The organism is Chitinophaga terrae (ex Kim and Jung 2007) (assembly GCF_900107795.1).
Taxonomy (GTDB): domain Bacteria; phylum Bacteroidota; class Bacteroidia; order Chitinophagales; family Chitinophagaceae; genus Chitinophaga; species Chitinophaga terrae.
Genome location: NZ_FNRL01000013.1, coordinates 57,672 through 115,342, shown reverse-complemented (window position 1 = coordinate 115,342; position 57,671 = coordinate 57,672). Strand labels below are relative to the sequence as shown.

The following is a 57,671-nucleotide window of genomic DNA, read 5'->3' as shown; positions in this document are numbered from 1 at the left end:
AAGTACAGATGCTGCAGGAAGCCGACGCTATCTATATCGAAGGACTGCGCGAAGCCGAATTATACGATAAAGTATGGCAGGCCGGAACCATTCTCCTTCCTGTACAAAGTGTTGGGGTAATGGGAGATGAACGAACCTACGAGTTTACCGTTGCGCTGAGGGCTGTTACCTCTGTTGACGGTATGACGGCAGACTGGGCGCACCTGCCTTACGAATTCCTGGCAAAAATGTCTAACGACATTATCAATAAAGTGAAAGGCATCAACCGCGTGGTATACGACATTAGCTCCAAACCGCCGGCCACCATCGAGTGGGAGTAGTTTCACGCAAAGGCGCAAAAGTGAGGCAAAGAGGCAAAGGTTTTTTTTAAGGAGAATAAGAAAATAAGAAGCTAAGATTGGATCGAAGCGAATTTTTAAGAAAATAAGAAGATCATAGCAAAAATAACAAGGCAGAAGAGGCGAAGATTGTGTTTTATCATAATCTTCGCCTCTTCTGCTTTCTTAATATTCGCTTCAATCAATCTTAGCTTCTTATTTTCCTTAAAAAAAATCCTTTGCCTCTTTGCCCCCCTTTTGCCCCTTTGCGTGAAAACAAGCGGAATGATTTTTGTAAATTAGCGCCAATTATGAATTATATAGCTGCTACCAAACAACTGATGGCTGCCCTGGCCTGCCTGGTGATCGTAAGCTCATGCTCCACTACCAGGAAAAGCGCCAGTAAAGTCGACGGCCCTCCGCCTTCTTTAAGTAAGCCTGCTCCGGCTAAAAAACCGGAAGAAACCAAAACAGTAGCAAAAGCTCCTTTCAACGTTCCTGCTTTTGCCAAAGAAGTAAAGAAATCTTCCTATAATATCGCCTTCTTTGCTCCTTTGTACCTGGATTCAGTTTTTGCGACTTCCACCGAAATTCCTGGCCGGACCATGCCAAGATATGTATTGCCAGGACTTGAATTCTATGAAGGCGCACAAATCGCATTCGACAGTTTAAAACAACTGGGTTACAATCTTAAAGTAACCGTTTACGATAGTAAAGGCAAACAAAGTGTAAGTAACCTGGTGCGTAGTAAAGCGCTCGACAATACCGACCTGATCATCGGGGCTGTTACCAACCCTGAAATGAAGGAACTGAGCGATTACGCGAAAAACAGGGAAGTGAACTTCGTTTCAGCCACTTTCCCCAACGACGCAGGCGTAACAGATAACCCGTTCCTGTTCCTTTCCAACAGTACCTTAAAAACTCACCTGGAAGCATTGCAGGATTATGTGCAAAATGCCTTTGCCAATAAGAATATCGTACTGCTACGCAGGAACACAGCGTTTGAATCCAAGCTGGCCGCTGATTTCAAATCCTCTTACGATAAGATGCAAAGCAGCAAGAAAAGCAGGATCAGGGAGCTGGTATGGAGCGACGCTACCACGCCGGAAGAAATTTCGGCAATACTCCTAACAGATCGTACCAATGTTCTTGTAGTTACCGCGCTGGATGAAGCAGGCGCCAAAAGCCTGCTCCGCAAACTGGGTACCGTTGCAGCCACGTATCCAATCCAGGTATTTGGTATGCCAACCTGGGATGTATTCAAGCTGAAAGATCCTGAATTCAAGGGCTTGCAGGTTTACTACTCTACTCCTTACTTCAACGAAAAAACAGATGCTTACAGCCGGTATGTAAACGATGTGTTCAGGAGAACATATAAAGCGCGACCATCAGATATGGCATACAAAGGCTTTGAAAATACTTTTTACTTCGTGAAATTGCTTTACAATAACGGGGTTTATTTCAACGCCAAAGTAGCGGATGCGCAAAAAGTGATATCCAACTACGATTTTCAGCCAGTGTATGTGAAAGACGGGGATGAAATACCTTCCTACTTCGAGAATAAGAATATTTATATCATCCAGAAAGGAGATAGCAGTGATGTGAAGATGAACAGATAAGAAGATAGTAAATATAAAGGTGAGGCCATCGCTACCAGATAGTGATGGCCTTTTTTTTGTAAATTCATTTATATGAAACTACTGGAGTTTACAGATAAAGGCATCTACTGTGAAGCAGGCGATTTCTATATCGACCCCTGGAAACCTGTTAAGAGAGCCATCATTACACATGCGCACTCCGACCATGCTAAGTGGGGCAACGAATCCTATCTCTGTGAACATGCTACAGTTCCCTTGCTGAAACTTCGTTTAGGGAATGATATAAAAGTGCAGGGCGTTGCATTCAATGAACCAATTTTCATAAATGGTGTAGAAGTATCCCTGCATCCCGCAGGGCATATGATAGGCGCAGCACAGATCAAAGTCACATATCGTGGAGAAATATGGGTAGTAAGCGGCGATTATAAACTGGAAAATGACGGGTTATCAATTCCTTTTGAACCTGTGCAGTGTCATACCTTCATAACAGAATCAACCTTTGGATTGCCCATCTACCAATGGGAACCGCAGGAGCAGATATTCAGTAAAATATTTCAGTGGATCAGCAACAACAAACAAGACGAAAAAGCAAGCGTTCTACTGGCTTACAGCCTGGGAAAGGCACAACGCTTGTTATACCAGTTGCAGGACAAGGTTGACAGGTTCCTGGTACACGGCGCTATTGCCATACCGCATGCTACATTACTGGAAGAGGGATATCCGCTGCCGCCGGTAGAACGGATCACTCCCGACACCCCCAAAGCTGATTTTAAAAATGCGGTGGTCATTGCGCCTCCTTCAGCAGAAGATCATGTTTGGCTGAGAAAGATGCAACCTTATTCGCTGGGCGTTTGCAGCGGATGGATGCAGGTAAGGGGAAATATGCGCAGGCGCAATGCAGATGCAGGATTTGCATTGTCGGACCATGCCGACTGGCAAGGGCTTTTGCAGGCGGTTAAGGCAACCAAAGCAGAACAGGTATATGTTACACATGGCTTCAGTAACGCATTTGCCAGGTATCTGACAGAGTCGGGCATCCAGGCCTTTGCTGTTAATACCGAATATGGTGATGAAGAAATGATTGCTAATCCCGAATCTTAAATTGTGCAACAGTTTTCAGAATTAGTAAAGCTATTAAGCAACAGTACCAAAACCAACGAAAAGTTGGCAGCCTTAAGCCAGTACTTTGCAACAGCCCCGGATAAAGATAAAACCTGGGTACTGGCCCTGTTTTCAGGACGCAGGCCCAAGAGAACTGTTAACAGTACGCAATTAAGGAATTGGTGTATAGAAGTAGCAAACCTGCCCGAATGGTTATTTGATGAATGTTATCATACTGTTGGCGATCTTGCAGAAACCATTGCATTATTACTTCCTCCCGGCACCAAACCCATCTCCGCTCCTCTTCACTATTGGCTGGAACAGTTGATGCGACTGGAAAAAGCCGATGAATCCGTCAAGCATGATTTCATCCTGCAAACCTGGGACGCACTGGACAGGAACGAAAGATTTGTTTTCAATAAACTGATAACAGGAGGTTTTCGTATAGGCGTTTCCCAGAAGATGATGGTGAATGCCCTGGCGCAAACCTACCAGATACCGGCGCCTACGCTTTCGCATATGTTAAGCGGCAATTGGAACCCTTACCAGGTAACGATAGAAGACCTGCTGCATTTGCATACTTCGGGTGCGGATGCCTCGCGCCCCTACCCTTTTTACCTTGCCTATGCCCTGGAAGATACGCCGCAGGCGCTGGGCAGCGAGAAAGACTGGCAGGCAGAATGGAAATGGGATGGTATCCGCGGGCAGATCATCAAACGGGAAAACCAGCTGTTTGTATGGTCGCGGGGCGAAGAACTGATCACGGAAAAATTTCCCGAGTTCCAGTCACTCACGGCTGCGCTGCCAAATGGAACGGTAATAGACGGCGAGATACTCACCTTTATGGACGGAAGTCCATTGCCTTTTCAAACATTACAAACAAGGATAGGAAGAAAGAACATCACAAAAAAACAACTACAGGAAGCGCCTGTGGTGTTTCTCAGCTATGACCTGCTGGAATATGAAGAAAGTGATATCAGGGAAGAAGCGCTGGCAGAAAGACGCGCGAAGCTGGAAGAATTGGTTGCCAGGATAAATGACCCGGTACTGAAGCTTTCGCCTGTTATCGGGTTTGAGTCATGGGAAGAATTGATTGAACAGCGGCTGACAGCACGTTCCAAGGGCAGCGAAGGACTGATGTTGAAAAAACTGAGTGCGCCTTACCAGGTTGGCCGCAAACGGGGCGATTGGTGGAAATGGAAGATTGACCCGTTCACCATTGATGCAGTAATGATCTATGCCCAGAAAGGGCACGGCAGAAGATCTAACCTGTATACTGATTATACCTTCGCCGTAAAGAACGGCGACCAGCTAATCCCTTTTACAAAGGCCTATTCGGGGCTGACAGACAAAGAGATCACGGAAGTGGACAGGTGGGTTAAACAAAATTCCATCGAAAAATTCGGCCCCGTAAGAACGGTGACGCCTACACTGGTTTTTGAGATAGCCTTTGAAGGTATTGCAGCCTCCAACAGGCATAAGTCCGGCGTCGCCCTCCGGTTCCCGCGCATCAACCGGTGGCGTAAAGACAAACCCGTTGATGAGATCAACACCCTGGAAGACTTAAAAGAACTACTAAGAAAGTATGAATCAAAAGAATAATAAACTGCATTTTCGATTATTTACAGATATTTGTTCTAAAAAATAGCATGTCCTCAAAACATACCACTGAAACACCCGCCCCGCTGCACCTCGATGAAAAAGACATGGGCATTTTAAAGCTGCTGCAAATAGACGGCAAAATGACGATACGCGACATAGCAGCGCAATTAAATCTCAGTACCACTCCCGTGTATGAGCGGATCCGGAAAATGGAGCAGGCAGGCGTGATCAAACAATACGCAGCAATAGTAGACCCCAGGATGATCAATAAAAGCCTCACCGTATTATGTTACATCACGCTCAAGGAACATAGCAAGAAATATGGTAAGAAATTCATCCAGGAAATCCTTAGTTTCACGGAAGTGACCGAATGTTTGAATATCTCGGGCGAATTTGATTTCATGATAAAAGTGCAGGTCCGGGATATGGACGAGTACCGTGAATTTTATGTGAACAAACTGGGCGAGTTAGACAACCTAAGCCATACCCAGAGTATATTTGTGATATCAGTGATCAAAACCACACACCAGGTTGTGTTTTAAGTAAAACAGATAATCTATTTATTACCTATGCGCATGAAATACACAATCCTGTTGTGTACTGCTATATTGCTACCTGCCGCTGTTATAGCTCAATCAACTTTATTTTCCCATTCCATTGGCGGAGGAATATTCACTGCCCGAAAATACCTGGGAGCCGCAGTAATATATACGCCCAGGTTTAATTTCCTCCAATTCAGCCAGCATTCCGCAATTTCGCTGGAAACAAGCATTGCAGCAGGGATGAACATCGGCGACAATTACAACAGTAACACCGGCGGTAATTCGACCAGTATCTTTATGTTCAATGCCCCGGTTCTGTTAAGCTGGAACTATGGTAATGCAGCAACCTGCAAGGCTCGTGACAAAGCTGGATTTTTCGCCGGTTTGGGCTGGGGCTTTCATAACTCAGCGCATCCCACGGAACATATAGACCCTGATGAAGAAGAGGCCCGACCCGGGCCAACTACATATATCCGGGCTTGCATTAAGTACCGGGGTTAGATGGCAGCTTTACCACAGGTCGGTTGGCCTGAAAATTAGCTGGCTGTTCAATAACAACCGGTATAATCCGGATATCGCAGGGATAGGGGGAGTCAGTGTTAACTATAACATTGGAAGCAGGTATTAAAGACCAACTTTTAAAAAACAAGATCCTACTTCTTCACCGGCTCCATCCCGTCAAACCCTATATGATAATCCAGCACCGCGGCTGCCGATTCACCCGGCTCAAACACCACTACCGTTGTACAGGCAGCAGACCTGCTCCTTGGACTCTTCGTTTCAAACGCTATCCCGCTCTGCTTATCCTCATACACAGCAATTTTGCGCTTTTTATCTGCGGAGGCATAGATCTTTGATAAAACCAGGCCCGGGTAAGCTTTTTTAATCGCAGCAATAGAGCTTCCCGCTCCCACATGCTTCTCCGTCTTAAACATCGGGGAAGTGATCCTGATCTGCTTAACATATTGGGTATCCGCCTCCCGCATTGCTGTAAACACAGCCAGGATATGGGCAGAATCTACTGACTTATCTCCTTTTCTTCCATACCAGATATTCCAGGCCTTCATCATTGCTGCATCTCCCGCATCCGGCTTTCCTAAAACAGATAAACTATCCCTCGGCCAACCTAATTTTACCTGCCCGATAGATTTACCAGGAACAATTAACCAGGCTGTCTGCTGGGCCTGTGAAAAAAAGACTGACAAACAAAAACCCAGGGTTAATATCAACTGTTTCATGTTATGATTTTTAGATAGACAAATGTCAAAAATATTGCCATCAATATTTTAACTTTAACGTATGCTTCTGAAATTTCCCGGTAACATAGACGGACACCAGGCATTGAAAGTGGGAAACCAACACTTTGCTTTACTGAAACAAAGAACAAAGGCTCATAAACGCACCCTCTTCCTGGAAGAAAACGTCCTCATTTTTGTAATAGAAGGTCATAAACTCCTGCACTTCGAAAATACCACGGTTAAGATCTCTGAAGGTTCAGTACTGGTATTGAAGAGAGGATTTTATGTAATGTCGGATTTTGTGGAAGATGGACTTAACTTCCAAAGCCTGCTCATTTACTTTTCTAACGAACACCTGAAAAAATTCCTCCTTAAATTCAATTACGCAAAAGCTGTTCCCCACAACAACGAAGAATTTTTAAATATCCCGCTTACCCCGGCTTTGGAGAACTTCCGTGAACATTATCTTCACTACTTTTCCCAACATTTCGATGCACTGGGCACTGTACTGAACCTGAAACTCTATGAACTTTACCTGCTCCTGCTATCATCTCCCCAACAGCAACAGGTACTGTCGTTCTTCCAGCAGATCGCGTTTCAGCAGCCAACAGATCTCGGCTATATCATCAAACAACACCTGTTTCAACCCTTGTCATTACCCGAATTAGCAAAGCTCTCAGGAAGGAGCCTGGCTTCCTTCAAACGCGACTTCACCCAGCAATTCCATAAGGCGCCAGGCAGATGGATCAGCGAACAACGACTGGAACACGCCCGGATACTACTTCAGCAAACCAATAAACAGGTTGCCGAAATAGCCTATGAATGCGGTTATAACAATGTTCCCCACTTCATTAAATCTTATAAACAGCTTTTCGGCCTCACTCCGAACCAAGACAGATCCAATAAAGTAATGATCTGAGCCGATACCGTTATTTGCTGGCTTCCATGGCTGGTAAATTTGCTTTCAAATTTCAAGACCATGGAATCACAAACTGAAAAGAACAAAGCAGTAGTAAGAAAGTTCAATGAAGACTTCCTCATCGCAGGAAACAAAGAAACATTCGAATCGTTGGTAGACCCGGCATTCATCAACTACAACATGCCAACAGACCAGGACACCCGCACGATGACCCGCGATTTTATCCTGCAACTTATGCATCCCGCCCTGCCCGACAGGAAATTAACCATCCATGATATGATCGCGGAAGGCGATAAGGTGTTCACCTTTAAAACCATTGAAGGCACGCTGGCAGCTCCATTCATGAATGCAGACAAACCCGGTTCCCGTTTCTCCATGAAGATCATCGACATCATCCAGCTTAAAGACGAAAAGTATATCGCTCACTGGTCGGTTCGTGAAGTTGCCACGTACTGATTATGTAAAGAATATTACTTACTTTAAGTACATGAATCGAAAACATTTTTTGTCGACGCTCCTGACTACCGGCGTAGGCGTAACAACCCTTTCCTCATTTACAGGTTCCGGTTTATCCATATTTCCGGCGGATAAACCGGAACATAGCAACCCGCCTTACCTGCAACCCGGCGATGTTATCGGGATCACCTGTCCTGCCGGTTATATTAAAAGGGAAGATATCCAGCCCGCCATACGCATCCTCGAAAGCTGGAATTTTCGTGTACGGATAGGTAAAACCGTGGGCGCCCGCGACTTTACCTTTGGCGGTACCGATGAAGAAAGAAGGGCCGACCTGCAGCAAATGCTGGACGACAAAAAGATCAAAGCCATCATGTGCGCAAGGGGCGGTTATGGAACCGCCAGGATTATAGACCAGCTTGACTTCACCCATTTCAAAAGTCATCCCAAATGGGTGATAGGCTTTAGCGATATCACCGTATTGCATTGCCATATCAGCCGGCATTTCGGGATCAGTTCACTGCACTCGAAAATGTGCAACAGTTTCCCTGACGACTTCTCCAAAGCGGAACCAATAGTGCAGGATACTATCATGTCTATCTACCAGGCGCTTACGGGAAAAAAGATGAAGTACAGCGCCCCTGCCGACAGCCGCAACAGGCTTGGCCAGGCGCGTGGGATACTGACAGGCGGAAACCTTTCTATTATACAAGGAATGTCGGGAACGGATTCTGAAATTGAAACCAACGGGAAAATATTGTTCCTGGAAGAAACAGGAGAATATCTCTATAACCTCGACCGTTTGCTCGGCACCCTGCAAAGATCCCATAAGCTGGACAACCTGGCAGGACTGATCATCGGCGGTTTTAACAAGATCAAACCCGACGACCCGGGCGAGGAATTTGGCAGAACAGTATACGATATGGTGATGGAAAAAGTAAAAAAATTCCGCTATCCTGTCTGCTTTAATTTCCCTGTCGGCCATCAGAAAAACAACTACGCCCTGAAATGCGGCGCAATGCATACGCTTAATGTAACCCGCGATGGCGTTACCTTACAGGAATGATCATTTCACCAGGAAGGTGATAATGAATAATATTGACAGCACATACATGATGGGGCTTATCGTTTTATACTGGCCTGTCAATACCTTCAGCAGCACATAAGACAACATCCCGAAAACAATGCCTTCCGCAATGCTGTAGCTGTATGGCATCATTACAATGGCCAGGAATGCCGGGATGGCTTCCGTAACATCATGGAAATCTATTTTCGTAACCGCTCCCATCATCAACATACCAACAATGATCAATGCCGGGGCAGTAGCCGCTGCAGGGATCATGGCAAATATCGGGGCAAAGAATAACGACAACAGGAACATCACCGCAACTGTGAGCGCCGTTAACCCGGTTTTACCTCCCGCTGTAATTCCGCTGGCGCTTTCTACATAAGCCGTAACCACGCTTGTTCCCAGCAATCCCGCTGCCGTAGTACCTACTGCATCTGCCATCAATGCCTGCTTGGCCCTTGGTATCCGGCCGTTCGCATCCAACAACCCTGCTTTATTGCAAAGCCCTATCAATGTTCCCACTGTATCAAACAGGTTCACCATCAGCAATGTGAACAGGATCAGCAGCATATCTAAAGAGAAGATCTTATCAAATTCCAGTTTAAAGGCGATAGGCGCTATCGAGGGCGGGAGGCTCATAAGATGCCCGTTTTCCGGCAGATGGGTTAAACCAAATGGTATGCCCACTACCGTAGCCGCCAGGATGCCAATCAGCAAAGCGGCATTCACCTGCCTGTAAAGCAGTACACCGCTTACAACCAGGCCTGTTAATGCGATCAACGGGCCCGCGCTGGTGATGTTGCCCATTTTCAGGATCACTCCATCCAGTTTCCCGTCTCCCACATGATGCATGCCCGTTTCTATGATCCCGGCATTGGCCATGCCTATCAGCGCGATCAACAACCCTATCCCCACCGATATGGCATGTTTCAGGTTATGCGGGATACTTAGGATAATCGCTTCCCGTATCCGGAACAACGAGAGAAAAATAAATATGACGCCTTCCAGGAAAACAGCCGTCAGCGCAAACTGCCAGCTATAGCCCATCGATGAAACGATGGTATAGGCAAAGAATGCGTTCAATCCCATACCCGGAGCAACGCCAATAGGCAGGTTAGCATAGAAAGCCATTACCAGCGTTCCTATAGCCGCCGCCAGCGCGGTAGCTGTAATGAGCGCTGAAAAGTCCATACCGGTTCGCGACAGGATGCCCGGGTTTACAGCCAGGATATAAGCCATTGTTGAAAAGGTAGTCAGACCAGCCAACACCTCTTTCTTTGCAGTAGTATTATTCTCGGATAACCGGAAGTAGGAGAAACGCATGCTGCAAAAATAAGCGTTTCAATATTTACCATTTTGTCCTAATTTCATGGCATGCAACAACGTTCGGGTGGATGGAAGGTGATAAATAAGTGGTTGGAAGATAAGGAACTCAAACCCTTTAAATTCCAGGAAGATGCCTGGAAAGCCTATTTGCAGGGCAAGTCGGGCATTGTAAACGCACCTACCGGATTCGGTAAAACTTTCTCTCTTTTTCTCGGGGCAGTAATTTCATGGATAGATAGCCATCCGAAAGATTACTCCGGTAAAACTAAAAACGGCCTGCAACTGCTGTGGGTCACTCCCCTGCGCGCCCTGGCAAAGGATTTAGGCAGGGCTATGGAAACTGCTTTGCAGGAACTGAATGTTTCCTGGGAAGTGGGCATCCGCAGCGGCGATACAGCAACCTCCGTTCGTGCTGCGCAGAAAAGGCAGATGCCGGAAGTGCTGATCATTACCCCCGAAAGCCTGCATGTGCTGATGGGACAAAAAGAATACGCGAACATCTTTAAAAAGCTGCACACAGTAGTGGTAGATGAATGGCATGAACTGATAGGCAGCAAACGCGGCGTCCAGGTAGAACTGGCGCTGAGCCGTCTCAGGGGATTGAAAGCCGGGGCGCTGAAAGTATGGGGCATCTCCGCTACCATCGGGAATCTCGACGAGGCGCTGGAAGTATTGCTGGGCCCTTATCATAAAGATGGCATTATCATTCGCTCCAATCTCAAAAAGAATATTGCACTGAAAAGCGTGATCCCTGACGAAATAGAGAATTATCCCTGGGCGGGACACCTGGGCATCAGGATGCTGCCCCAGGCTTTGCCTATTATTGAAGAAAGCCAGACCACTCTTGTTTTTACCAATACCAGGTCGCAATCCGAGATCTGGTACCAGGCGCTGCTGAAAGCGGACCCTATGCTGGCAGGAGCCCTGGCGTTGCACCATGGATCTATAGACCAGGAGTTAAGGATATGGGTAGAAGAAGCATTGCATAATGGCATCCTGAAAGCGGTGGTTTGTACCGCCAGCCTGGACCTGGGAGTGGATTTCAGGCCCGTGGATATTGTCATACAGGTAGGAAGTCCGAAAGGCGTTGCCCGGTTCCTGCAACGGGCAGGGCGTAGCGGTCACCAGCCGGGAGCTGTCAGCAGGATCTTCTTTCTTCCTACTCATGCCTTGGAACTGGTAGAAGCAGCCGCCCTGAAAGCCGCGATCAATGAAGGTTTGGTAGAAAGCCGCATGCCTGTTCTGCTGGCGTTTGATGTGCTGTTGCAATACCTGATGACGCTGGCCGTTTCAGACGGATTCTATGCCAGTGAAATATATGAAGAAGTAAAGAAAACCTTCTGCTACCAGGACCTGACAGAAGATGAGTGGACCTGGCTGCTGGCCTTTCTTACAACCGGCGGAGACGCCCTCGGGGGATATGATGAATTCAAAAAAGTAGAGCGGGAAGGCGATTTTTATATTTGTCGCAACCGCACCATGGCTATGCGTCATCGTTTGCATATCGGTACCATAGTAAGCGATGCCATGTTGAATGTGAAGTTCCTCAGCGGCGGATATGTAGGCGTGATAGAAGAAGGTTTTATATCGAGATTGCAACCGGGAGATACTTTTACCTTGGCAGGACGGAACCTTGAGTTTGTAATGATCAAGGACATGACGGTGCTGGTGCGGAAATCGAACGCCAAACGCACGATAGTGCCCAGTTACCAGGGAGGCAGGATCCCGTTATCGTCTAACCTCGGCCGTATGCTGAGGGAGAAGTTCAACGAAGCGCTGTCACGGAAAACCAGCGACCCTGAGTTGATCGCATTGCAACCCCTGTTCAGGCTGCAGGAAGAATTATCGCACATTCCAAAAGACAATGAACTGCTGATAGAACAGATAAAAACAAAAGATGGTTATCATCTTTTTGTTTACCCGTTTGAAGGACGGCTGGTACATGAAGTAATGGCTGCCTTGCTGGCATACCGGATCAGCAGGATACAACCTATTACGTTCTCCATTGCCATGAACGATTATGGATTTGAGCTGCTGTCGGATCAGCCGATCCCGGTAACTGCCGAAAATGCCAAAATGCTGTTGAGCACAGACAACCTGCTGACGGAGTTGCAAACCAGCGTGAACGCCACGGAAATGGCCCGCAGGAAGTTCAGGGACATCGCCGTGATTTCAGGGCTGATCTTCCAGGGATATCCTGGCAAACATAAAGCCAACAGGCATTTACAATCGTCCGCTTCCCTGCTTTTCAATGTGTTCAAGGATTATGATCCGGATAACCTGTTGCTCAGGCAGGCTTTTAATGAGGCCTTCTTTTACCAGATGGAAGAAGCGCGTTTGCGGGAAACGCTGGAGCGTATTGCAGTGAGCAGGATCGTTATCACCACGCCGGAAAAACTTACGCCTTTCTGCTTCCCTATCAAGGTGGATAGTTTAAGGGATACCATGACCAGCGAAAAGCTGGAAGACCGGATCAAAAAATTGATAGCGGTTAACGGTTAATAAATTAATAATTTGCAGCGCAATAAAACAAAGGACCAGTGGTAGGGGAAATATTCGAGTTTCAGGGGCAACGTTGGCATCTGCTGCCGGAGAAAGCTGTTTTCTGGGAAGAAGAGCAGGCGTTGATAGTTTCAGATATTCACCTGGGAAAAGCTACGCATTTCAGGAAGGCAGGAATTGCCGTTCCATCCGGTATCGGGCAGGAAGATCTTTTCAGGCTGCAGAAACTAATTATCAGGTACCTGCCTGTGAGAGTGATCATTGTAGGAGATATGTTTCACAGCGCAGAAAACAGCGAAGTGCAGTATTTCAAACTCTGGCGCCAGCAATTTGCCAATGTTACTTTTGAACTGGTAGAAGGCAATCATGATATTATGGCTACTGCGGTATATGAGCAGTTGCAGATCACCGTGCATGAGAGCCTGACGATCCGCGACATCCATTTCATCCATGAGCCCTGCGATGAGGCGAATGGATTCAGGTATACTTTTTCGGGGCATTTGCATCCTGCTTATGTGATGCAGGGAACAGGCAAGCAGCGTTTGCGGCTACCCTGTTTTTATTTTGGCAAGCATTGCGGCATTTTACCCGCTTTCGGGCACTTTACAGGCCATGCCTCTATAGATACCTCAGAAACAGATATCGTGTTTGTAATAGCCGGAAAAACCATTATCCGGGCACAGTGAGTTAAATGCATGAAAATAGCCTATCATCATATTTACACCCATCCATTACCAGCCGATCATCGTTTCCCGATGATCAAGTATGAGCTGATACCCGCCCAGCTGTTAAGAGAAGGCGCTATTGAGCCTGAATGGCTGTTTGCACCGGAACCGGCTACCGAGGAAACCATCTGCCTGACCCATACCCCCGGATACTGGGCACAGTTAAGGGACCAGACCCTGGCGCCCAGGGATCAGCGGAAGATAGGATTTCCGCAGTCGCCAGCCTTAACCCTCAGGGAAATAGTAATTGCACAGGGAAGCATAGATATTGCTTTACATGCGCTGAGCCATGGAATAGGGCTGAATGTAGCAGGAGGCACGCATCACGCGTTTGCAGACCATGGAGAAGGCTTTTGCCTGTTGAACGACTTTGCTATTGCCGCCAATTATCTTTTGCACAGGAAAATGATCCGGCAGGCATTGATCATCGACCTGGATGTTCACCAGGGCAATGGCAGCGCCGCCATTTTTGCAGGTAACCCTAACGTGTATACGTTTAGTATGCATGGCGCACATAACTACCCTTTCCACAAAGAGACTTCCGACTGGGACATTCCACTGCCGGATGGTACGGATACTTCCACTTATTTATCGTTGTTAAAAGATGCGTTGCCTACCCTGATCGACCGGGTAAAACCAGACATGGTCTTCTATCTTTCGGGGGTCGATATCCTCGAAACCGACAAATTCGGCAAGCTAAAGGTAACGCCGCAGGGGTGCCGGGAACGCGACGAACTGGTATTCAGCACCCTGCAACGGCTGCAGATACCTTGTGCAGTAGCCATGGGCGGAGGTTATTCACCCCAGGTTAAAGATGTGGTGAATGCACATTGCGAAACATTTAAAGCTGCCGTTGAAATTTACGGGTACTAGATAATCCTGCCGTCTTTCATTACCAGTTGCCTGTCGCTCATGGGAGCCAGTTCTTCGTTATGAGTGACGATGATAAAGGTTTGCTGCAATTTGTCTCTCAACTCCAGGAAAAGGCGATGTAATTCATAAGCGTTCCGGGAATCGAGGTTGCCGGTTGGTTCGTCTGCCATCACGACATCCGGGTTGTTGATCAGCGCCCGGGCTACTGCCACACGCTGTTGTTCGCCCCCCGACAATTGGTTAGGTTTGTTATCCAGCCTGTCTTTCAGTCCAAGCGTTTCCAGCAGGAAGAGGGCTTTCTCTCTTACCTGGCTTTTCCTGGTTCCGGCAATAAAACCGGGGATACAAACATTTTCGAAGGCTGAAAATTCAGGCAGCAGGTGATGGAACTGGAAGATGAAGCCTATATGGCGGTTGCGGAAGTCGGCCAGGGCATCCCCTTTTAACCCGGTCAAATTGACATCGTTCAGCCAGATCTCTCCTGTAGTGGGGGCGTCTAAAGTGCCCAGGATATGTAACAAGGTGCTTTTACCAGCACCGGAAGACCCTACGATGGTCACGATTTCTCCTTTGCCAACGGTAATATCTACCCCTTTAAGGATGGGTAAATTGGAATAATTTTTGGTAACATTGCGAGCGGTTAGCATAACCCAAAGAAACGTAATTAACCAATAAAATAGTAAAAGTTGTTTATTTCAAATTAAATAATACTTTTGCGGAAAATTAAAAAGTAAAAATTTTAATAAGATGTACTGGACATTAGAATTAGCTTCATACCTGGAGGACGCTCCATGGCCAGCTACAAAAGACGAACTTATCGACTACGCCATTCGTTCCGGTGCACCGATCGAAGTAATCGAGAACCTTCAGGAGCTGGAGGATGAGGGAGAAATTTATGAGGGGATAGAAGACATTTGGTCTGATTATCCGTCGCAAGACGACTTCTTCTTCAACGAAGATGAATATTAGGCAATTGGGTTACTGACCATCTCCCCACACTATGACAAATAATATTTAAGCCGTTCCCGGAGAGGAAACGGCTTTTTTATTTTACAGCAACAGGAGCACAGTTGCCTGTTCTCCTGTTCCGCTTATTTTTCCATTTGATTAGCTACAGACTGGGAAATTCCGGTGAAAGAGAAACCTCCGTCATGGAACAGGTTCTGCATGGTCACCATTTTGGTCAGATCTGAGAACAATGCTACTGCGTAGTTTGCACAATCGTCGGCTGTTGCATTACCCAGTGGGCTCATTTGATCTGCATAGGCCATAAATCCGTCGAACCCTTTTACGCCGCCGCCTGCGGTAGTTTTAACCGGCGACTGGGAAATGGTGTTGATACGAACTTTCTTGTGAACGCCATAGTGGTATCCGAAGCTGCGGGCAATAGATTCCAGCAGGGCTTTGGCATCAGCCATTTCGCCATAGTCAGGAAATACGCGTTGAGCAGCGATATAAGATAAAGCAATTACAGAAGCCCATTCGTTCAGTGCATCCAGTTTATAAGCTGTTTGCAGTACGCGGTGTAATGAAATTGCAGAAATATCAAAGGTTTTGTGATTGAAGTCGTAATCCAGGTCCGTATAGCTTCTGCCTTTACGAATATTCATACCCATTGCTACAGAGTGGAGCACGAAATCGATCTTGCCGCCAAAATGCTCCATAGATTTGTTGAACAGGTTGGTCAGATCATCCATGTTGGTGACATCCGCAGGAATAACGGGCGCTTTGCAAGCTTCCGCCAATTTGTTGATCTCACCCATACGGAGGGCAATAGGGGCATTGGTAAGCACGATTTCAGCGCCTTCTTCCACACAACGGAGTGCTGTTCTCCATGCAATAGATTTTTCATCTAACGCACCGAAAATGATACCTTTCTTCCCTTTTAATAAGTTATGAGCCATTTGGTCAAAAATTAATTTCGGCAAAAATAGTAGTTTCTGGCTAAGAAGCAATGATTTGGTTTCACGCAAAGGAGCAAAGAAAGCAAAGAGGCAGAGATTTGGGTTTCACGCAGAGGAGCAAAGGGGCAAAGAGGCAAAGGATATATGGACCGGAGCGTATTTTAAGAAAGCAAAGGAGAGAGATGACATTATGACGACTATTATGGCACGCAAAGGAGCAGAGTTTGGCAAGATATGGACCGGAGCGCATTTTAAGAAAACAAAAGAGACGGATGGTATTATGGTAACTATTTTAATTAATTAATACATCATTCCATCTCTATTAATTTTATTGCTTTGCCTTCTTAAAATACGCTCCGGTCCATATATCCTTTGCCTCTTTGCCCCTTTGCTCCTCTGCGTGAAACCCAAATCTCTGCCTCTTTGCTTTCTTTGCCCCTCTGCGTGAAATCATACCCCCGTGAGCATTTCGCGCGCATTTTCCAGGGCGGCAGCGGTAGGGCGTTCGCCGCTCAGCATTTGGGCGATCTTATTAACACGTTCTTCCACTGACAGCAATCGAACGCTGGTAGTCACTTTATCCGCTTTTGCATCTTTAAACACGAAGTAGTGTGCATCTGCTTTTCCGGCTATCTGCGGCTGGTGAGTGATGCAGATGATCTGGTGCGATTTGGCCAGGTCTTTCAGGATGATGCCTACCTGGCGGGCTGCTTCACCGGAGATGCCGGTATCGATTTCATCGAAGATGAGGGTTGGCAAGGCTACCGACTGAGCCACCAGCGACTTGATACATAACATAATACGGCTAAGTTCACCTCCGGAGGCCACTTTGCCTACCGGTGCAAACTGGTTGCTTTTGTTGGCATCGAAAAGGAAGTCGATAGTATCTTGTCCATGAGGATTCAATTCTCCGGCTGTTATTTCTACTTTCAGCCTTGCATTTGGCATACCAACCTGGGCCAGGAGTTCATTAACGCGTTGAGCAAATGGCGCTGCCTGTTCTTTACGGTAAGCAGATATCTGGCCTGCCAGCTGTTGGAGGTTTTCCTTTAACCTGGCCTGTTCCTGTTCCAATGCTAATAGTTGGTCATCCAGGTTTAGGACATCAGCTACTTTGTTCTCCAATACTTCTTTGATAGCCAGTAATTCGTTGGTGGTTTGTACGCTATGCTTTTTAAAGAGGCGGTACCCGGTGGTAAGGCGCTCATTCACTACTTCGATCCTTGCGCCATCGTAATACACCTGGTCGTTAATGCTTTCTACCTCGTTGGCTATATCCTGCAGTTCTACGTAGGTAGAGAGCAGCCGCTCTGCCAGGGCCGGAATTTCTTTATGGAAGTTAGACAAACCGCTGAGGGATGCCTGTAATTGTTTCAGTTGTTGAAGAATAGGTTGCTCATCTTCCTTTAATTGGAAGAAGATGCGGTTAAGGGTGTTTTTGATCTCTTCGGCATGACTTAACGTTTGCAATTCCGCATCCAGCTCCTCTATTTCGTTTGGATAGAAGTTGGCTTCAGTGAGTTCGTCGAGGAGGAAACGGTTATAGTCAAGCTCTTTATTAGCTACATCCCTGTTCTCAACCAGTTGTTTATAGCGTTTCTGAACCTGCTGGTACTGTGAAAAGATCTGTTGATATTGTTGCAGTTCCACTGGTTTATTTACCAGGGCGTCGATTACTTCCCGCTGGAAGTCGGCATTTGCCAGGGCAAGGGTATCGAACTGCTGGTGCAGGTCAACCAGGGAAGAGCTAAGTTCTCCCAGTTGGGAGATATTTACAGGGGTATCATTGACAAAGGCGCGGGATTTGCCGGTGGCGCTGATCTCGCGGCGGATGATCAGCAGGTCTTCCAGGTCAAGTTCATACTTCTCGAAGAACGGCAGCACCTGCGCTTTTTTAACTTTAAAAAAGCCTTCAATGATACATTTGCCGGTTTTATCGAATAAAACGCCGGGATCGGCCCTTTCGCCCAGGATGAGGGAAAGCGCTCCCAGTAAAATAGATTTACCAGCCCCGGTTTCACCGGTGATCACGTTCAGATTTTGAGAAAAATCAACTTCCAGATAATCGATAATGGCGTAGTTCCTGATAGTTAATCGCTGTAACATAAGTACTGTTAAATGCCCGGTTCCCCGGATATTGACGTCAGGTTCCGCTCAGTCTTTGCAAGCCTGCTTTGGCCCGTTGATCAAGCGAATTCTTATAATCATGCCCTTTCATGTTCAGGCATTGCTGATAGCATTCCTGGGCTTTAATCTTATCCTTTCTTTTTTCGTATATGTATCCCATTTGGAGGGCTGCTCTTGCTGCATAGTATTCAGGACGGTTCATCCCTACTTTTACTGTGGCCTCGTACATGGTGATCGCCTGGTCGTCCTGCCCGTTCTCATCATAGATCCTTCCCAAACGGTAAGCGTATTCCAGTTTATCTTCCAGTGCAGGAAAATCGGCCGGTCTCTTTGTTAAAAGTAAGCTTAATGCCTTTGGAAAAAAACCTCCGTCGCTTAACAATCTTACTCTCAATAAAAAAGGATTGGGCCATTTATTGGTTTTAGCTTCTTTTAAGGCTTGTTTGTCGGCATCTGTTTCCACTCCACCTTTTGTGAGGATCATTTGCCTGTATTTATTAGCCATAGCCTGGTTGCCTTCCAGGTAATAATACCAGCTAAGCCGCTGCAAACATTCTTTCACATAGAATTTACCTTTGAAATTATTCACAAACCTTTCCAGGTAAACATGGGCGTCAGGATCCAGCCTGGTGAGCTTCAGCAGCCCCATTACGTAATTATAGTAGTCAATCTCCGCATATTCGGGCGTATCTGCCCTTTCTTCCAGCACTTTAAGTCCTACGGCTGCTTTTTGGTTGTTTAAAGCCAGGTTAGCAACCATGAGGGCAAAGAGGTAATTATTTTTTGTATCCAGTTGTTTGCGTTGCAGGAAAGCCCAGGTATCTTCAGGTTTATTAACAATGAACAAGGTAAGATAACAGTAATAGTAGTACGATTCTTCCCTGAACATTTTGGCTTCAGGAGCATTGCTTTCAATGAACTTATTCACATTGGCCATTCCCTGTTTGATGCTTCCTTTCATTCCCAGGATGTTAGTGATCCATTTATACCCTTCGGGGATGGTGCCGAATACTGTTTGCATAGCGCCCAGTAAAAGGTTGTTGGGAACGAAGTTAGGAAAGCGTTGCTGGTTGTCTTTCAACATCATGTAGGCTTTCCTGATCTCCCATGTGGCGTCCCATTTTTCATCGAACTTGATCTTGATCATCGCCCATTGAAATTTAATGGCAGCCTGGGTATATAAATAATAAGGCGAATCGGGGGAACCTTCTTCCATCTTATCCAGGCGGAAGGAGCGCATGCTTCTTTTACGTGAATATTCAGAAGGGTCTTCATTAAAAAACAGCGTAAAGAAATCAGCGTAATTTTCAAGGAAATAGGGAGCCAGGTTATCCGGGTTCTCCTTTTTTTCAGCTTCCAGCAAGGCCTTACCTGTATTTAATTTCAGTTGCATGATAGCGTCATAAGCCTGTTCGCAACGGGTATTAAAATCATAGACTTTCTGTCTGGCGCTCACACTCAATACATTCAGTAGCAGCAACAAAGAAAAAATAATACGCATAAGGGCAAGTATTCCTACAATTTATGATCTAATCACACATTCTCTTTTCACAGATCCCAAAGAATTCACAATTTATGGCTAATCGCCTTACCAATTTCCTGCCACAAAATAAAAGAACTTTTACGCATGCTACCTGCGCAGTGGCAGGCGATACAAAGCTAATAAATTTAGTAAAACAAAACTAAAAATATTGGTAAATTTTTTAAAGCGTAAAAGTTGCTTCTCTATTTAACTCCGGCAAGGAAAGAAAGTTGCGAAAAGGTAAGATTGTTATAAAAAGAAACGGTTAATAGTGGTGAACTATTAACCGTTTGATAATAATATAACTTTGTTCGCTTAGATGGTAACACTGGCTTCCAGGTCGTTGTCTACCAGGATACGGCCACAGTGTTCGCAAACGATGATCTTTTTGTGTTGACGGATCTCTGCCTGCCTTTGAGGAGGGATAGCATTGAAACAACCGCCGCAGGAATCGCGTTCTACTGTTACCACAGCCAGACCGTTACGGTAGTTCTTACGGATCTTTTCGTAAGCCTGCAGTAAACGTGGGTCTACCTTGGTTTTAGCTTCTTCGCTTTCTTTACGGAAAGCTTTTTCTTCTTTATCTGTTTCTGCTATGATCTTTTCCAGTTCGCCTTTCTTGTGCTTCAGGTTAGCTTCTTTGTCAGCAATTGCTTTCTTCGCCATCTCCAATACCCGGCTCTTTTCTTTTATCTCTTCATTGGCATCTTTAATATGCTTTTCTGCCAATTTGATCTCAAGAGCCTGCATTTCCATTTCCTTGGTTATTGCTTCAAACTCACGGTTATTCTTCACATTGTCCTGCTGTTTCTCATACTTCTTGATCAGCGCTTCCGCATCTTTGATGGCGTTTTTCTTGCTGGCAACGAAGTCTTGAATCCCTTTCACCTCGTTTTCGATGTGAGCCTGACGGGTATTTAAACCTTCGATCTCGTCTTCCAGGTCTTTTACCTCCATCGGCAACTCCCCTTTCAACACCTGGATCTCATCCAATTTGGAATCAATCTTCTGCAATCTGAGTACAGAGGCTAATTTTTCTTCAACGGAATATTCTTTTACGGTTGCCATGTATTATAAATAATTTACCGGGTTTGTTGTTATCGTAGATTTTAGAGGCGCAAAATTACGGAATTTTTCAGTCAATATATGATAAAATAATTCTACCGTAAACTGCTCGCTCTCAAAATGTCCGATATCTGCTATAATTAATTGATTCTCAGCATCAAAAAATTCATGATATTTAAAATCTGCGGATATAAACGCATCCGCTCCGGCCCCGATCGCAGATTTTAAGAGGAAACTTCCCGCACCCCCACATAACGCCACTTTTTTAACCGGTTTGCCCCTTAAAGGAGTATACCGGACACAACCGGCCCGGAATTGCGCCTTCACATGTTGTAAAAATGCCATTTCTTCCATTTCACCCGGCAATTCCCCTATCAATCCCGAACCCACCTGGCTATAAGCATTGTCCAAAGCCACTATATCATACGCCACTTCTTCGTAAGGATGGGCGCTGAGCAGGGCCTGCAGAATTTTGCCTTCCAAATATACCGGAAAAATCACTTCCAACTTTATTTCCGCCTCAAAATGTCGTTTTCCCGGGGTTCCCACATATGGGTCTGTACCCTCCTCCCCTTTGAACGTTCCCTCGCCGGCCGCATTGAAGCTGCACTCGCTATAGTTCCCAATATGCCCCGCCCCTGCTTCAAATAAGGCCGCTCTTACCATTTCAGCGTCCGCCTCGGGCACAAATGTGAATAACTTCTTCAATAATCCCTTTTTCGGCTGCAATACCCGGCAATTGACAAGTCCCAGTCGCCTGCCCATTTCCATACATACCCCGTTCCTTACATTGTCAAGGTTCGTATGGGCCGCATACACCGCTATATCGTTCTTGATAGCTTTAATTGCTACCCTTTCCACATAATTCTTTCCATTGATCTTTTTCAGTCCGCCAAATACGATCGGATGATGCGCCACCACAAGATTGCAACCTTTGGCGATGGCCTCGTCGATCACCGCTTCAGTGGCATCCAATGTCAGCAACACATTGGTCACCTCCGTTTGCGGGTCTCCGAAGATCAATCCTGCATTATCATAGCTCTCCTGGTACACCGGCGGCGCATATGCTTCAATAACCTGTATGATCTCTTTTATCTTCATATATCGGAAAATTAGAGCATCGGCCTAAATTTGTAAAAAAAATCTTTTATGGCCGGCAACAAATCTACAGCAGAAAGTTACGCAGACTACAAGGCAAGAATGCAAAAGATCGCGGATGTGAAATACGCTATCGCGGTACTGGGATGGGACCAGGAAACCTACCTGCCGGAAAAGGGCGCCGCATTCCGTGGTCAGCAGATCACTACATTGAGCGGGATAGCTCACGAGCTGTTTACATCGGCCGACCTGGGGACTACCCTGCAAGCGCTTCATCAAAACAATGAGCTTAGCCCCGTGGAACGAAAAAATGTTGAGCTCTCGCTGGAAGACTTCGAAAAAAATAATAAATACCCCGCTGCTTTTGTAGCCGCTCTGTCAGATGCCACGAACGAATGCTATCATGCCTGGATCAAAGCCCGGAAAGCCAACGACTACCAGTTGTTTGCTCCCGCGCTTTCCAAAATGGTAGAACTGAAACGCGAAGAAGCCTCGCTGCTGGGCTTTACTGGTCATCCTTATAACGCTCTCCTGAACGAGTACGAAAAAGGTATGACCACCGGGCAGCTGGACACCATTTTCCAGGAAGTAAAATCGTCTCTTTCTCCTCTCCTGGCTGCAATCGAAAAGCAACCGCCTGTTGACAAATCCTTCCTCCATTCGCATTACGACAAAAATGTTCAATGGAGTTACGGCATAGAACTCCTCAAACAAATGGGCTATGATATGCAGGCCGGCCGCCAGGATCTTTCCGAACACCCTTTCACTACTAGCTTTAACCCGCTCGACGTCAGGGTTACTACAAGAGTAGATGAAAATGATTTCGGCAATATGACCTGGAGTTGCATCCACGAAGGCGGCCACGCACTTTACGAACAGGGCTTGCCAACCGACCAGTATGGCCTGCCATGCGGAGAAGCCACCAGCCTGGGGATCCATGAGTCGCAATCCCGCCTCTGGGAAAACAATGTAGGCAGAAGCCTTAACTTCTGGCAATTCCGTTATCCTGAATTGCAGAACACTTTCCCCGGGAACCTCAGAACCGTATCATTGCACGATTTCTATAAAGCCATCAATAAAGTACAACCAAGCCTGATCCGCACCGAAGCAGATGAACTTACCTATCACTTTCATATAATGATCCGGTATGAGATCGAAAAAGGATTGATGGATGGCAGTATTGATGTAAAAGAGCTGAAAGATATCTGGAACAAGTATTACCAGGAATACCTGCATGTAAAAGTACCCGACGATGTACACGGGATCTTGCAGGATATTCACTGGTCGCATGGCAGCTTTGGTTATTTCCCCACTTATTCGTTAGGCAGCTTCTATGCAGCCCAGTTTTTTGCGGCAGCTCAGAAACAGGTGCCGGGGCTGGACGAAAGCATTGCCACCGGCGACTACCAGCCATTACTGAATTGGCTGCGCACAAATATCCACCCATACGGCAGGTTCTATACGTCTAATGAACTCTGTGAACGGGTGACCGGGAAGCCGCTGGAATTCAGCGCGTTTATGGAGTATGCGAATAAAAAATATAGCGGTATTTACGGGTTATAAACACTGAACATTCAATTGAAGCAGTATAAGAAGTTGGATCACCCAATCTCTTATACTGCTTCTTGTTTACGGGCAACACTCGCTACGCAGCTTCGGAACAAAATTGATAAACACCTCGCAACCCTGCCTGGCCGGATGTGAATTATAACAAGGGTACAATGTTTTTATTTCGAATAAAGGAGAGAACAATGCCTCGTATTCTGCCGCACTGCCTCCAAACGGAGGGCCAGCCTTCTCAAAGGTCCTGTCGAACAGCACGCCCGCCAGATGTCCGCCTGGCCGGATCAGCGAATACATATGCTGCACATAATCTTTACGCCTTGCCGACGGAAGCGCGCAGAAAAACGTTTGTTCCAGCACCAGGTCGTATGTCCCGGTATGATCAAAAAAGTCAGCATTGATCACCTTTATCCGGGTATGCCTGAACTGCTGCTCCAGGCGCGTTGTCAGCGAAGGTGCAAAGTCCAGCACTGTGACATCGCTAAACGCCTGTCCTGCAAGGTAAGCCGCTTCATAACTATTGCCGCCACCGGGGATCAATATACGAATATCCCGGTCGGGGATCTGGTCTATATACGCTTTTAAAGGAGGGGATACCATTCCCATATCCCAACCGGTTTCCTGGTGCAAATACCTGTTATCCCAATATTGACTATCTAAATTCATTTCCCTTCGCTTTTGTTAAAGTTACGGATATATTAATCCGCCCGATTTACAAACATTATCATTATTTTTATACTTTGAATGTACCTATGACCAACGGCCTTCGGGCTACCTATGTCAAATGAAAAGCCTTCTTCGTTATTCACTATACTGCCTGATATTGATTATCACTGCGTTATCGGCGCAGGCGCAATCAGTATCTATTTCAGCAGACAAATTATCCGGATGTCCTCCTTTCCTGGTTAATTTCAGGGCCAATGTCGATCCCGGCTACCAGAAGCTGGAATGGGATTTCAGCCTGGGCGCCAATGTCACCAACGAACTGGCTCCTTCCAAATCTTTCCAGAACCCCGGTGTCTATCATGTGAAGTTTACCGCTACCTATCCCGGCGCTACCATCACCCGGCAATTAGACATCCAGGTTTATAATAAGCCTACGGTAAAGATCAGCACCAATACGCTTAGCGGTTGTGCGCCATTTCTGGCCTCGTTTACCGACCAATCTACCCCCGGCGACGGCAGCATCGAAAGCATCACCTGGGATTTTGCAGATGGCAGCGGGGCTACAGGACCTAATGCTTCCCATACTTTTACACAGGCAGGCACCTATAACGTGATCAGTATTGTTACCAACACGATGAAGTGCAGCAGCTCCGGCGATCCTGTTCCCATCAAAGTAGAAGATCCCCCAACTCCTTCCTTTTCGGCAGACAAAACACAAAGCTGTACAGCGCCGTTAACCGTAAACTTTTTCAATTCTACTGTCAACAACAGTCCCGATCCTGTTACTTATACCTGGGACTATGGCGACGGAACTTCAGGGCAGGATTTCCAACATACTTATACCAAAGAAGGAAGATATACTGTTACCCTTACCTCTCATACTGCATCCTGTTCGGAGTCGCTGGTCAAGAAAGATTATATTGTCATTGAGAAAATCACTCCAGGCTTTACTTTTTCCAACCAGTGCGTAGGGCAGCCAGTTACATTTACCAATACCACTATCCCCACACCGGAATCGGTTGTCTGGACCTTTCCTGACGGCACCACGCAGGTTACGAATAACGCCAGCAAACAATTTACTGCAGCAGGTGATTATGTTGTGACCATGAGGGCGAAACTGGGAGATTGTGAAGAAGAGATTACGCAAACAGTGCATATAAATCCAGGCCCTGTTATTGACCCGATAGGAAGCCCTGTAAATGCCTGCGCGGCGCCGCTTACTACGCAGTTCAATGCTCAATCAGCAGGCGCTGTTTCATGGCGCTGGAATTTTGGAGATGGGAGTACTTCCACCTTGGAAAATCCTTCCCATACTTACACACGAACAGGACGCTATGATATCAGCCTTACGGCCACCAATGCACAGGGTTGCTCGCAAACCGTTAATAAACCTGGCTATATTAACATTATACAACCACAGGCAACAATTCAAACCGATGTCATGGAAGGTTGTGTACCCTTGCCTGTTAATTTTAACGCCAGCTTGAACAGCAACGATCCTATTGCCGGCTATGAATGGAGTTTTGGAGATGGAACAACAGGTACGGGAAATCCTGTTACCCATACCTATACGAAAGAAGGAGATTTTGTGGCTACTGTAAAGATCACAACGGTAACCGGTTGTATAGCCACGGCTACTGTAGCGTTGCAGGCAGGCAATCCACCGGTTGTCGACTTCACAGCCAACCCGTTGAAATCCTGCGCCAAAGATCCGATACAGTTTACCAATCACTCCACGCCTGTTGATGAAACAACCTGGTTATGGGAATTCCCGCAAGATGGAAGTACCAGTACAGATATGAATCCTAATCATACCTTCAACGTGATAGGAAGTCATGATGTGATCCTTACCGCTATTCATAAAGGCTGCCGCAGGCAGATGCCAAAACTGAATTATATACAGATCATCCCGCCCATCGCAGACTTCACTACAACGCCTGATTGCGTTAATCCATACCACAGGAAATTTACAGACAATTCTACCTTCGGTCCTATTCCCACTCCGGTAAAAACCTGGTTATGGGAGTTTGGAGAAAATGGCGCCACATCAACAGATCAGCATCCGGATTTTACCTATACCACGCCAGGCGATAAAGTGGTTACACTCACCATCGATAATGGAACCTGCACATCTACGCATACAGTAACCATTCATATTATAGACGAGATCCCCGTTATCGCCGCTGCTAAAACCAGTGTTTGCATAGGCGAACCGGTTAACATTACACTTGGGCCTTTGATCCGTGGAAATATCCAGAATTATACATGGGACTGGGGAAACAATTTTCTTGAATCTATACCGGCAAATAATTTTGACCCGGCCATGGGCAAAACCAATACCTACAATACGCCGGGAGAATATAAAGTTACGCTGACCATCACCGATAACAATGGTTGCAAACGCGTTTCGAATGAGGTTACCATCACGGTGAACGGCCCTATTCCGGATTTCGATCTTACAGGCAAGCGTTGTAAGAATGAACCGATAATCTTCAGCGACCGGTCCACTACCAATACCGGCAACCAGATCACTACCTGGCAATGGGAGTTCGGCGACAGCCAGACCCAGGATAATACTACCAATGCTGATGTTATTCACCAGTACGCCAATACGAATAACTATACTGTTAAACTAACGTTGACGGATAAATTCGGATGTAAAGCGTTTACTACGAAACCCGTACGATTTGAACAGGTAAAAGCCGATTTTACTGCGCCGGGAAATGTTGCCTGTTTAAACAAAACATTCAGCTTCATGGATAGGTCATCAGGCACTGTTGCCAGCTATGCCTGGGAGTTTGGCGACAATACTACCGGTAGTGGGGTACAACCAACCAAAACCTATTCGGCCCCCGGGAAATACGACGTTACGCTACGGATCACTACCGTATTCGGATGTACGGATGAGATCACCAAACCAGCATTCATTACAGTGCCGGACCCTAAAGCCAGTTTCACGGTACCTAACGACCTGGAACTATGCCCGCCGGTAAAAGTGCTGTTCACCAATACATCTACCGGCTACCTAACCTCGTTATGGGAGTTTGGCGATAACGGAACATCTACCAAGAACAATCCTGATGAACATATATATGCACGGGCAAGAACCTACGATGTTACTTTAACAGTGTATGCAGAAGGGGGGTGCAGCAGTACCACCACGCTTCCGCTTACCATCAAAGGGCCCGATGGAACAATGACGGTTACCCCTACGCAGGGATGCGTGCCGCTGGATATAAGTATCAGTGCAACAGCTGCCAAAACGCAGAACTATATGTGGGATTTCGACGACGGCACTGTAGTGGTTACCTCTACGCCGGTTTCTCCCGGTCACACCTATACGAAACCGGGTATCTATTACCCGCGGGTTTCGCTGGAAGACGACCAGGGATGCGTAGTAAAAGCCCAGGGGAACGATAAGATCATTGTAGACTATGCGCTGGCAGACTTCACCGTCGACAATACGGCCGCCTGCGGAGGAGGATTGATCACTTTCACCAACCATAGTAAAACGCTGACCAACGACGAACTGGCCCTTCCTTTCCAAAACGCATGGGATTATGGCATGCCGGCGTCTCCAAACAATACCGGCAAAACATCAGACGGTTCATTTACTTATCCTCAACCCGGCAATGCCAATGTAAAGCTGCTTGTTACCAGCGCCTACGGTTGTAAAGATGAAAAGATCTTACCGGTTGTAATTCCTACACAGGCAAAAGCCGCAATAGCGCCAATTGACCCGCTTTGCGTTTCAGGAACATTACAGCTTTCAGGAACAGACGAGAACCATGTTACGGGAACACAGTGGACCTGGCAGGTAGGCAGCACTACTTATAAGCAAGCGGCACTCCCGCCTGTTACCGTTGATAAAGCAGGGAATGTTCCTGTATCATTGACTATAACGAATGCCGACGGTAGCTGCCCTTCCGTCAGCAACAGTACTATAGTTGTGAATCCTGCGCCTAACCTGAACCTTTACCCGGCAGATGCCACGATCTGTAAGGGCGCTTCACTGCAGTTGCAGGCAACTACCGATAATAATGTAACCGTTGCCTGGACGGATTATCACATATCAGACCCGGCAAGCCTCCGGCCGGTAGTGGACCCGGACCTGGATACCGAATATAAAGTAACAGCCACTAACGAGTTCGGATGTACGACAACCGGCCAGGTACCGGTAAAGGTTAGCCAGCCATTTAAAATATTTGCGGTAGATAAGGAAATATGTGAAGGAGAAAGTGTGGAAATGCAGGCAGGAGGTGCATTAACGTTCAAATGGATACCGGGCCTGGGATTGAACAGGAGCGATATTGCGAACCCCATCGCGAAACCGGAGAAGAATATTACCTACAAGGTAGTAGGATATAATGACAGCAATTGTTTCACAGATACGGCGCTGGCAAGGGTATTTGTAAGACAGGCGCCAAAGATCGACCTGGGTCCTGACCAGGTACTGCCATCCGGCACTATCCTCAACCTGCCGGTTAAGGCCAGTGATGATGTGATCAGTACGGAATGGACGCCGCAAACAGGACTAAGTTGCTACAACTGCCTGACTCCCACGGCTACACTGAAAGACGACATCACTTACAGCGTTAAGGTTACCAACCGCTTTGGCTGCACAGCAACAGATGAAGTGAATTTCAGGCTGGTCTGCGAAACAAGCAACATATTCATTCCCAATACTTTTTCTCCAAACGGCGATGGAGTGAACGATATATTTTACGTGAGAGGACAGGGAATGCAGACAGTAAGAACGTTCAGGATATTTAACCGCTGGGGACAGACGGTATATGAGCGGGCAAATATCAGTACCAACGACATTTCAAAAGGTTGGGACGGCAAGTTTAAAGGAGTGCCATTAAATCCGGATGTTTTTGTGTATTACGCTGAAATTGTGTGTGATAAAGGAGGAGTAACGCTGGTAAAAGGCAATGTTACGCTTATCAGGTAAATAAATCCAACTTTCATATATATTTTTTGTTAATTTGTATAATTAATAGTAAATGGAAAACCTGTGTAACCTATGAAATACCAACAGGCAAAGTGTTCATGGACATTGCTTATACTTATTTTCACTGCCGGCAACCTGTTTGCCCAGCAGGCAAACTTCAGTTACTCCACCTCTTCGGCAAATTTATGTTCGCCGGTTGTTATCACCTTAACCAATACCAGCACAGGTACAGCATTAGGGTATAAATGGGATTTTGGAGATGGCCGTACGTCGACCGATCCCAATCCACAGATCACCTATACTACAGGCGGTTTAAAAAGGATCACCCTGGAAGCGCAGTATTATACAAGCGGAGGAGTAAGTACCAGCATTTACTATAAAGATATCACTATAGGCAGCACCCCTGCGGTTGCTTTTTCTGCAGATGTAACTAAAAGCTGCAAGCTTTTTACCGCCAACTTCACCGACGAAACTCCCGGCGCCGCAACCAGGGTATGGGATTTCGGCGATGGAAGTACATTGGCCGCCACCAGTAACGCTTATATACAGCACGACTATACGAAAGCAGGGAAATTTGATGTAACGTTAACGGTAACCAATGCGAGCGGATGCCAGGCTACCCTGAAGAAAACCGCATACATAGATATTTCATTACCGGCTGTGACGTTCAGCGATCCCGTTGAAGGCTGCGTACCTTTTGACGCCAATTTCTCAGCTACTGCCATTACATCGCCGGGCGACCCTGCCGTATCGTATGCCTGGACGTTTGGCGACGGGCAATCGGCCACCACCAATAATGGTATTATTTCTCACCGCTATACCCAAACCGGCACTTATGATATAGGCCTGACCGTTACTACGCAGAGCGGGTGTACGGTAGCGCAAACGTATGCACGTCATGTGCACACCGGTAACCCGTCCGGCAATGTAAGTTTCACCATATCGCCAGCGGCGGCCTGCGTTGGAGAACCGGTAAGACTGATCGCAGATGCAAAGTATGCCGACACTTATACCTGGGATTTTGGCGATGGGCAAACACAGTCGGGCCCTGAAAACGATATACGACATAATTTCAACGCCAACGGAACGCTTACGGTAAACATGAAAGCCGGCAGCAATGGTTGTTATACAGCTGCTGCACCTGCCACCGTTTCCATTACAGGGCCGGTATCACAGTTCAACGTGATCAGGGATTGTAATGATAAAAGCCTCTTCATTTTTACCAACAGCGCCAGCGGCATCAGCAACAATACGGTTTACGAGTGGGATTTCGGAGACAATACGCCTGTGCAGAAAAGCAAAGACGCCACACATGCCTACTCAACGCCGGGAGAGTATACCGTGCGATTAACCATCAGCGAAAACGGAAGCAGTTGTACACATAGCAGCTTCCAGAAAGTATATTATTTCAATGCGGATTTTACTTCCGGGGTGAGCGCCATCTGCCGTGGAAGCAAAGCCACTTACGAAGTATTGAATGTGCCATTGGGACTTGTTTCCAACTACACCTGGCAGTTTGGCGACGGTACGGTTGTAACCACCACCGATCAAACCCAGATCAAAGAATGGGCAGCAGCGGGAGTTTACAGCAACCGGCTGGTTATTCATTATAAAGATCCTGCCTATTGCGATGACATCGTAGACAAGCCGAATGAAATCAACATCCTTGCTCCGAAAGCGGATTTTACAACCGGCGCTCCCCTTTGCGCGGGCCAGTCGGTGACCTTCAGCAACCAAACTATTCCTTCTACCAATATTCCGATCACCGACTGGAGCTGGGATCTGGGCAACGGCATCAGCTCTTCAGCCCAGGTACCGCCACCGGCCAAATATAGCGCTTCGGGCAACCAGGATATCAAACTCGTGGTAACGGATGCCCGTAACTGCAAGGACTCCGTTACAAAGACCATCAACATCAATCCTACTCCATTTGTGAAAGCCAGCGCCCAGCAACCCAAGATCTGCGAAGGGAACAGCGTGGCGCTGAAAGCCCTTTCCGACGGAACAGTTCAATGGCTGACCACCACGGATCTCAGCTGCACAACCTGCACTGATCCTATTGCCTCGCCGGTTGTGAATACGCGCTACATCGTGCAGTCGTCTAACGCTTTCGGCTGTACGGTGAAAGACTCGACAGACCTTGTAGTAGTGCCGAAGGTGAACCTTTCAGTGAGTAAGGATACGATCGCATGTTATGGAAGTTCAGTGCAACTGAAAGCGGCAGGAGCTACCTATTACAAATGGATACCGGTTACAGGCCTGACTAACGATAATATAGCAGAACCTATCACCACCCCGATTGAAGATATCACCTACCAGGTTACAGGAACCAATGACCCTATGTGCCCGATGAGCGCTCCATTATCTGTAAGCGTGGCAGTGAAGCCGGTTCCGGAAGTGAGTGCCGGAAAAGACCAGACAGTGATGGTAGGAAGTATTGTTTCATTGAAGGCCAGCGGCAGCCAGGACGTGGTGAAATATACCTGGTCGCCAACCGAGTACCTGGACAATCCAAATTCGCCTTATGTCAATGCAGCTATCAGGAAGCCGATGATCTACAGCGTTACCGGTACTAACCAGTATGGATGTACGAAAAGTGATGTGGTGAATATAGACCTGGTCTGCAATGCAGACGCGATGTTTATCCCCAATACCTTCAGTCCGAATGGCGACGGAACGAATGATATATTTTATATCCGGGGAAAAGGCATTAACATGATCAAATCCTTCCGCATTTTCAACCGCTGGGGACAGGAAGTTTTCAGGCGGGAGAAGATCAATGTAGAAGACATCAGTAATGGCTGGAACGGCAATTTCAACGGGAAGCCTCAGCCGGCAGATGTTTACATCTACTTTGTGGAGGCCTATTGCGATACGAACGAATTTTTTCAACTAAGAGGGAACGTAACCTTACTCAGATAAACCAATTAACCTGGAAAACATGAAACTCATATACCGGATACTATTGATTGCCTGCCTGACAGGTGTAAAATCGTTGTATGCCCAGGATATACATTTATCTCAATTCTATGAAACGCCGATACTGCGGAATCCTGCGCTGATAGGGATCTTCAATGGCGACGTTCGCGTGCAGGCGGTATACCGCAACCAATGGAACAGCGTAACGGTGCCATACCAGACGGGTACCCTGAGCGGGGAGATCAAATTTCCTGTTGGCAGAGGGAACGATTACCTCACGACCGGTCTGCAGTTCACTTACGACAGGGCTGGTACCAGCAGGTTGCAGTCGGTCCAGGTGCTTCCGGCATTGAACTACCATAAATCGCTGAATGCCGATAAAAGCAGTTTCCTTTCTATGGGTTTCATGGGAGGATTGGTGCAGCGGCAATTCGACCCTTCTCATATGACATTTGATAACCAGTATACCAATGGCCGGTTCGATCCGGGGGCGGCCACCGGTGAAGAGGGGAAGCTGGCGCTTAAAGGATACAGTTATCTTGATGCCGGAGTAGGATTAAGTTATAACAGTGTAATTGGAGAAGATGTGAATTATTTCATCGGGGTAGGATATTTCCATTTTAACAGGCCCAAGATCTCCTTTTACAATGACAAGAATATCGAGTTGGACCCTAAACTCACCTTTAATGCAGGGATCACAATACCACTTGAGGAGCGGGTAAAACTGATCGCTCATTATAACCAGCTTCACCAGGGCACATATTCGGAGTATATTGGCGGGGCGTTGATCGGGTATGGGTTGATGGACCGTGGATTAGAATCCACAAGAGCGGTCTATGGGGGGCTGTTTCTACGCTGGGGGGATGCGGTGATCCCGACGATCAAGCTTGATATGGATAAATACGAAATAGGTATGAGTTACGACGCGAATATTTCGCAGTTGAAGACGGCGAGTCAGAGTTTTGGGGGATTCGAAATTTCCCTGGTTTTCAAAGGATTTTTGAACAGCCGGAACTCAACCCTGGAAAGCGTCAATTGCCCTCGATTCTAACGCATTGAAAATCAACACATAAATCAATTTCTTTCCAAGCGTTAAATTTTACATAAAAAATTAGGAAATATTAACAAAATGGCCTGTGGTTTGTTATTTTTACAAGGTGTGCAATGTCCTCAGATGGGCGGATTTTATCAAACAAAAATTAGGATATATTTGAATAAAATTTTATTTTTATAGTATATGTGGAAAACCTCTACCCTACTTCTCTTAATGGTTTTTAGTCTCACCACGTTAATTGGTAAGGCTCAAAGCGAAAAAACCCAACCAAATCCGGATGGGGGTAGTAAGATTGTGAAGTTATACCCCAACCCTGCTACCACGATTATCAATTTCGAAATTCAGCAACAGCATAATAACGATCGTTTGTATGATCTTATTGTGTACAATTTTCTGGGAAAGAAAATTGAGCAGTTGAAAGGCATCAGTAGCAGAACAACGGTAAACCTGAGTAATTATTATAACGGGTTATACATCTTCCAGCTACGGGATCAGCGAGGGAACCTGGTTGAATCAGGAAAGTTTAACGTAATAAAATAATCAGCTTATTGAATATTTATACTCTTTTGAAGTGCTGGCCAAGGCCAGCACTTTTTATTTGATGTTGTTTAAAATAATGTCTGGTGTGCTATGAAATGGATGGGCCCTGTACCAGATTCGGATCGCGTAACGGTTGTTGATTTCATTTGCCGCGTTTATTCAATGCCGTTCCTGTCTAACCTTTCTTTCATGGCCGTATTTTCTTTCTTTAGTTCAATGATATACAGGGTGAGTTCTTCTATCTTCTTTAACAACACCTTGTTCATATCCCCTAGTTCTATATCTCCATCTTTCTCTACTTGGGCGGCGGAAGGCAGCTCCGGAAGGTGTTTATTCTTTTCAATGAAAGCGGCAACCTGCATAATATCCATCAATTGGTAGTTAGAACCGAACACATAGTCGGGCCAGCCGGTTGCAGTAACTTTAATTCTCTTTGCCCTGATATCGCCATTCACTGCAAGTTTCACATCAGGAGCGGTCATGCCGATTCCTACATTTCCGTTGGAAAGGACCCGCATTCTTTCAGTTCCGTTTGTACCCAGAATGATATTCTGGTTCATCTCACCGTTAACGGAATATCCCGAAATATCGATGAAGCATTTAGTCAGAGGGTTTGTGCCACCACCGGCGCTTAATCTAAGAAAACCATCGTCGCCTGCATCCCAATCAGGAGCTATTGCCCTGATCTCGCCTTTGATCGACCCCGCAGCAATTGCAGGCCTGGCGTCTCCCGACCTAACACCTGACCATACCGTTACCGGACCGTTCACACTCAAAATAGCAACAGGATTAATGTTACCAGGACCAATTCCTATACTACCATTGGGCTTAAATACCATCCAGGGAGTGTTATAAACGTTTGAATCAGTAGGCGAACCGCCGCCTATATAAGCATATCTCAATGTATCGGCATATCCATAAGCTCCAAAGGCCGCCATCTTTCCCTTGCTTCTTGAAGTAATTCCATATTCCCTGGCCCAACTGACATTTGAATTGATATCCATCATCACTCCCAGCCCTGTAGGCCGGCTGATTTTCAACGTTCCGTCTTTGATTTCAAGGGCAGTAGCGGGAGTAGTTGTTCCAATGCCAATGGGGCCATTGTTCTGCCATAAGTTCTGTGCATAAGCATTCATGCCCAGCACCATCAATGTACTTAATAGTAATTTTTTCATGGAAAATGTGGTATAGGTTAAACAAATAATCTTGTAATAGGGCAATACAGAACAGCCGGGTTAAGGCTGTTCTGATATCAAGATACTTCCACTATAAGAAATTTCAAATAAGTAGTATTGTCAATATTGCGAAGAATAGGATGGTCCTGGGCCTGGGATTGGAAAGTTACCTGCTTTAATCTTTTCTTGGCATCTCTTGCCGCCGCATCAATTGTTTGCAGGAACAGTTCGGGGTTTACGAGGTTGGTGCAGGAAGCCGTCACCAGGAACCCGCCTGGCTTCAGAAGTTTCATACCACGAAGATTGATCTCCTTATACCCTGCTACCGCCTTCTGGATATTTTCACGGCTCTTGGTAAAGGCCGGCGGGTCCAGCATTACTACATCAAATTTCTTTTCTTCTTTCGTCCACTGTTTCAACTGGTCGAAAGCGTTGATGGCTTCGAACTTGCAGATATCGTCGAGGCCATTCAGGGTAGCGTTGCGGCGGGCGGTTTGAATAGCCGTTTCTGAAATATCCAGTCCCAGTACCTTTTTAGCGCCGTAATATCCTGCGTGGCAGGAGAAAGTACCTGTGTAACAGAATGCTTCCAGTACATCGGCTCCTTTCACGATATTCCTGATCTCGCGGCGATTGTCCTGCTGATCAAGGAAGTAGCCTGTTTTCTGGCCGTTTACAATATCCACATGGAACTTCAGTCCATTTTCGTTGATGATGATATTGGTATCGAAAGGCGCGCTCAGGAAGCCTTTCTGTTGTTGCATGCCTTCCAGCTCGCGTACCGGAACATCGTTGCGTTCATAGATGCCTTTAGGTTGGAAAATACGGTTCAGTGCAGCAACAATTGCATCTTTCCATCTTTCTATCCCCAACGCCATCGTCTGAATAACGAAATAGTCATTGAACTTATCTATTACGAGGGCGGGCAGATCGTCCGCTTCTCCAAACACCAGCCGGCAGTTTTCAACATATCCTATTTTCTGCCGGTATTGCCAGCATTTAAGGATACGTTGATAGAAGAATTCATCGTTAATGATCTCGTTGCGGTCGCGGGTGAGAATACGCACGAGGATCTGGGATTGAGGATTGATATACCCCTTACCCACGAAAATACCTTTATGTGTGAAAACTTCAACTATATCGCCAGGGGTTACATCGCCTTTAATTTCGGCTACTTCGTTACCAAAAACCCAGGGATGCCCTAACAGAACCCTGTTTTGTATTTGTTTCTTTAAAAAAACTTTCGTCATTACCTACTGATTCGAAGCGGCAAAGTTCCCACTTTATTTTGGGATTTTATGTATTATTCAGGCAAGCGGGCGCCAATCCTGCCTTTTTGTCGGCAAACCGCCTGTTGGCAAAGAAATTGACTGCTAGGAGGTGCAGACAATTATTACTTATTATGACAGAAAACGAAAAAGACATGCAGACAAACGGTCAGGCTACCAACGGCGAAAACGAAAAAAGCAGACCGGCAGAAGACATGAGCAATAGTTCTAATGCTAGTAATGAGTCAGGTGAAGCTGGTGAATTGGAGAAAAAAGAACAGGAAATAAACGAATTGCGTGATAAATATCTGAGATTGCAGGCAGAGTTCGATAACTATCGTAAGCGTACAGCAAAGGAAAAGGTAGAACTGCTGCAAACAGCGGGTAAAGAAGTTATCTTATCTTTGCTCGACGTTTTAGACGATAGCGACAGAGCTTTAAAGCAATTAGAAAATACTACTGATATTGAGGCTGTTAAAGATGGTGTTAAATTAGTATTTAACAAGCTGAAAAACACCCTGCAAGCCAAAGGACTTAAGCCAATGGAGAGTTTAGATACTCCGTTTGATCCGGATCTGCATGATGCGATCACTGAAATCCCTGCTCCTACTCCGGAACAGTCAGGAAAAGTAGTAGATGTACTGCAACCAGGATATTACCTGAATGACAAATTGATCCGTCATGCTAAGGTAATTGTGGGCAAATAAAATGACGATGTGGCATAACCTCTAACTTTATGGCCTATGCCTATTGCTGACGTAAAACAATATTTTTTACAGATAAAAGCTGGCGCCTGGCGCCAGTTATAAGCAATTTTTATAATGTCTACCAAGCGAGATTATTACGAAATACTGGTTGTTTCCAAAACCGCCTCTCAGGATGAGATAAAAAAAGCTTATCGCAAGGTGGCTATGCAATACCATCCCGACCGCAACCCTAATAATAAAGAGGCGGAAGAAAAGTTCAAAGAAGCCGCCGAAGCATACGAAGTATTGAGCGATCCTGAAAAAAGAGCGCAATACGACCGCTTTGGCCATGCTGGCATGAATGGCAACCGTGGTGGGTACGGTGGTGGTATGAACATGGAAGACATCTTCAGCAACTTCGGGGATATTTTCGGGAACGACGATATCTTCGGAAGTTTCTTCGGTGGTGGTGGCCGTGGCGGCAACCGCCGGGGCAGAGGTACACGCGGTTCCAACCTTCGCGTGAAGATCCGCCTTACCTACGAAGAAATAGCTAAAGGCGCCAATAAAAAGATCAAAGTAAAAAAATATGTTCCCTGCCAACACTGCGGCGGCCTCGGAGCAAAAGATAAAAATGCCTTCCAGACATGTAATACCTGTGGCGGCTCCGGCCAGGTAAGAAAGGTTACCCAAACCTTCCTGGGCCAGATGCAAACAGTAACTACCTGTCCTACCTGTAACGGCGAAGGCCAGATCGTAACCAGCAAATGTACCCACTGTAAAGGTGAAGGACGTATGTATGGCGAAGAAACCGTAAGCATCGATATCCCGGCAGGCGTACAGGAAGGCATGCAGTTAAGCATGAGCGGCAAAGGTAACGCCGGCGAAAGAGGCGGCGCACCTGGCGACCTCCTTATCCTCATAGAAGAGGAACCGCATCCGGAATTACAACGCGATGGCCTGAACGTTGCCTACGATCTGTACATCTCCTTCCCGGACGCCGTTTATGGAACCTCCCTGGAAGTGCCGACCATCGACGGTAAAGCGAAGATCAAAATACCGGCAGGCACGCAAAGCGGTAAGATCTTCCGCCTGAAAGGTAAAGGATTCCCTTCCGTAAACTCTTACGAGAAAGGCGATCAACTGATCCATGTAAATGTATGGACGCCACAAAACCTTACCTCAGAAGAAAAAGCAATGCTCGACAAAATGCAATCTTCTGAAAACTTCAAACCTAATCCTGAAAAATCAGAGAAAGGTTTCTTTGAAAAAGTAAGAGATATCTTTAGTTAATATTGCTCGCAAAGCAGCAAAGGAAGGCAAAGAAGCATAAGATTTTTGTTAAGAAGAGTAAGAAAGCAAAGTGCGATTATATTTTAATAATCAATGCTTCTTTGCTTTCTTAAAATTCTATTAAAAACATCTTATGCTTCTTTGCCTTCTTGGCAACTTTGCGCGAAACCTCACGCCCATGGATGCTAAAATGCAAATGTTCGAGAATAGGTTAACAAAAGTTTTCCGTCATATTTCCAAATCTGCACGTCGCCAACATATTACCTGCTACCGGGTATATGACGACGACATTCCCGAATTCCCCTTTAGCATCGAGATATATGAAGACCACGCCTATATTGCTGAATACAGCCGCAAACATGGGATGGATGACGAAGCGCACGAAGCCTGGCTCGACAACTGCCTTGAACTGATCAGCAAAATATTGGAGATACCGCCCAGCAATATCTGGGTTAAACAACGGCAGCGTAAAGAAAACCGTCAAAGCCAATACGAAAAGCTCAGTGCAGAAAGCCATATCCTTACAGCCCACGAAGCTGGCTTAAACTTCAAGGTTAACCTTTCCGACTACCTGGATACAGGGCTTTTCCTTGATCACAGGATCACGAGGGGAATGGTGAGAAATGAAGCTGAAGGCAAAAAAGTGCTGAACCTGTTCTGCTATACCGGGTCTTTTTCCGTATACGCAGCCGCAGGAGGAGCGGCAGAAGTAACCAGTGTAGACCTCTCTAAAACCTACCTGGCCTGGGCTGAGGAGAATATGCACCTGAATGGTTTTAAAGGACCTCAATATATCTACGAACATGCTGATGTATTGCAATACCTGGATAACCTGAAAATAAATACTTACGACCTGGTGATCATGGACCCTCCTACATTCTCCAACAGCAAAAGAATGAAGGATTTCCTGGATATACAGCGCGATCATGTTACCCTGCTCAATAAGGTATTAATGGCTACCAAAAAAGGCGGCATAGTCTATTTCAGTAACAATTACAGGAGGTTTGTATTGGATACAGAGAATATAGAAGCAAGCAGCATCAAGGATATTACCGCTCAAACCCTGCCTTTCGACTTCCAGCAGAAACTGATCCGTAAATGTTATAAGCTGGTTAAGTAAAACTATTTCTTTCGTTTATTCACCAGCTTCAGAAGTTTCAGGAATTCCTGCCTGTAACCTCCCGGATCTTCTCCCCTGGCCTTTTCAGCGATCTGCTGAACCATAGCCATATTACCATCGCCGAGGTATGCAGATTGGCGAAGTATCATTCCAAATAACGCTACAGCCGCAGCAAAACGGTGATCGTCTGATGCTGAGGCAAAGGCCTGCATATTGTTCCCAATACTGGCAGCGAGTTCACATATCGCAGTATCTGCAGGCAACCTGTATTTAATCTGAACACTGGCCAGCGAATCACTTTTCCCCGCAGCAGGTATTATTTCATACATCACTACTGCACAATGCCCGCTTCCGATTATGCCGCCACCGTATACTTTATGAATGGTACTGTCGGCCGGCAATACTTTATTCTCATAACCAATAAGCCTATACGATCTTACTGCATCCGGATTGAAGTTCACTGTAGCTTGCACATCCCTGGCAACAGTAAACATGGTACCGCCAAATTCATGGGCAAATATCTTGCTTGCCTCTTCCAGGTTATCTATATACGCGAAGTTGCCATTTCCTTTCCGGGAAAGGATTTGCAACTTGGAGTCCTTGTAATTCTTCATACCAAATCCCAAACAGGTGAGCAGCACTCCGCTCTCTTTCTGTTCGGAGATCAATGCTTCCATTTCTTCATCGGTAGACTGGCCTACGTTAAAATCGCCGTCTGTTGCCAGTATTACACGGTTGTTGCCATTAGCTACATACTGTTCTGCTGCAATCTTATAAGCCATTTTTATGGCCGCTTCACCGGCTGTGGAACCGCCGGTCTTTAAATTATCGATCGCGTTAAGGATCTTATCTTTCTGGTCGCCGGGCGTAGAAGGCAGTACAAGTCCGGGTTTCCCGGCGTAAGCCACAATCGCTACTTTATCTACCGGTCGCAGATTATTGGTTAATATCCTGAATGCTGCCTGTAATAACGATAGTTTGGCTGGTGCACCCATAGAGCCTGAAACGTCTATCAGGAATACGAGGTTGCTGGGAGGCAAAGCAGATGCATCCAACACCATTGCACTGATAGCTATTTCCAGCAACCTGTGACCAGGCGCCCAGGGACAATCGGTGTATTGACTATAAACTTTCAATGGTTGCGTGCCTGTGGGTGGCGGATACTGGTAATGAAAGTAGTTGATCATCTCTTCTACCCTGACTGCGTCAGGCGGAACAGATTCTTTCTGTTTCAGGAATCTCCTGATGTTGCTATAGGCTGCCCTGTCTACATCTACGGCAAACGTAGATGAGGGCTGTTTCCATGTTTTTGTAAAAGGGTTCTCATATAATACCCCGTATGTTTCATTATAAAAAGAATGTGTTCCTATAGCATTGTTGCCATAGTAAGGATTGCTGTTTTCAAGTATCCTTGCTTTGGCCTTGGCTATCTTAACCGGGTCGCCGCCGGGCTGCAGCGGACCCAGGGCCACTAATGGCTTATCTTTAGCTTTAACAGCCAGTATTTTTGATTGGTATTGCGGATGGGTGATTAACAGGTTGCCGCTGGCATGGGGCATTTCAATGCTGAATAAACCATAAGCATTGGTTACTGTCCGGTACCTGATAGCATGTGAAGTATCTGCAGCGTTATCATTTATTACCCAGACTACGGCGCCTGGGATGGGGTGATGTGTAATACTATCTTCTACTGCGCCAGCAATCCATACTGTTTGTGCTGCCAGTTTTCCACCTGCCAGAAGTATAAGCAAGAAGAATAATCGCATACTTTAAGATACTGAATTTCTTGCAAAGAAGATGATTTCTCAAAGTAAGGTAAATAGAAATATTACCTATCGCCTGACTTTAGTTATTAAATTGTTTAGTAATAAGCCGCATGCCTGCTTTTACGATTCTATAGTAGCTTTATAATACTGTGAAGCCAGTTTCACCGACGACATCTTCGTTTCCTCAACGATCTGGCGCAGTATAACTTTATTCTCCTCACTGAATGTAGAATCGTTTAGTAGCACCTCAACTTGTTCTATTAACTTATTCCTGGATTTTTTCACTCTAAACATCTTTACTGAAAAAGACACTTCCGGAGAGAAAAAATTCCAGATATATTTAATGAATAACGCAAATGCAGGAGCCAAAATTAATAACCAAGACTTAAATTCATTTTCGTCTGATAGGTTCTGGGCTAACTTTACAAGTAACATTCCTCCGCCTGCTCCTGCAATACTGTCTGTATTGGCAGAGGATACCTGGGGTTTAACTTTTTCCAAGTGTCAATTATTTGTACTCCGATAAAACAGTCAAAAACCGGATCATTGCTTCTATATCTTTCTTTTCTAAATCCAGTTCAACAATTTCCCCGCTTTTACTTTTAATCCTTAACTTTTTAGGGTTGTAAAAAAGAGCTTTTATAAACTGGGAAACAGGAGATAATATTGCTGCGAAAAAAGCTACAGCAATGATAATTGTAGTGATGTTATCAACTGTCATAACGCTATATTTTTTTACCAGACGTGAAAATAAATCATTAGATAACTCAAATGCAGATTCTTAATAGATTTTTTTGAGGAGATTTAAGGGTCTTTATTAGTCTTTAATTCATCGTTTCAAAAAGATAAGCACACCTAATCAATGAGATAACATAACGCAAAGAGGCGAAAATGATTTAAGTCATTTTCGCCTCTTTGTTCTATTATCTTCTTTTGTTTTCCAATACTACTCTTCCAACTGGTAGATCTCCGGCAGGTTCCTTCCTAACCCATCATAATCCAATCCATAACCCAGAAGGAATTTATTAGGAACAGAGAACCCAAGATAATCTATCTTAATTGGATGCGTAACGGCATCCGGCTTCGTCAGTAAAGCAGTAACAAGCAATTTCTTAGGTTGCTGGTGCTCCAGCTGTGGCAGGAACATGCTCAACGTTTTTCCCGAGTCAATAATATCTTCCAGGATCACCACTGTACGACCGAAGAGATCTTCATCCAACCCGATCGCCGTAATAACATTACCGGTTGATTTAGTTCCTTTGTATGATGCAAGTTTTACAAAAGAAATCTCAGCCTCTATAGAGATATGTTTGAACATCTCTGCTGCAAACATAAACGAGCCATTCAGAATGGCAATGAATAAAGGGCGCTCTCCTTCAAGATCCTTACTGATCTGTTCTCCCATCTCTTTCACCCGCTGCGTTATTTCCGCAGCGCTGATATAGGGTTTAAATCGCTTGTCATGCACCTGGATCACTGACATAATACTTCTACTTTTCCTTATTTAACAATTATCAGCGAAAAAAGATCGCCTATTTATTAACCACCAGCCGTTGTCCGATCTTGATATCGAAATTCTCGAGGTTATTCCATTGCTGTAACTGGGTTACAGATTTATTATACATTTTAGCTATTCCATAAAGTGTTTCCTTAGGCTGCACGTCATGGTATTTCACCGGGTTTCCTGCTGCCGGTTTCGGAGCAGGGGCCGGAGCTGGAGGCGGGGTTGTTTTTGGGGTTGAAGACGTGGTAACTGTACCCGCTTTCTTCAGATCCTCGATCATTGCAACCGGTATTCCACCTGGCGCCTCGGCTGCTGGTTTGGTTGTTTCCCTTGCCGGAGGAGGCGTAGCCGCTTTCGCTATTTCTTCTTTCGCATCTTCCACTACCTCTGCAACACTGGAAGGAGGTTCTTTGTCCTCTTCCCTGATAACCCTTGTATTTTTTGAGAGTGCAGGCGCGCTTTTCGCGAACCCGTCGAGCGTCAGGCGCTGACCTGCGGCTGGTTCTTCTCCTTCGTTCATTTTATTACGACGGCGCAGCCATCTCAGTTGTATTCCTTCTGCCTGTGCTACGCTGTGCATGGTTTCACCATTTGCCACGCTATGAAATTCTTTCGCTCCCTTCTTGCTTTTTTTCTCCAGGAAGATGATCATATCAGCGGCAAGTGAATTATCATTATCCAGGTCGTTATACTTAACCAGCTTGCGAAGCTTCTTATTATACTGGTTGGCCAGTTGAATCAATGAAGCCCCGGCTTTGGCATAAATCGCCTTGCGTCCGTTGATCTCGAAGATGCCTTTCGGGTAACTGGTTGCTTTAGCCGTTCCGGAGGAGCTGCGGGAAGGAGCAGATGAAGAAGGCCTGGTTTCCCTGGGCGCAGCTTCTGCATAAGTATCCGTACCCGGAAACGCATCTGATGGCGCTTTGATCTTACCCATAGCGATCAGCGAGTATTGCTGCAGGTTATAATCTTCGATCACCTTAATAAGTTGCTGGGGATAGGTTTTATTGGTAGCATATCCCGCCTGTTTCAGACCATAGGCCCAGGATTTATAATCGTCGCCATCGAACTGGAACAGGAATGCGTAACGTGGATTGCTTCTCAGGAAATCCGAGTGATCGCGGTACGAATCACGGGCGGATTCATATACGCGGAAACATTCCTGCGCTTCATCATCGTCGTATTTAATGGTTTTACCGGTCCAGGTATTTTTACATTTGATACCGAAGTGGTTATTTGACTGCAAACACAATGTACCGTTGCCAGATTGCGTTTCAACAATACCCTGCGCCAGTTTAATGGCAGCGGGAACGCCTGTACGGCGCATTTCCTCAATGGCTAAGTTTCTATAGGTAGCAATGTACTGTTGCGTAGTGATCTTCTGCGCAAACAAAACGTTCACAAAGCCAATAAGAAAACAGGTCAGTAACAAGAATTTTCTTACTTGCATGTATGTATGGATTTAATGGGCGTATTATTTTTTCCGGATTACCAGCAATCCATCCCTGATGGTCAGCAATACCTGTTCTGCACGGTCATCTGCCAATACTTTCTCACAGAACTTCACCATTGCTTTAGCCTGCCGCCCCTGTTGTTCTTCCGGGTCAAGTACCTGACCATGGTATAGTACATTATCTGCCAGGATAATGGCTCCCGGCCGGAGTTTTTCCCATACCATATCATAATATTGTTCGTAACCTGCTTTATCGGCGTCGATAAACACCAGGTCGAAAGTTTCATCTAAAGAACTGATAACATCGGCTGCTTTCCCGATATGCATTTTAATTCGGTCTTTGTTCCCCGTAGCCTCAAAATATCTGCGGCACATGGTTTCCAGCTCTTCATCAATATCTACTGTATGCAGGATCCCACCGGGGGCCAGTCCTTCAGCCAGGCAGATGGCCGAATAGCCTGTGTAAGTGCCCAGCTCCAGTATTCGTTGAGGCCTGACCATATGGCTGATCATACTCAACAGGCGGCCCTGAACGTGGCCGCTCAACATGTGCGGCTGTTCTACCTTTAGGTGTGTTTCCCTGTTCAGTTGGTAAAGTAACTGGCTTTCAGGGCTGGTATACTTTTCCGAAAATGCCTCAACAGCTGCTGGTACAAGCTCCATACATTATAAAATTTATGCAAAGCTAGGGATAAAGCGGGAAAGCATAAAGCTTACGGTTATTAAAATAAGAAAGCTATCGCCGGGAATAATATATCTATAAACGTTACAGGCATGGATTTTATTCTTTCGTTTGGCCTGAAACGTTGATATACTGTAAGTTCCGGGATAGCTTCCTGAAAAAGATTACCAGTTATCAGAAATTTGGTCTGAGCTTATTGGTGGTGTAGAATACCCTGAAATACTCCACTACTTCGTCGGCAGTATCAAACAGCTGCAATAATCCCAGGTCTTCCGGGTTAATATTACTTTCTTTCTCCATCATTACATTACGGATCCATTCCAGCAATCCTGACCAGTATTCCCTGCCTACCAATACAAGCGGCGTTTCCTCCATTTTACGGGTCTGGATAAGGGTAGCTACTTCAAAAAATTCGTCCATCGTTCCAAATCCCCCCGGCATCATCACAAATCCCTGTGAGTATTTGGTGAACATTACTTTACGAACAAAAAAGTAGTCGAAATTGAGATTGTTTTCCGGATCGATGTAATCGTTGGGCCGCTGCTCATGCGGCAGGGTAATGTTGGCGCCTACTGATTTGCCGTGTGCGCTCTGTGCGCCTTTGTTGGAGGCTTCCATGATACCGGGTCCTCCGCCGGTGATGATCCCGAATCCCTCTTCTGCCAGTTTAGTGGCTATTTCCTGGGCCAGGTTGTAATACCTGCTGCCTGGTTTCGTACGTGCAGAACCGAATATAGAGATACAAGGGCCTATTTTAGCTAATTTTTCAAATCCATCAACGAACTCCGCCATTATCTTAAAGATCTGCCAACTACTGTGCGCGCGCGTCTCTGTCCAGTCCCTTTCCTTTAAATTTTTAATACTGCTGTTCATGCGAATACTTTTTTGTTTATCTCCACACCTGAATAATATACGGTGCAATAAGCTGTAAGTTAAAATAATTGGCTAACAGTGGGATGCAATAAACAAAAAAAGCAGGTAACTATAAAGGAACCCGCTTTCCATTTAACACGTTATGAACGTGCAGCGTCGCTGATAAAGCATCGCTGCAGAAAACGTTGCTAATGTTGGCAATGACCAATAAATAATACGCTGGTAATATCTTTAGAAAGCCTGATACTATCGTTTTGGTCGCTATTGAATATTAATTTATATATAATTCTTTCAATAACCTAATTTATCTTGTATACGTTCCCGTTATCTCCCTCGTCAGGCAAAAGAAGGGTTATCCCGGCGCCTCGCGACCCGTTTACTATCGTCAGGCTCTCCTGGGGTGAGCATACCTGGTTGCCCGTTGCATGCTAAAAACCCAGGCCCGCGCCTACCCTATATACCACGTTGTTGCGGTAAGGCGACCTCGCATCCTGGATAACATCGTACAAAATTGAAATTCCTATACCCACCCGGCCACCGATGCCCTGGGTATAACCAGCGCCAACCAATAAACTTGGTACGCTGTAATTGGTCTTATAAGTGGTTTTCTGGCCGGCGCCATTGTAATAGGTACTGGATTGATTGATGAAGTTATTTTCGGGTTGAATGTGTACGAATAAAACCGGTATCGGGTATACCCGGCCCCACACGCCGGCGCCAAAGATGGTGTATTTATCCCGCTGAATGGTATTATCGTTAATATCTCTGAGCCTGTAGCTACCGTATTGACCATTAATGTTGATACCTGCGGCTATATAGTCGTTAAAGCGATAACCAACAATGGGTGAGATATCAAGATTGGTATAGTCTCCGAATACGGCGCCTAAAGACCCTCCGATGATCAGGCGGCTCTTATCAAATCCTCCCCTTCTAAGCGTATCAGCGCTTTTATAGTATTGTGCATTTGCCAGGTGAACAGCGAGGATAAACAAAAGGCTGAGGAATATACGTTTCATATTAGCTATAAATATTTCTAGTTATACTGACCAGGCAACTATCTGTTTTACGTTGCTTCCGGGTTCAAATATCTGTTTATTTATGTTAAAAATATGATTAAAAATTCTATTGATAATTTCCGGGAACGACGTTGTTTAGTCAACAATCCCGGGTTAGAAAGAAGGACAGATGGTAGACCTTCTCGCATGGGAAAAAGTTAAGTTCTGGTACAGGCCTGTGTAAACCAAACCCAGCTCGTATGCCCCCCTGCGGTTGTTTGCAGCCGCCAGGTTGGAAGTAGTGATATCGTAGTTAAACATCAGCTTGAACTGTTGCAGCTGGTACCCCACAAGGAATATAGCTGCGTCATTGGCCCTGTAATAAAGTCCGCCGAATAACTGTTGCACCCCATCGCCGGATAAATTGTAAGCAGCGTTAGCTCCCAACATCAACTCCTTCGCCCCTGCCTGCCTCGCATAATAGCCGCCTGGATTCAGAATAACCTTATCGCTCATTTTAATGCTTGCATTCAGGAAGCCAATATAACGGCGGGGGACAACGTTGTTGCCTTCAAAGAAGGTTTCCCTGGGAGTATTAATGTGTTGCACAGAGAAGCCTACATTCACATAAATATTGTCGTTAGGGAAATACGCATAGTTCATACCGGCCTGCAGATCGAAATAATTCACACTGCTTTGCGTGATCAGTTCTCCTGTAGGGATCTGTGAATCGAAGAACTTGCCGTTCCACTGGTCCGCAAACAGGAGTTTGGACATATCAACTCTTTTGCCTGCCGATCCGGCGTTGAACCCGAGTGATAACAAACTGCTGAAACCTAACAGCTGGTGATAGGCGATAGAACCATAAGCCTTCGTAGAAGTCAGGTTGCCTGCACCCGCCACATCTCTCAGGATCATACCTCCAATCCCTACCCATCCATATTCCAGGCGGTCCCTGAATAACTGGAAATCGCCGAATGCCGACATGGTTCTGTAAGGAACGGGAATTGAAGACCACTGGTCACGGTAATTGATACCAATCCGGTAGTTGCCATCCGGGATAAAACCGGTATTAGCGGGGTTAGTTGTCAATGGCGAATTAAAAAACTGTGAGAAATGGAGGTCCTGTCCTGAACTTTCCATCGCAACAACACACAAAATTGCCAGACAAGTGAATAATTTAGCAATCTGATTCATGGCTCATCATCTTAACAAGGTTACACTTCCGGTTTTGCTGGCTTTGGTACCATCCGTAAATTCAAGATTTACAACATAAGCATATGCATCCATCGGCTGCAGATTCCCTTTATATGTTCCATCCCATCCGATTCGTGGATCAGAACTTTCAAAAACCATTTGTCCCCAGCGATTAAAAATTTTCAGATTGAATTTGGTGGCGCCAAAAGCTTTAACGTAGAATATATTGTTTTTACCCGTAGGCGCAAATGCATTAGGTACATCATACAATGGTACTACTATTGCACTTACTTCCTTACAGGTTGTTTCACTGCAACCCGCTTCATTCACTCCCGTCAGGCACACATGGTAAGTACCTGTTCTCAGGTATTGGTGAGAAGGATCTACCTGGCTGGAAGTATCTCCATCTCCGAAATCCCACAGGTACTTCGTTGCACCGATTGACGTATTCACGAACTGCACCGGCGTATTCTCGACAGGCTTAAGCGGCGAATATTCAAAATCCACGATTGGAGGATCCATTACCACTACGTGCTTCACAATTGTATCTTCCTTGTTGCAGGTGTTAGGATCCAGTACTACTAACGTAACTGTGTGGTTGCCCGAATCATCGAACTTATGTATCGGGTAAGGATCATTGGATTTCTGGCCGTTATCACTGAATGTCCATTCAAATGTTTCACCACCCAGCGAGGTATTTTCCATCTGTATTTCAGTACCTCTACATAATGTATCAGGCAGGTTAAACCTTGCTTCTACGTTAATGGCCACTCTCAGCTGCCTGGTAATAGTCTGGGGAGCGTTACAGAAATTAGTATCTACCAGTGTGAGCGTAGTTGTATAAGTACCTGCATTCTGATAATAATGGAAAATAGGGAAGGCGTCGATACCTGTATAAAGCGGCGCCGTACCATCTCCAAAATCGAGTATGAACGAACTGTCCTTAAACTGGTCGGCTGGTGTAGAAAGATTGGTGAACATGTATTTCAGACTGTCGCAAGGGTCCTGACGTTTAGCGTCAAAAACCAGGTCGGCCCGGTTAGTGCCAAGTTTCACGTCTATATATGCGGTATCGGAACCGTTACAACTGCTGGGATCGAATTTTACGACCATCACCCGCCATGTCCCTACTTTTGTAAAGGGGTGAGTAATGGTATCTAATTCTGGCCCTCCTTTTACTACTTGTACATCCGGCGTGCCGTAGTTAAAATGCCATTCATAAGCTGTTCCCGGAGCTGTTCCCGGCAAACGGGTAGTATCTACAAAAGTGATATTTTCCGGTACGCAATAGTTCTTTCTCCTGTCGAGGGTTTTAACGCCAACCTTTACGCCATCCAGGTTGAAAGCAATTTTCAACCCGCCGAAGTTACACGACATCGGGGGAGTGCTGGAATAGGCGCCCGGAGTAGTGGGATACCGGGGTTTGTACCCGCTTGGGTCTATATTACACCAGGCGCAAATACCCTGGTAAATAATACCGTTCCTGTCGAACCGGCTCGTTCCTCCATCAACGTGCTCATAAAGCCCGTTTCCTCCAAAATAAGAACCATATAACGGTGCAGAACCATCCCGCTGCAACACGAAGAAGTAAAAGTCTTTACCATCAGTGCTCTTTTGCAATGCATCATCCGATGCAAACATGCCGGCGGTAGAGGAGTTATCATATCTTAACTGGGTATTGATGCCGCCTCCCCAACCGGAAACATACACGTTTTCGCACCTGTCGACCAGGAAAGCGGTGGGAGAAATATTAGGTGCGGAAACTACCGATTTACTTCTTCCAAAAGTGGTTGAATAAACGAAGTCTGAAAGATCTGGTTGCAGTTTCGCGATAAACTGCAACCCGTTTCCATTATAATAACGGGGGTTCACCAGCTTTATAGGCCAGTTACCATTGGTTGTTCCCATTACATATACAAACCCGTTCTTATCCAGCTGCACGCCGTAGACCTGGTCGGCCGCCCTGTTGTCGGCCCCCAGGAAAGTAGATTGCAAAATAGTTTTTCCGTCGTTGGAAATATGCGCTACGAAGCCATCACATTCGCCTCCGCGGTAATCAGGATAAATAACCTTGCCTTTTATAGGGAAATCATCGCTCATTGTTCCACCAGCTACGTATAAGGTGTTAAGGCCATTCAGTGCAATCACGTAAGCGGCATCGTTGGCTTTTCCTCCCAGGTAACTGGCCCAGACCAATGCCCGGCAAAGCGGGTTGATCTTCATGATCACTCCATCCTGTCCGCCTGCCAGCTTTGGCTGAAACTGGCCGGCAGTACGGGGAAAGTCGTCAGAGTTTGTACTACTTGCCACGTAAATATAGCCGGCATTATCTATTACTACTTCGCTCCTGGCGTCATCTCCATAATTTCTTAACAGGCCAGAAGTCCCTCTTTCCCTGTTCTCGTCGGTATTCACTCCATCATTATTGCTGCCTGCAATGATCAGGCTTCCTATGATGCCGCTTCCCAGGGCGTTCAGTTTGGTAACGGCAATATCCCATCCGCCTCTTGTTCCTTCCACATTATCGGCCGGGTAATCGCCACTGTTGGTACGACCGGAGATCACCAGGTTACCTTGCGGGTCTACAAACAAACTATGTGGTTGCTCTAACCCGCTGCCGCCTATAAAAGTGGCATATATAAGACGGGTACCATTGGGATTGAACTTGGAAATAGCAATATCGAACTTTCCCCCGCCAAAAGCGCTTTGTACGGCGCCGGTAGTTACAGGATAAGAACCGCCAAACACAATACCTCCTCCGTAGAAATTACCTGCGTCGTCGTAGGTTGCGGTAAATCCCCAGTTATCGGACCGGGAGCCCGAAACGGTAGAAAATACATATACGGGGTCAATAACCAGGGGATAAGCCCTGTTATACTCGCCCGATACCTTGAAACCCAACCTGGTTCCATTCAGCTTGTAACTCACTTTTACGGGTACACGCTGATTATTAATGTACTGGTAGGCGTAAGGCAGTTGTTCTATTACATCGCCTACGGTCGTGTGTACATATAACTGGCCTTTCTTTATTTCCATGCCTGTTGTTCCGTCGTACTGCAACTGGATATCATCCGGATTAGCGCCCGGGTGAATGATCAGGTCATATTTCAGTTGAGACGCTTCAGAATATACATGTGCATCGATCCCTTTGTAAATGTTATTGTAGTTGATGCTTTGATAGGATTTAACATTGGTGGCCCATTTAGAACGGTCGTTTCCAATGAAGTAGTTGCTGATCCCTTCCTGTTCCTTGTCGGTGGTTATAGCTACCTGCTGGTTGGCATTGAGGAAATTTACCCGGTAGGCATGTCCGCGTACTTCAGGGAAAGATTTGGAAACGGGTTCGGCTGGTTTGGAGCCCGGCGCTGAACCGTTGCGTGGGATATAGATAGTATCTCCGCGGTGTGAGTGCCCGTGGATCCGGTCATTTAAGTTATACAGGTCATCTTTGTTCAGTACCAGGAAAGTAAAAGCGGTTTTTTCCAAGTATACTTCCGCAGCTCCCATTTCAGCTTTATACAATACTGGTTTATCCCATTGCCCTTTGTTTTCAACGAAATTCAATGGCGTGTAGTTCACGTATTGATTTTGAGCCTGGACGAGTGTACAGGGCAACAAAAGATAAATGAGCATTCCAATAAGGCCGGTCGGGAGAGTAAATTTCAACGGGATCAAATTTAATTTTAAACTTAAATAACAATATACCACTTATAAACGCAGCAACCATATAAATTGTTACGCCTGCAAAGTCAATTAAGCCAAACTCATTGTGCGGGGAGCCGCTGGTCAGAACTGCTAAAGATATAGCTGTTTCGACTCACATCAATTAATAAACGTAAAAAGTATCAGGAAATTTTACTCCATAAAGATTTACTTCTCTGGGAAGCCAGGAAATCTTTTAGTCCTTGATTTTCAGGGAGAATCAGGTCGGGGTCTTTGTCCAGGATCTTTTCGGCGCTGGCCCTGGCGGCGTCTAAAACCGGTTTATCGGCAACGATATCGGCCAGTTTGAAATCCAGGACGCCGCTTTGACGGGTTCCTTCAATATCGCCGGGTCCGCGGAGTTCCATATCTTTTTCGGAGATAATGAACCCATCATTGGTTTGCACCATTACGTTTATACGTTCTTTTGAATCCTGGCTTAGTTTATTGCCTGTCATGAGGATACAGAAAGATTGTTCGGCGCCCCGGCCTACCCGGCCCCGAAGCTGGTGAAGCTGTGACAGGCCGAAGCGTTCGGTGCTTTCTATCACCATCACGGAGGCGTTAGGAACGTTAACTCCTACTTCAATCACAGTGGTAGCGACCATGATCTGGGTATCGCCGGTCACGAACCGCTGCATGTTTGCCTGCCGCTGTTCGGCAGGTTGGCGGCCATGCACCATGCTGATATAGAATTTGGGTTCAGGGAAGAAGGCTTTTACTTCTTCATAACCTTTCATAAGGTTTTCATAATCCAGCTTTTCAGAATCCTCGATCAACGGGTAAACGATATATGCCTGCCGGCCCTTGCTCAATTCCTCCTTAATGAAATTCATCACCTGTGGGCGCTGCCATTCGGTACGGTGAACAGTGGTGATAGGTTTACGGCCCGGCGGAAGTTCATCGATCACGGAAACATCCAGGTCGCCGTAAATGGTCATGGCCAGTGTTCTTGGGATAGGCGTTGCCGTCATAACCAGGATATGAGGCGGGATATCGTTCTTTTCCCAAAGGCGGGCCCGCTGGGCAACGCCGAAACGGTGTTGTTCGTCAACGATGGCCAGGCCAAGGTTTTTGAACACCACTTCCTTTTCCAGCAAGGCATGGGTGCCTACCAGGATATCTACCGTGCCGTTGGCTACGTTTTCCAGTATCTGCCGCCTTGCCTTTCCCTTGATGCTGCCGGTAAGCAATGCTACGTTAACGTCCATAGGCGCCATCAACTCGGCAATGCTTTTATAGTGTTGCTGGGAAAGTATTTCGGTAGGGGCCATTAAACAGGCCTGGAAGCCGTTATCTTTTGCCAGCAGCATAGATAGCAATGCGACCATGGTTTTCCCGCTTCCAACATCTCCCTGTACCAGGCGGTTCATTTGCCGGCCATGCAACGTATCGTTCCTGATCTCTTTCAATACGCGTTTCTGTGCGCCGGTTAAAGAGAACGGCAGGTGATGGTTATAAAATTCGTTGAACGATTTTCCTACTGCATTGAAAATATAACCATGCGAATGTTGCTGGCGTTTCATTTTCAGCCGGCAAATGCGGATCTGGGAAATAAACAGCTCTTCGAATTTCAGCCTGCGTTGGGCCTGCCGGGCATCTTCTTCGCCGGTTGGAAGGTGTATCTTGAAATAGGCCATCGACCTGGGCATCAGCCGGTATTGCTGCAGGATGTCGGGCGGGATGTTTTCCCTGATCTCCAGCGGCGACATCTGCTCAAGCAGGTTCCGGGTCAGTTTTCCTATAGCCTTTGCCGTTAGTCCCCTGGCTTTTAATTTTTCAGTAGTATAGTAAACAGGTTCCAGGAACTGTTTTCCTGTTGCGATCTCTTCGGTCAGCAGGTCCATTTCGGGGTGCGCCAGCTGGGTAACGCCGTTGAATACGGAGATCCGGCCGTATACCAGGTAGCCGACGTTTTCGCGCAACGATTTCTGCATCCATTGCCATCCCTGGAACCATACCAGGTCAATGGAGCCGCTTTCGTCTTTAAAGGTAGCTACCAGACGTTTGGATCTTCCTTCTCCCATTACTGCCATATTGATGATCCTTCCGCGTATCTGCACATAATCTTCATACCCGCTCAGATCAGCTATCCTGTCGATGCGCGTACGGTCTACATACCTGAAAGGAAAATACTGCAGCAGGTCGCCGAATGTAAATATCTTCAGCTCCTTTCTCAGCAATTCTCCCTTCTGGGGTCCTACCCCTTTCAGGTATTCTATGGGATTGGATAATATGGCGGTAAATGTTGAGATACCTAAAAATTTTGATGAAAGACAAAAATAAAAAAAAGGCAAATGGTAAAATTCTACCACTTACCTTTTTTAGTAAAAAACAATTATAACTATTAACTATTCTGTTACTGCGTCGACTTTGCCTTCTACAAATTGCTTCATCCATTCTGTAGTCACAGATTTCGGACGTTCGATAGAAAGGCCCAGCGCCCTGTCCCAGCAGAGGGATGCAAGTACGCCCAGTGCACGGGAAACGCCGAACAATACAGTGTAGAATTCGTATTCTACCAACCCGTAATGTACCAGTAATGCGCCGGAATGTGCGTCTACATTTGGCCAGGGGTTCTTCACCTTGCCTAATTCCTGTAAAATTGGAGGAACAGTTTCATAAACAGTCCATACGATCTTCACCAGTTCATCATTTGGCAGATGCTTTTTAGCAAATTCCATCTGGGCGGTAAAGCGTGGATCTGTTTTACGTAAAACGGCATGACCATAACCCGGTACTACTTTACCTTCGGCCAGGGTTTTACGAACATAAGCTTCTATCTGTTCTTTAGTTGGAGAACCGCCGCCTAATTCTTCCCGCATCTGCAGTATCCATTTGATCACTTCCTGGTTGGCGAGTCCATGTAACGGACCAGCCAGACCATTCATTCCTGCGGCGAACGAGAGGTAAGCGTCACTTAACGCAGAACCTACAAGATGAGTGGTATGAGCGCTTACGTTACCACCTTCGTGATCTGCATGGATCACCATGTATAAACGCATCAGTTCAGCAAAACCCGGATCGGAGAAACCCAACATATGGGCAAAGTTGCCTGCCCAGTCGAGCATCCCGTTAGGTTGAATATGCTGGCCATTTTTATATTTGCGACGATAGATATAAGCTGCAATGCGGGGCAGACGCGCTATGAGATTCATTGTATCTTCATAGGTGTAGCTCCAGTAATCTTTTTTATTGATCCCGTCTGCATACGCTTTTGCAAAAGAAGATTCTGTTTGCAAAGCCATGATACCAACGGTGAACATGGTCATAGGGTGAGTAGAGATCGGCAACGCATCAATAGCATCAAAAACGTGATTAGGTACATGAGAGCGGCGGCCCCACATGCTGGAAATGTATTGTACATCTGCTTCTGTAGGCAATTCACCTATCAGCATCAGATGAAAAATACCTTCCGGAAGAGGTTCTGCACCACCAGGCACTTTCGGCAAATGCTCCCTTAACTCTGGAATAGAATATCCGCGAAAACGAATCCCTTCATTAGCATCCAACAGGGAAGTTTCAGTCACCAGGCCGGTAATTCCACGCATTCCCTGATACACCTGTCCTACTGTCACTTCTTCAATTTTCTTGGTTCCATGATTCTTGATCATGTCTTTTACTTCGACGTTAAGTTCATCTGCTTTACTCTTGAACTTCTCTTTTATATACCCCATTTTACAGCTATTGTTATTAATGAAATCAAAAACGATCAATAGCCAAAAGTAACGATTTGTTAACGAAGTTGCTACCCCTGGCCACTATTTAATGTCAAATTAACAGCAGAAATTGATGATACATTCATTCATTCACTACAAAAAGCACCTAAATTTTACACATAGAAATCATTCATATACGAATAAAAAATAAATGACATTTAAACGGACGTTAAAGAAATGTAAATTTTTCAGAACGAATTGAAAATTTTGAAAGAAAAATTTGAAGCCTGGTTGCGAAGAGATATTTATAAGCCCGGGGAAGAAGCAATGAATTTAAATGCAGAAGCGGCCCGGAAGCTGCAAAACAGTGATGACAACCGCTTTGCAGCTCCCGGGCCGCTTCAGAAAATTTATTTAGGCGCTTTCTTGTAAAGATAAAGCGCTACTCCGCCGAAAATAATATTGGGTATCCAGACCGCCAGAAGCGGGTTCAGGTCTGCTTTTACAGAGAATACTGTAGCAAATTGCAGGAATATGATATAGCTGGCACTGATAACAATACCTAAGGCCAGGTGAAGCCCACTTCCTCCCCTCACTTTCTTGGCAGCAATGATACCGCCGATAAGCGTCAGGATCACGACGGCAAACGCAGAGGCAGTACGCCGGTAATATTCTACCCGGTAAGTGTTCAATCCTTCAGAACCCCGTATCTCTTCCCGTGCGATATACCTTCGCAGGTCAGGGGTGGTCATGGCCTCCTGCAGGTTCTTCTCTTCTATCAGGTCTTTCGGCACAAGTGGGATCTTCAGGAGCGTGTCCTGCTTCGAGACCCAGGTTTCCTTCAATCCATTCATGGTACGAAAAGAAATGAAATCCAGTTTCCACTTTTGAGTGGCGGTATCCCAGGAAATACGGTCTGCCTTTAACTTGGAAGTCATCTGTTGCTTATCTACCGTAAACAGTTCAAAAGAGCTTCCTGTTTTGTAGTTAGGATCATAAGTACCGAAAGATACATAGGCGAAGCTGTCGATACGCAATAGCTTATTGTACTGCGACCGCTGATCTTCGTGGTTATGCAGGTATTTATTCTCAAACGAGGTCCTGATACGGTTGGCATTTGGTACAACCCAGAAATTGGCCAGCCAGAGAACACCCCCGAACAGGAAAGCGCCTATCCAGTAAGCCCTGAGAAACCTGGCAAAGCTCACGCCTGAACTTAAAATGGCGATGATCTCGGACCGGTAAGCCATTTTAGAAGTAAAGAAGATAACAGATAAGAATATGAACAGGGGGAATAAAAGCGCCAGGATATGCGGGATAAACCCGAAGTAGTAATCCACTACGATTTCGCGTAGCGACAGATGGTTTTTCATGAAGTCGTCTACCTTCTCCGTGACATCTATCACAACAGAAATCAACAGGAATATCATCAGGGAATAAATGAATGTTCCTATCAGCTTTCTTAAAATGTACCAATCTATTTTAGTGATCATATGATCCCAAAGATATTAGATTATTTTATAGTTAGAGGCGCGTCTTCAACTGGTTCACCATGCTGGCTTTCCAGCTGGCAAAGGTGCCCTGCAGGATCTGTTTCCTGGCTTCGGTGACCAGTTCCAGGTAAAAGGCAAGGTTGTGAATACTCGCTAAAGTCATACCTAAAATTTCGCCGGCCACGAAAAGATGGCGGAGATAAGCTTTGGTATAATCGCGGGTTGCAAAACAGGCGCTGTGTTCATCGATCGGCGTGAAATCCGTCGCCCATTTTTTATTTTTGATATTGATAACCCCGTTCCAGGTGAATAACATCCCGTTACGCCCGTTGCGGGTAGGCATTACGCAGTCGAACATATCTACGCCCAGGGCAATATTTTCCAGGATATTCCATGGGGTACCCACGCCCATCAGGTAGCGGGGTTTCTCTGTGGGAAGGATCTCGCAAACCAGGCCGCACATTTCATACATCTCCTGTTCGGGTTCTCCTACGCTCAGCCCACCGATAGCGTTACCTGCACATCCCCTGCCTGCAATATATTCAGCCGAAGCCTTGCGCAGGTCTTTATATGTACTTCCCTGAACAATAGGGAATAACGTTTGTTCGTGCCCGTAAGCCGGCTGGGTATCTTTCAGGCGTTGGATGCAACGGTCCAGCCACCGATGGGTCAGGTCCATTGATTTGCGGGCATACCGGTATTCGGAAGGATAAGGCGGGCATTCGTCGAACGCCATAATAATATCGGCGCCGATCGTCCGCTGTATATCCATTACGTTTTCCGGTGTGAACAGGTGACGGGAACCGTCGATATGCGACTGGAATACCACTCCTTCTTCCTTGATCTTGCGGTTAGCCGCCAGGGAAAACACCTGGTACCCACCGCTATCTGTAAGGATAGGACGGTTCCAGCCATTAAATTTATGTAAACCGCCGGCTTTGGATAATACTTCCAGTCCGGGGCGGAGGTATAAATGATAGGTATTACCCAGGATGATCTGGGCCTGAACAGCGTCGCGCAATTGTTCCTGTGTAACAGCCTTCACACTGCCTACCGTTCCTACAGGCATAAAAATGGGCGTAGCTATTTCCCCATGGTCGGTTGTGATCTTCCCGGCCCGGGCTT

At 46.1% G+C, this 57,671-nt stretch carries 48 protein-coding genes (2 of these 48 cut by a window edge); 23 read left to right on the top strand and 25 right to left on the bottom strand.

Features of this window, described 5'->3' with window-relative positions; translation table 11 throughout:
- The 6 genes from guaA to BLV62_RS15355 form a co-directional block, all read left to right on the top strand.
- Nucleotides 1-320 carry the end of a glutamine-hydrolyzing GMP synthase gene (guaA, locus tag BLV62_RS15380; protein WP_089762852.1) on the top strand. 1,219 nt of this gene lie to the left of the window's left edge, so 320 of the gene's 1,539 nt are visible here — the last part of the coding sequence; its start codon lies off the left edge, out of view; it ends in the stop codon at nucleotides 318-320.
- A gap of 308 nt (nucleotides 321-628) precedes the next feature.
- Entirely contained in the window at nucleotides 629-1,936 is a 1,308-nt protein-coding gene (locus BLV62_RS15375) for an ABC transporter substrate-binding protein (RefSeq protein WP_089762851.1), read from the top strand.
- Between the two features lie 72 nt (nucleotides 1,937-2,008).
- The gene (locus tag BLV62_RS15370; protein ID WP_089762850.1) at nucleotides 2,009-3,016 is read left to right on the top strand and encodes a ligase-associated DNA damage response exonuclease; all 1,008 of its coding nucleotides are present in this window, start codon (nucleotides 2,009-2,011) and stop codon (nucleotides 3,014-3,016) included.
- A gap of 3 nt (nucleotides 3,017-3,019) precedes the next feature.
- A complete protein-coding gene (locus BLV62_RS15365) occupies nucleotides 3,020-4,618 on the top strand; it encodes an ATP-dependent DNA ligase (protein WP_089762849.1) in 1,599 nt (532 codons plus the stop codon).
- Between the two features lie 47 nt (nucleotides 4,619-4,665).
- Nucleotides 4,666-5,160, top strand: a complete 495-nt coding sequence (locus BLV62_RS15360; RefSeq protein ID WP_089762848.1) for an Lrp/AsnC family transcriptional regulator — start codon at nucleotides 4,666-4,668, stop codon at nucleotides 5,158-5,160.
- Between the two features lie 33 nt (nucleotides 5,161-5,193).
- Nucleotides 5,194-5,661: a hypothetical protein gene (locus BLV62_RS15355; protein ID WP_139170187.1), complete on the top strand. Its 468-nt coding sequence runs from the start codon at nucleotides 5,194-5,196 to the stop codon at nucleotides 5,659-5,661.
- Between the two features lie 152 nt (nucleotides 5,662-5,813).
- On the opposite strand, the gene BLV62_RS15350 is transcribed toward BLV62_RS15355, so the two are convergent.
- Nucleotides 5,814-6,398 (bottom strand): hypothetical protein, encoded by a 585-nt coding sequence (locus BLV62_RS15350; RefSeq protein ID WP_089762846.1) that lies wholly within the window; start codon nucleotides 6,396-6,398, stop codon nucleotides 5,814-5,816.
- A gap of 61 nt (nucleotides 6,399-6,459) precedes the next feature.
- On the opposite strand from BLV62_RS15350, the gene BLV62_RS15345 reads away from it, so the two are divergent.
- The 3 genes from BLV62_RS15345 to BLV62_RS15335 are packed head-to-tail and all read left to right on the top strand — an operon-like array spanning nucleotide 6,460 to nucleotide 8,839.
- Complete coding sequence (locus BLV62_RS15345; RefSeq protein ID WP_089762845.1) at nucleotides 6,460-7,317, top strand: helix-turn-helix domain-containing protein; 858 nt, start codon at nucleotides 6,460-6,462, stop codon at nucleotides 7,315-7,317.
- Between the two features lie 60 nt (nucleotides 7,318-7,377).
- On the top strand, nucleotides 7,378-7,773 hold the full coding sequence (locus BLV62_RS15340; protein ID WP_089762844.1) for an ester cyclase: 396 nt from the start codon (nucleotides 7,378-7,380) through the stop codon (nucleotides 7,771-7,773).
- Nucleotides 7,774-7,804: 31 nt separating this feature from the next.
- The gene (locus BLV62_RS15335; protein ID WP_089762843.1) at nucleotides 7,805-8,839 is read left to right on the top strand and encodes a S66 peptidase family protein; all 1,035 of its coding nucleotides are present in this window, start codon (nucleotides 7,805-7,807) and stop codon (nucleotides 8,837-8,839) included.
- Here the strand turns inward: BLV62_RS15335 and BLV62_RS15330 are convergent, their stop codons facing one another.
- On the bottom strand, nucleotides 8,840-10,165 hold the full coding sequence (locus BLV62_RS15330; protein WP_089762842.1) for an NCS2 family permease: 1,326 nt from the start codon (nucleotides 10,163-10,165) through the stop codon (nucleotides 8,840-8,842).
- A 51-nt stretch (nucleotides 10,166-10,216) separates the two neighbouring features.
- On the opposite strand from BLV62_RS15330, the gene BLV62_RS15325 reads away from it, so the two are divergent.
- The 3 genes from BLV62_RS15325 to BLV62_RS15315 are packed head-to-tail and all read left to right on the top strand — an operon-like array spanning nucleotide 10,217 to nucleotide 14,268.
- Nucleotides 10,217-12,670 carry a ligase-associated DNA damage response DEXH box helicase gene (locus BLV62_RS15325; RefSeq protein WP_089762841.1) on the top strand — a complete coding sequence of 818 codons (2,454 nt, stop codon included), beginning with the start codon at nucleotides 10,217-10,219 and terminating at the stop codon, nucleotides 12,668-12,670.
- Nucleotides 12,671-12,708: 38 nt separating this feature from the next.
- Nucleotides 12,709-13,356: a ligase-associated DNA damage response endonuclease PdeM gene (pdeM, locus tag BLV62_RS15320; RefSeq protein WP_089762840.1), complete on the top strand. Its 648-nt coding sequence runs from the start codon at nucleotides 12,709-12,711 to the stop codon at nucleotides 13,354-13,356.
- A gap of 9 nt (nucleotides 13,357-13,365) precedes the next feature.
- A complete protein-coding gene (locus BLV62_RS15315) occupies nucleotides 13,366-14,268 on the top strand; it encodes a histone deacetylase family protein (RefSeq protein WP_089762839.1) in 903 nt (300 codons plus the stop codon).
- Here the strand turns inward: BLV62_RS15315 and BLV62_RS15310 are convergent.
- Nucleotides 14,265-14,915: an ABC transporter ATP-binding protein gene (locus BLV62_RS15310; protein WP_089762838.1), complete on the bottom strand. Its 651-nt coding sequence runs from the start codon at nucleotides 14,913-14,915 to the stop codon at nucleotides 14,265-14,267. The two genes, BLV62_RS15315 and BLV62_RS15310, sit on opposite strands and share 4 nt — an antisense overlap.
- Before the next feature lie 100 nt (nucleotides 14,916-15,015).
- Between BLV62_RS15310 and BLV62_RS15305 the strand changes: the two genes are divergently transcribed.
- Nucleotides 15,016-15,237, top strand: a complete 222-nt coding sequence (locus BLV62_RS15305) for a DUF2795 domain-containing protein (RefSeq protein WP_012794455.1) — start codon at nucleotides 15,016-15,018, stop codon at nucleotides 15,235-15,237.
- Between the two features lie 122 nt (nucleotides 15,238-15,359).
- On the opposite strand, the gene BLV62_RS15300 is transcribed toward BLV62_RS15305, so the two are convergent.
- On the bottom strand, nucleotides 15,360-16,172 hold the full coding sequence (locus tag BLV62_RS15300; RefSeq protein ID WP_089762837.1) for an enoyl-ACP reductase FabI: 813 nt from the start codon (nucleotides 16,170-16,172) through the stop codon (nucleotides 15,360-15,362).
- 55 nt (nucleotides 16,173-16,227) lie between these two features.
- Here BLV62_RS15300 and BLV62_RS28340 point away from each other — a divergent pair, with 55 nt between their 5' ends.
- Nucleotides 16,228-16,476: a hypothetical protein gene (locus BLV62_RS28340; RefSeq protein WP_089762836.1), complete on the top strand. Its 249-nt coding sequence runs from the start codon at nucleotides 16,228-16,230 to the stop codon at nucleotides 16,474-16,476.
- A gap of 146 nt (nucleotides 16,477-16,622) precedes the next feature.
- On the opposite strand, the gene recN is transcribed toward BLV62_RS28340, so the two are convergent.
- The 4 genes from recN to BLV62_RS15275 all read right to left on the bottom strand — a co-directional run bounded on the left by recN (nucleotide 16,623) and on the right by BLV62_RS15275 (nucleotide 21,987).
- Nucleotides 16,623-18,278 carry a DNA repair protein RecN gene (gene recN, locus BLV62_RS15290; protein ID WP_089762835.1) on the bottom strand — a complete coding sequence of 552 codons (1,656 nt, stop codon included), beginning with the start codon at nucleotides 18,276-18,278 and terminating at the stop codon, nucleotides 16,623-16,625.
- Nucleotides 18,279-18,315: 37 nt separating this feature from the next.
- A complete protein-coding gene (locus tag BLV62_RS15285; protein WP_089762834.1) occupies nucleotides 18,316-19,800 on the bottom strand; it encodes a tetratricopeptide repeat protein in 1,485 nt (494 codons plus the stop codon).
- A 336-nt stretch (nucleotides 19,801-20,136) separates the two neighbouring features.
- The gene (locus BLV62_RS15280; RefSeq protein ID WP_089762833.1) at nucleotides 20,137-20,889 is read right to left on the bottom strand and encodes a zinc ribbon domain-containing protein; all 753 of its coding nucleotides are present in this window, start codon (nucleotides 20,887-20,889) and stop codon (nucleotides 20,137-20,139) included.
- Nucleotides 20,890-20,892: 3 nt separating this feature from the next.
- On the bottom strand, nucleotides 20,893-21,987 hold the full coding sequence (locus BLV62_RS15275) for a Nif3-like dinuclear metal center hexameric protein (protein ID WP_089762832.1): 1,095 nt from the start codon (nucleotides 21,985-21,987) through the stop codon (nucleotides 20,893-20,895).
- Nucleotides 21,988-22,035: 48 nt separating this feature from the next.
- Between BLV62_RS15275 and BLV62_RS15270 the strand changes: the two genes are divergently transcribed.
- A complete protein-coding gene (locus BLV62_RS15270; protein ID WP_089762831.1) occupies nucleotides 22,036-23,547 on the top strand; it encodes a carboxypeptidase M32 in 1,512 nt (503 codons plus the stop codon).
- A gap of 66 nt (nucleotides 23,548-23,613) precedes the next feature.
- Here the strand turns inward: BLV62_RS15270 and BLV62_RS15265 are convergent, their stop codons facing one another.
- Nucleotides 23,614-24,213 carry a methyltransferase gene (locus tag BLV62_RS15265; RefSeq protein ID WP_089762830.1) on the bottom strand — a complete coding sequence of 200 codons (600 nt, stop codon included), beginning with the start codon at nucleotides 24,211-24,213 and terminating at the stop codon, nucleotides 23,614-23,616.
- 118 nt (nucleotides 24,214-24,331) lie between these two features.
- Between BLV62_RS15265 and BLV62_RS15260 the strand changes: the two genes are divergently transcribed.
- The 4 genes from BLV62_RS15260 (at nucleotide 24,332) to BLV62_RS15245 (ending at nucleotide 33,680) form a co-directional block, all read left to right on the top strand.
- Nucleotides 24,332-29,167, top strand: a complete 4,836-nt coding sequence (locus tag BLV62_RS15260; RefSeq protein ID WP_089762829.1) for a PKD domain-containing protein — start codon at nucleotides 24,332-24,334, stop codon at nucleotides 29,165-29,167.
- 72 nt (nucleotides 29,168-29,239) lie between these two features.
- The gene (locus tag BLV62_RS15255) at nucleotides 29,240-32,089 is read left to right on the top strand and encodes a PKD domain-containing protein (RefSeq protein ID WP_089762828.1); all 2,850 of its coding nucleotides are present in this window, start codon (nucleotides 29,240-29,242) and stop codon (nucleotides 32,087-32,089) included.
- A gap of 19 nt (nucleotides 32,090-32,108) precedes the next feature.
- Complete coding sequence (locus BLV62_RS15250) at nucleotides 32,109-33,137, top strand: PorP/SprF family type IX secretion system membrane protein (RefSeq protein WP_089762827.1); 1,029 nt, start codon at nucleotides 32,109-32,111, stop codon at nucleotides 33,135-33,137.
- A 216-nt stretch (nucleotides 33,138-33,353) separates the two neighbouring features.
- Nucleotides 33,354-33,680, top strand: a complete 327-nt coding sequence (locus BLV62_RS15245) for a T9SS type A sorting domain-containing protein (RefSeq protein ID WP_168927947.1) — start codon at nucleotides 33,354-33,356, stop codon at nucleotides 33,678-33,680.
- Nucleotides 33,681-33,835: 155 nt separating this feature from the next.
- Here the strand turns inward: BLV62_RS15245 and BLV62_RS15240 are convergent, their stop codons facing one another.
- Nucleotides 33,836-34,855, bottom strand: a complete 1,020-nt coding sequence (locus BLV62_RS15240; RefSeq protein WP_089762825.1) for a hypothetical protein — start codon at nucleotides 34,853-34,855, stop codon at nucleotides 33,836-33,838.
- A gap of 77 nt (nucleotides 34,856-34,932) precedes the next feature.
- Nucleotides 34,933-36,105 (bottom strand): class I SAM-dependent rRNA methyltransferase, encoded by a 1,173-nt coding sequence (locus BLV62_RS15235; protein WP_089762824.1) that lies wholly within the window; start codon nucleotides 36,103-36,105, stop codon nucleotides 34,933-34,935.
- A gap of 152 nt (nucleotides 36,106-36,257) precedes the next feature.
- Between BLV62_RS15235 and BLV62_RS15230 the strand changes: the two genes are divergently transcribed.
- From BLV62_RS15230 to BLV62_RS15220, 3 genes are all read left to right on the top strand, one after another.
- Nucleotides 36,258-36,830: a nucleotide exchange factor GrpE gene (locus BLV62_RS15230; RefSeq protein WP_225889677.1), complete on the top strand. Its 573-nt coding sequence runs from the start codon at nucleotides 36,258-36,260 to the stop codon at nucleotides 36,828-36,830.
- A 114-nt stretch (nucleotides 36,831-36,944) separates the two neighbouring features.
- Complete coding sequence (gene dnaJ, locus BLV62_RS15225; RefSeq protein WP_089762823.1) at nucleotides 36,945-38,102, top strand: molecular chaperone DnaJ; 1,158 nt, start codon at nucleotides 36,945-36,947, stop codon at nucleotides 38,100-38,102.
- A 178-nt stretch (nucleotides 38,103-38,280) separates the two neighbouring features.
- A complete protein-coding gene (locus tag BLV62_RS15220; protein WP_225889678.1) occupies nucleotides 38,281-39,222 on the top strand; it encodes a class I SAM-dependent methyltransferase in 942 nt (313 codons plus the stop codon).
- Between the two features lie 2 nt (nucleotides 39,223-39,224).
- Here the strand turns inward: BLV62_RS15220 and BLV62_RS15215 are convergent, their stop codons facing one another.
- The 12 genes from BLV62_RS15215 to BLV62_RS15160 form a co-directional block, all read right to left on the bottom strand.
- On the bottom strand, nucleotides 39,225-40,988 hold the full coding sequence (locus tag BLV62_RS15215) for a YfbK domain-containing protein (protein ID WP_089762822.1): 1,764 nt from the start codon (nucleotides 40,986-40,988) through the stop codon (nucleotides 39,225-39,227).
- Between the two features lie 120 nt (nucleotides 40,989-41,108).
- Nucleotides 41,109-41,489, bottom strand: a complete 381-nt coding sequence (locus BLV62_RS15210; protein ID WP_089762821.1) for a hypothetical protein — start codon at nucleotides 41,487-41,489, stop codon at nucleotides 41,109-41,111.
- A gap of 7 nt (nucleotides 41,490-41,496) precedes the next feature.
- Nucleotides 41,497-41,709, bottom strand: coding sequence for a hypothetical protein (locus tag BLV62_RS15205; RefSeq protein WP_089762820.1), 213 nt, complete (start codon nucleotides 41,707-41,709; stop codon nucleotides 41,497-41,499).
- A 225-nt stretch (nucleotides 41,710-41,934) separates the two neighbouring features.
- Nucleotides 41,935-42,471: a hypoxanthine phosphoribosyltransferase gene (gene hpt, locus BLV62_RS15200; protein WP_089762819.1), complete on the bottom strand. Its 537-nt coding sequence runs from the start codon at nucleotides 42,469-42,471 to the stop codon at nucleotides 41,935-41,937.
- Nucleotides 42,472-42,520: 49 nt separating this feature from the next.
- The gene (locus tag BLV62_RS15195; protein WP_089762818.1) at nucleotides 42,521-43,942 is read right to left on the bottom strand and encodes a glucosaminidase domain-containing protein; all 1,422 of its coding nucleotides are present in this window, start codon (nucleotides 43,940-43,942) and stop codon (nucleotides 42,521-42,523) included.
- A gap of 24 nt (nucleotides 43,943-43,966) precedes the next feature.
- A complete protein-coding gene (locus BLV62_RS15190; protein ID WP_089762817.1) occupies nucleotides 43,967-44,608 on the bottom strand; it encodes an O-methyltransferase in 642 nt (213 codons plus the stop codon).
- Nucleotides 44,609-44,801: 193 nt separating this feature from the next.
- Nucleotides 44,802-45,500 (bottom strand): LOG family protein, encoded by a 699-nt coding sequence (locus tag BLV62_RS15185; protein WP_089762816.1) that lies wholly within the window; start codon nucleotides 45,498-45,500, stop codon nucleotides 44,802-44,804.
- Between the two features lie 428 nt (nucleotides 45,501-45,928).
- The gene (locus tag BLV62_RS15180; protein WP_089762815.1) at nucleotides 45,929-46,516 is read right to left on the bottom strand and encodes a hypothetical protein; all 588 of its coding nucleotides are present in this window, start codon (nucleotides 46,514-46,516) and stop codon (nucleotides 45,929-45,931) included.
- Between the two features lie 153 nt (nucleotides 46,517-46,669).
- On the bottom strand, nucleotides 46,670-47,692 hold the full coding sequence (locus BLV62_RS15175) for a PorP/SprF family type IX secretion system membrane protein (RefSeq protein WP_089762814.1): 1,023 nt from the start codon (nucleotides 47,690-47,692) through the stop codon (nucleotides 46,670-46,672).
- Nucleotides 47,693-47,698: 6 nt separating this feature from the next.
- Nucleotides 47,699-51,358, bottom strand: coding sequence for a DUF7948 domain-containing protein (locus tag BLV62_RS15170; protein WP_139170185.1), 3,660 nt, complete (start codon nucleotides 51,356-51,358; stop codon nucleotides 47,699-47,701).
- A gap of 179 nt (nucleotides 51,359-51,537) precedes the next feature.
- Nucleotides 51,538-53,709 (bottom strand): ATP-dependent DNA helicase RecG, encoded by a 2,172-nt coding sequence (gene recG, locus BLV62_RS15165; RefSeq protein ID WP_258522431.1) that lies wholly within the window; start codon nucleotides 53,707-53,709, stop codon nucleotides 51,538-51,540.
- Between the two features lie 36 nt (nucleotides 53,710-53,745).
- The gene (locus BLV62_RS15160) at nucleotides 53,746-55,071 is read right to left on the bottom strand and encodes a citrate (Si)-synthase, eukaryotic (protein WP_089762812.1); all 1,326 of its coding nucleotides are present in this window, start codon (nucleotides 55,069-55,071) and stop codon (nucleotides 53,746-53,748) included.
- A 240-nt stretch (nucleotides 55,072-55,311) separates the two neighbouring features.
- Here BLV62_RS15160 and BLV62_RS28335 point away from each other — a divergent pair, with 240 nt between their 5' ends.
- Nucleotides 55,312-55,485, top strand: a complete 174-nt coding sequence (locus BLV62_RS28335; RefSeq protein WP_168928046.1) for a hypothetical protein — start codon at nucleotides 55,312-55,314, stop codon at nucleotides 55,483-55,485.
- Here the strand turns inward: BLV62_RS28335 and BLV62_RS15155 are convergent.
- Both BLV62_RS15155 and tgt read right to left on the bottom strand, forming a co-directional pair.
- Nucleotides 55,464-56,546: an LptF/LptG family permease gene (locus tag BLV62_RS15155; protein ID WP_089762811.1), complete on the bottom strand. Its 1,083-nt coding sequence runs from the start codon at nucleotides 56,544-56,546 to the stop codon at nucleotides 55,464-55,466. The two genes, BLV62_RS28335 and BLV62_RS15155, sit on opposite strands and share 22 nt — an antisense overlap.
- A 31-nt stretch (nucleotides 56,547-56,577) precedes the next feature.
- A protein-coding gene (tgt, locus tag BLV62_RS15150) for a tRNA guanosine(34) transglycosylase Tgt (protein ID WP_089762810.1) crosses the window boundary here: on the bottom strand, nucleotides 56,578-57,671 show its 3' portion. Its footprint extends 37 nt past the window's final position; only the last 1,094 of its 1,131 coding nucleotides appear in the window; the start codon falls outside the window, past its right edge; it ends in the stop codon at nucleotides 56,578-56,580.

Excerpts from the sequence above, each read along its gene's own strand:
- BLV62_RS15375 (WP_089762851.1), top strand. The coding sequence starts at position 629 with ATGAATTATATAGCTGCTACCAAACAACTGATGGCTGCCCTGGCCTGC.
- BLV62_RS15370 (WP_089762850.1), top strand. The coding sequence starts at position 2,009 with ATGAAACTACTGGAGTTTACAGATAAAGGCATCTACTGTGAAGCAGGC.
- BLV62_RS15360 (WP_089762848.1), top strand. The coding sequence starts at position 4,666 with ATGTCCTCAAAACATACCACTGAAACACCCGCCCCGCTGCACCTCGAT.
- BLV62_RS15355 (WP_139170187.1), top strand. The coding sequence starts at position 5,194 with ATGAAATACACAATCCTGTTGTGTACTGCTATATTGCTACCTGCCGCT.
- BLV62_RS15350 (WP_089762846.1), bottom strand. The coding sequence starts at position 6,398 with ATGAAACAGTTGATATTAACCCTGGGTTTTTGTTTGTCAGTCTTTTTT.
- BLV62_RS15345 (WP_089762845.1), top strand. The coding sequence starts at position 6,460 with ATGCTTCTGAAATTTCCCGGTAACATAGACGGACACCAGGCATTGAAA.
- BLV62_RS15340 (WP_089762844.1), top strand. The coding sequence starts at position 7,378 with ATGGAATCACAAACTGAAAAGAACAAAGCAGTAGTAAGAAAGTTCAAT.
- BLV62_RS15335 (WP_089762843.1), top strand. The coding sequence starts at position 7,805 with ATGAATCGAAAACATTTTTTGTCGACGCTCCTGACTACCGGCGTAGGC.
- BLV62_RS15330 (WP_089762842.1), bottom strand. The coding sequence starts at position 10,165 with ATGCGTTTCTCCTACTTCCGGTTATCCGAGAATAATACTACTGCAAAG.
- BLV62_RS15325 (WP_089762841.1), top strand. The coding sequence starts at position 10,217 with ATGCAACAACGTTCGGGTGGATGGAAGGTGATAAATAAGTGGTTGGAA.
- BLV62_RS15315 (WP_089762839.1), top strand. The coding sequence starts at position 13,366 with ATGAAAATAGCCTATCATCATATTTACACCCATCCATTACCAGCCGAT.
- BLV62_RS15310 (WP_089762838.1), bottom strand. The coding sequence starts at position 14,915 with ATGCTAACCGCTCGCAATGTTACCAAAAATTATTCCAATTTACCCATC.
- BLV62_RS15305 (WP_012794455.1), top strand. The coding sequence starts at position 15,016 with ATGTACTGGACATTAGAATTAGCTTCATACCTGGAGGACGCTCCATGG.
- BLV62_RS15300 (WP_089762837.1), bottom strand. The coding sequence starts at position 16,172 with ATGGCTCATAACTTATTAAAAGGGAAGAAAGGTATCATTTTCGGTGCG.
- recN (WP_089762835.1), bottom strand. The coding sequence starts at position 18,278 with ATGTTACAGCGATTAACTATCAGGAACTACGCCATTATCGATTATCTG.
- BLV62_RS15285 (WP_089762834.1), bottom strand. The coding sequence starts at position 19,800 with ATGCGTATTATTTTTTCTTTGTTGCTGCTACTGAATGTATTGAGTGTG.
- BLV62_RS15280 (WP_089762833.1), bottom strand. The coding sequence starts at position 20,889 with ATGGCAACCGTAAAAGAATATTCCGTTGAAGAAAAATTAGCCTCTGTA.
- BLV62_RS15275 (WP_089762832.1), bottom strand. The coding sequence starts at position 21,987 with ATGAAGATAAAAGAGATCATACAGGTTATTGAAGCATATGCGCCGCCG.
- BLV62_RS15270 (WP_089762831.1), top strand. The coding sequence starts at position 22,036 with ATGGCCGGCAACAAATCTACAGCAGAAAGTTACGCAGACTACAAGGCA.
- BLV62_RS15265 (WP_089762830.1), bottom strand. The coding sequence starts at position 24,213 with ATGAATTTAGATAGTCAATATTGGGATAACAGGTATTTGCACCAGGAA.
- BLV62_RS15260 (WP_089762829.1), top strand. The coding sequence starts at position 24,332 with ATGAAAAGCCTTCTTCGTTATTCACTATACTGCCTGATATTGATTATC.
- BLV62_RS15255 (WP_089762828.1), top strand. The coding sequence starts at position 29,240 with ATGAAATACCAACAGGCAAAGTGTTCATGGACATTGCTTATACTTATT.
- BLV62_RS15250 (WP_089762827.1), top strand. The coding sequence starts at position 32,109 with ATGAAACTCATATACCGGATACTATTGATTGCCTGCCTGACAGGTGTA.
- BLV62_RS15245 (WP_168927947.1), top strand. The coding sequence starts at position 33,354 with ATGGTTTTTAGTCTCACCACGTTAATTGGTAAGGCTCAAAGCGAAAAA.
- BLV62_RS15240 (WP_089762825.1), bottom strand. The coding sequence starts at position 34,855 with ATGAAAAAATTACTATTAAGTACATTGATGGTGCTGGGCATGAATGCT.
- BLV62_RS15235 (WP_089762824.1), bottom strand. The coding sequence starts at position 36,105 with ATGACGAAAGTTTTTTTAAAGAAACAAATACAAAACAGGGTTCTGTTA.
- BLV62_RS15230 (WP_225889677.1), top strand. The coding sequence starts at position 36,258 with ATGACAGAAAACGAAAAAGACATGCAGACAAACGGTCAGGCTACCAAC.
- dnaJ (WP_089762823.1), top strand. The coding sequence starts at position 36,945 with ATGTCTACCAAGCGAGATTATTACGAAATACTGGTTGTTTCCAAAACC.
- BLV62_RS15220 (WP_225889678.1), top strand. The coding sequence starts at position 38,281 with ATGGATGCTAAAATGCAAATGTTCGAGAATAGGTTAACAAAAGTTTTC.
- BLV62_RS15215 (WP_089762822.1), bottom strand. The coding sequence starts at position 40,988 with ATGCGATTATTCTTCTTGCTTATACTTCTGGCAGGTGGAAAACTGGCA.
- BLV62_RS15205 (WP_089762820.1), bottom strand. The coding sequence starts at position 41,709 with ATGACAGTTGATAACATCACTACAATTATCATTGCTGTAGCTTTTTTC.
- hpt (WP_089762819.1), bottom strand. The coding sequence starts at position 42,471 with ATGTCAGTGATCCAGGTGCATGACAAGCGATTTAAACCCTATATCAGC.
- BLV62_RS15195 (WP_089762818.1), bottom strand. The coding sequence starts at position 43,942 with ATGCAAGTAAGAAAATTCTTGTTACTGACCTGTTTTCTTATTGGCTTT.
- BLV62_RS15190 (WP_089762817.1), bottom strand. The coding sequence starts at position 44,608 with ATGGAGCTTGTACCAGCAGCTGTTGAGGCATTTTCGGAAAAGTATACC.
- BLV62_RS15185 (WP_089762816.1), bottom strand. The coding sequence starts at position 45,500 with ATGAACAGCAGTATTAAAAATTTAAAGGAAAGGGACTGGACAGAGACG.
- BLV62_RS15180 (WP_089762815.1), bottom strand. The coding sequence starts at position 46,516 with ATGAAACGTATATTCCTCAGCCTTTTGTTTATCCTCGCTGTTCACCTG.
- BLV62_RS15175 (WP_089762814.1), bottom strand. The coding sequence starts at position 47,692 with ATGAATCAGATTGCTAAATTATTCACTTGTCTGGCAATTTTGTGTGTT.
- BLV62_RS15160 (WP_089762812.1), bottom strand. The coding sequence starts at position 55,071 with ATGGGGTATATAAAAGAGAAGTTCAAGAGTAAAGCAGATGAACTTAAC.
- BLV62_RS15155 (WP_089762811.1), bottom strand. The coding sequence starts at position 56,546 with ATGATCACTAAAATAGATTGGTACATTTTAAGAAAGCTGATAGGAACA.